Origin of the sequence: Streptomyces sp. NPDC102406, from assembly GCF_044765725.1 — a bacterium.
Taxonomy (GTDB): domain Bacteria; phylum Actinomycetota; class Actinomycetes; order Streptomycetales; family Streptomycetaceae; genus Streptomyces.
Window position 1 is genome coordinate 114028 of the sequence record NZ_JBIWKP010000010.1, and the last position, 55452, is coordinate 169479.

The 55452-nt window shown below is 70.5% G+C and carries 55 protein-coding genes, 1 tRNA gene and 1 pseudogene (2 of these 57 cut by a window edge); 27 read left to right on the forward strand and 30 right to left on the reverse strand.

Annotated features, from left to right (window positions below):
* The 5 genes from ACIRF8_RS30735 to bldG all read right to left on the reverse strand — a co-directional run.
* On the reverse strand, positions 1-120 hold the beginning of the coding sequence (locus ACIRF8_RS30735; protein WP_404220058.1) for a methyltransferase. 1434 nt of this gene lie to the left of the window's left edge; only the first 120 of its 1554 coding nucleotides appear in the window; its start codon is at positions 118-120; the stop codon falls past the left edge of the window.
* 110 nt (positions 121-230) lie between these two features.
* Complete coding sequence (locus ACIRF8_RS30740; RefSeq protein ID WP_404220060.1) at positions 231-812, reverse strand: small secreted protein; 582 nt, start codon at positions 810-812, stop codon at positions 231-233.
* 211 nt (positions 813-1023) lie between these two features.
* Positions 1024-3426 carry a sodium-translocating pyrophosphatase gene (locus tag ACIRF8_RS30745; protein ID WP_404220062.1) on the reverse strand — a complete coding sequence of 801 codons (2403 nt, stop codon included), beginning with the start codon at positions 3424-3426 and terminating at the stop codon, positions 1024-1026.
* Between the two features lie 354 nt (positions 3427-3780).
* Positions 3781-4212: an ATP-binding protein gene (locus tag ACIRF8_RS30750; RefSeq protein ID WP_404220064.1), complete on the reverse strand. Its 432-nt coding sequence runs from the start codon at positions 4210-4212 to the stop codon at positions 3781-3783.
* 138 nt (positions 4213-4350) lie between these two features.
* Positions 4351-4692, reverse strand: coding sequence for an anti-sigma factor antagonist BldG (gene bldG / locus ACIRF8_RS30755; protein WP_003975386.1), 342 nt, complete (start codon positions 4690-4692; stop codon positions 4351-4353).
* An 81-nt stretch (positions 4693-4773) separates the two neighbouring features.
* Between bldG and ACIRF8_RS30760 the strand changes: the two genes are divergently transcribed.
* Positions 4774-7260 carry a DEAD/DEAH box helicase gene (locus ACIRF8_RS30760; RefSeq protein WP_404220066.1) on the forward strand — a complete coding sequence of 829 codons (2487 nt, stop codon included), beginning with the start codon at positions 4774-4776 and terminating at the stop codon, positions 7258-7260.
* A gap of 114 nt (positions 7261-7374) precedes the next feature.
* On the opposite strand, the gene ACIRF8_RS30765 is transcribed toward ACIRF8_RS30760, so the two are convergent.
* From ACIRF8_RS30765 to ssd, 7 genes are all read right to left on the reverse strand, one after another.
* Positions 7375-7896: an Rv3654c family TadE-like protein gene (locus tag ACIRF8_RS30765; protein WP_404220068.1), complete on the reverse strand. Its 522-nt coding sequence runs from the start codon at positions 7894-7896 to the stop codon at positions 7375-7377.
* 7 nt (positions 7897-7903) lie between these two features.
* Positions 7904-8278 carry a TadE family type IV pilus minor pilin gene (locus ACIRF8_RS30770; protein WP_404220070.1) on the reverse strand — a complete coding sequence of 125 codons (375 nt, stop codon included), beginning with the start codon at positions 8276-8278 and terminating at the stop codon, positions 7904-7906.
* A complete protein-coding gene (locus ACIRF8_RS30775; RefSeq protein WP_404220072.1) occupies positions 8265-8429 on the reverse strand; it encodes a DUF4244 domain-containing protein in 165 nt (54 codons plus the stop codon). The genes ACIRF8_RS30770 and ACIRF8_RS30775 overlap by 14 nt, the downstream gene beginning before the upstream one ends.
* A 148-nt stretch (positions 8430-8577) precedes the next feature.
* Positions 8578-9366, reverse strand: coding sequence for a type II secretion system F family protein (locus tag ACIRF8_RS30780; RefSeq protein WP_404220074.1), 789 nt, complete (start codon positions 9364-9366; stop codon positions 8578-8580).
* A 103-nt stretch (positions 9367-9469) separates the two neighbouring features.
* The gene (locus tag ACIRF8_RS30785) at positions 9470-10330 is read right to left on the reverse strand and encodes a type II secretion system F family protein (RefSeq protein WP_404220289.1); all 861 of its coding nucleotides are present in this window, start codon (positions 10328-10330) and stop codon (positions 9470-9472) included.
* Positions 10327-11469, reverse strand: coding sequence for a TadA family conjugal transfer-associated ATPase (locus ACIRF8_RS30790; protein ID WP_404220291.1), 1143 nt, complete (start codon positions 11467-11469; stop codon positions 10327-10329). The genes ACIRF8_RS30785 and ACIRF8_RS30790 overlap by 4 nt, the downstream gene beginning before the upstream one ends.
* A 148-nt stretch (positions 11470-11617) precedes the next feature.
* Positions 11618-12721: a septum site-determining protein Ssd gene (gene ssd, locus ACIRF8_RS30795; protein WP_404220076.1), complete on the reverse strand. Its 1104-nt coding sequence runs from the start codon at positions 12719-12721 to the stop codon at positions 11618-11620.
* 584 nt (positions 12722-13305) lie between these two features.
* Here ssd and ACIRF8_RS30800 point away from each other — a divergent pair.
* Positions 13306-14160: an HAD family hydrolase gene (locus ACIRF8_RS30800; protein WP_404220078.1), complete on the forward strand. Its 855-nt coding sequence runs from the start codon at positions 13306-13308 to the stop codon at positions 14158-14160.
* A 344-nt stretch (positions 14161-14504) separates the two neighbouring features.
* Here the strand turns inward: ACIRF8_RS30800 and ACIRF8_RS30805 are convergent, their stop codons facing one another.
* On the reverse strand, positions 14505-15329 hold the full coding sequence (locus ACIRF8_RS30805; RefSeq protein WP_404220080.1) for an oxidoreductase: 825 nt from the start codon (positions 15327-15329) through the stop codon (positions 14505-14507).
* Between the two features lie 101 nt (positions 15330-15430).
* Between ACIRF8_RS30805 and ACIRF8_RS30810 the strand changes: the two genes are divergently transcribed.
* Positions 15431-16417, forward strand: coding sequence for an ATP-binding protein (locus tag ACIRF8_RS30810; protein ID WP_404220082.1), 987 nt, complete (start codon positions 15431-15433; stop codon positions 16415-16417).
* Between the two features lie 6 nt (positions 16418-16423).
* Here the strand turns inward: ACIRF8_RS30810 and ACIRF8_RS30815 are convergent, their stop codons facing one another.
* A complete protein-coding gene (locus ACIRF8_RS30815) occupies positions 16424-17713 on the reverse strand; it encodes a hypothetical protein (RefSeq protein ID WP_404220084.1) in 1290 nt (429 codons plus the stop codon).
* A gap of 340 nt (positions 17714-18053) precedes the next feature.
* Between ACIRF8_RS30815 and ACIRF8_RS30820 the strand changes: the two genes are divergently transcribed.
* From ACIRF8_RS30820 to ACIRF8_RS30845, 6 genes are all read left to right on the forward strand, one after another.
* The gene (locus ACIRF8_RS30820) at positions 18054-20420 is read left to right on the forward strand and encodes a bifunctional SulP family inorganic anion transporter/carbonic anhydrase (RefSeq protein WP_404220086.1); all 2367 of its coding nucleotides are present in this window, start codon (positions 18054-18056) and stop codon (positions 20418-20420) included.
* A gap of 125 nt (positions 20421-20545) precedes the next feature.
* Positions 20546-22561 carry an acetate--CoA ligase gene (acs, locus tag ACIRF8_RS30825; RefSeq protein WP_404220088.1) on the forward strand — a complete coding sequence of 672 codons (2016 nt, stop codon included), beginning with the start codon at positions 20546-20548 and terminating at the stop codon, positions 22559-22561.
* 197 nt (positions 22562-22758) lie between these two features.
* A complete protein-coding gene (gene nhaA, locus ACIRF8_RS30830; RefSeq protein WP_404220090.1) occupies positions 22759-24159 on the forward strand; it encodes a Na+/H+ antiporter NhaA in 1401 nt (466 codons plus the stop codon).
* Positions 24160-24221: 62 nt separating this feature from the next.
* Complete coding sequence (locus tag ACIRF8_RS30835) at positions 24222-24749, forward strand: phage holin family protein (RefSeq protein WP_404220092.1); 528 nt, start codon at positions 24222-24224, stop codon at positions 24747-24749.
* The gene (locus ACIRF8_RS30840; protein ID WP_404220094.1) at positions 24746-25699 is read left to right on the forward strand and encodes an alpha/beta fold hydrolase; all 954 of its coding nucleotides are present in this window, start codon (positions 24746-24748) and stop codon (positions 25697-25699) included. The genes ACIRF8_RS30835 and ACIRF8_RS30840 overlap by 4 nt, the downstream gene beginning before the upstream one ends.
* Positions 25700-25838: 139 nt before the next feature.
* Complete coding sequence (locus tag ACIRF8_RS30845) at positions 25839-26024, forward strand: hypothetical protein (protein WP_404220096.1); 186 nt, start codon at positions 25839-25841, stop codon at positions 26022-26024.
* A gap of 47 nt (positions 26025-26071) precedes the next feature.
* Here the strand turns inward: ACIRF8_RS30845 and ACIRF8_RS30850 are convergent, their stop codons facing one another.
* The 3 genes from ACIRF8_RS30850 to nth form a co-directional block, all read right to left on the reverse strand.
* A complete protein-coding gene (locus ACIRF8_RS30850) occupies positions 26072-27271 on the reverse strand; it encodes a MarP family serine protease (protein WP_404220098.1) in 1200 nt (399 codons plus the stop codon).
* A gap of 94 nt (positions 27272-27365) precedes the next feature.
* Entirely contained in the window at positions 27366-28229 is an 864-nt protein-coding gene (locus tag ACIRF8_RS30855) for an NUDIX hydrolase (RefSeq protein ID WP_404220100.1), read from the reverse strand.
* A 73-nt stretch (positions 28230-28302) separates the two neighbouring features.
* Positions 28303-29163 (reverse strand): endonuclease III, encoded by an 861-nt coding sequence (nth, locus tag ACIRF8_RS30860; RefSeq protein ID WP_404220293.1) that lies wholly within the window; start codon positions 29161-29163, stop codon positions 28303-28305.
* Positions 29164-29520: 357 nt separating this feature from the next.
* Here nth and ACIRF8_RS30865 point away from each other — a divergent pair, with 357 nt between their 5' ends.
* Both ACIRF8_RS30865 and ACIRF8_RS30870 read left to right on the forward strand, forming a co-directional pair.
* Complete coding sequence (locus ACIRF8_RS30865; protein ID WP_016642758.1) at positions 29521-30195, forward strand: Crp/Fnr family transcriptional regulator; 675 nt, start codon at positions 29521-29523, stop codon at positions 30193-30195.
* Positions 30196-30382: 187 nt separating this feature from the next.
* The gene (locus ACIRF8_RS30870) at positions 30383-31321 is read left to right on the forward strand and encodes a sigma-70 family RNA polymerase sigma factor (RefSeq protein ID WP_404220102.1); all 939 of its coding nucleotides are present in this window, start codon (positions 30383-30385) and stop codon (positions 31319-31321) included.
* A 65-nt stretch (positions 31322-31386) separates the two neighbouring features.
* On the opposite strand, the gene ACIRF8_RS30875 is transcribed toward ACIRF8_RS30870, so the two are convergent.
* The 4 genes from ACIRF8_RS30875 to ACIRF8_RS30890 all read right to left on the reverse strand — a co-directional run bounded on the left by ACIRF8_RS30875 (position 31387) and on the right by ACIRF8_RS30890 (position 34039).
* Positions 31387-32217 carry an MBL fold metallo-hydrolase gene (locus ACIRF8_RS30875; RefSeq protein ID WP_404220104.1) on the reverse strand — a complete coding sequence of 277 codons (831 nt, stop codon included), beginning with the start codon at positions 32215-32217 and terminating at the stop codon, positions 31387-31389.
* Complete coding sequence (locus tag ACIRF8_RS30880) at positions 32217-33146, reverse strand: NUDIX hydrolase (RefSeq protein WP_404220106.1); 930 nt, start codon at positions 33144-33146, stop codon at positions 32217-32219. The genes ACIRF8_RS30875 and ACIRF8_RS30880 overlap by 1 nt, the downstream gene beginning before the upstream one ends.
* 264 nt (positions 33147-33410) lie before the next feature.
* The gene (locus ACIRF8_RS30885) at positions 33411-33878 is read right to left on the reverse strand and encodes a RidA family protein (RefSeq protein ID WP_404220108.1); all 468 of its coding nucleotides are present in this window, start codon (positions 33876-33878) and stop codon (positions 33411-33413) included.
* Entirely contained in the window at positions 33875-34039 is a 165-nt protein-coding gene (locus ACIRF8_RS30890; protein WP_107498797.1) for a DUF4177 domain-containing protein, read from the reverse strand. The genes ACIRF8_RS30885 and ACIRF8_RS30890 overlap by 4 nt, the downstream gene beginning before the upstream one ends.
* 86 nt (positions 34040-34125) lie before the next feature.
* Here ACIRF8_RS30890 and ACIRF8_RS30895 point away from each other — a divergent pair, with 86 nt between their 5' ends.
* Both ACIRF8_RS30895 and ACIRF8_RS30900 read left to right on the forward strand, forming a co-directional pair.
* The gene (locus tag ACIRF8_RS30895; protein WP_404220110.1) at positions 34126-35085 is read left to right on the forward strand and encodes an ArsA-related P-loop ATPase; all 960 of its coding nucleotides are present in this window, start codon (positions 34126-34128) and stop codon (positions 35083-35085) included.
* 12 nt (positions 35086-35097) lie between these two features.
* On the forward strand, positions 35098-36495 hold the full coding sequence (locus ACIRF8_RS30900; protein WP_404220112.1) for an ArsA-related P-loop ATPase: 1398 nt from the start codon (positions 35098-35100) through the stop codon (positions 36493-36495).
* A gap of 138 nt (positions 36496-36633) precedes the next feature.
* Here ACIRF8_RS30900 and ACIRF8_RS30905 read toward each other — a convergent pair whose 3' ends face one another.
* Positions 36634-36978, reverse strand: coding sequence for a WhiB family transcriptional regulator (locus ACIRF8_RS30905; protein ID WP_363192615.1), 345 nt, complete (start codon positions 36976-36978; stop codon positions 36634-36636).
* A 450-nt stretch (positions 36979-37428) separates the two neighbouring features.
* Between ACIRF8_RS30905 and ACIRF8_RS30910 the strand changes: the two genes are divergently transcribed.
* The gene (locus ACIRF8_RS30910; protein ID WP_404220114.1) at positions 37429-39717 is read left to right on the forward strand and encodes a transglycosylase domain-containing protein; all 2289 of its coding nucleotides are present in this window, start codon (positions 37429-37431) and stop codon (positions 39715-39717) included.
* Between the two features lie 137 nt (positions 39718-39854).
* Here the strand turns inward: ACIRF8_RS30910 and ACIRF8_RS30915 are convergent, their stop codons facing one another.
* Entirely contained in the window at positions 39855-40319 is a 465-nt protein-coding gene (locus tag ACIRF8_RS30915; protein ID WP_404220116.1) for a GatB/YqeY domain-containing protein, read from the reverse strand.
* Between the two features lie 257 nt (positions 40320-40576).
* Here ACIRF8_RS30915 and ACIRF8_RS30920 point away from each other — a divergent pair, with 257 nt between their 5' ends.
* The 3 genes from ACIRF8_RS30920 to ACIRF8_RS30930 all read left to right on the forward strand — a co-directional run bounded on the left by ACIRF8_RS30920 (position 40577) and on the right by ACIRF8_RS30930 (position 42508).
* A complete protein-coding gene (locus ACIRF8_RS30920) occupies positions 40577-41512 on the forward strand; it encodes a metallophosphoesterase (protein ID WP_404220295.1) in 936 nt (311 codons plus the stop codon).
* Between the two features lie 112 nt (positions 41513-41624).
* Entirely contained in the window at positions 41625-42383 is a 759-nt protein-coding gene (locus tag ACIRF8_RS30925) for a Pr6Pr family membrane protein (protein ID WP_404220118.1), read from the forward strand.
* A gap of 51 nt (positions 42384-42434) precedes the next feature.
* Positions 42435-42508: transfer RNA gene (locus tag ACIRF8_RS30930), tRNA-Pro, on the forward strand.
* A gap of 79 nt (positions 42509-42587) precedes the next feature.
* Here ACIRF8_RS30930 and ACIRF8_RS30935 read toward each other — a convergent pair.
* Positions 42588-42791, reverse strand: a pseudogene (locus ACIRF8_RS30935) (site-specific integrase); the annotation flags it as partial.
* 236 nt (positions 42792-43027) lie between these two features.
* On the reverse strand, positions 43028-43342 hold the full coding sequence (locus tag ACIRF8_RS30940) for a hypothetical protein (protein WP_404220120.1): 315 nt from the start codon (positions 43340-43342) through the stop codon (positions 43028-43030).
* 639 nt (positions 43343-43981) lie between these two features.
* Here ACIRF8_RS30940 and ACIRF8_RS30945 point away from each other — a divergent pair.
* From ACIRF8_RS30945 to ACIRF8_RS30955, 3 genes are all read left to right on the forward strand, one after another.
* Positions 43982-44212 carry a hypothetical protein gene (locus tag ACIRF8_RS30945; RefSeq protein ID WP_404220122.1) on the forward strand — a complete coding sequence of 77 codons (231 nt, stop codon included), beginning with the start codon at positions 43982-43984 and terminating at the stop codon, positions 44210-44212.
* Positions 44213-45005: 793 nt separating this feature from the next.
* Positions 45006-45251, forward strand: coding sequence for a type II toxin-antitoxin system Phd/YefM family antitoxin (locus ACIRF8_RS30950; RefSeq protein WP_404220124.1), 246 nt, complete (start codon positions 45006-45008; stop codon positions 45249-45251).
* On the forward strand, positions 45248-45694 hold the full coding sequence (locus ACIRF8_RS30955; RefSeq protein ID WP_404220126.1) for a PIN domain-containing protein: 447 nt from the start codon (positions 45248-45250) through the stop codon (positions 45692-45694). Before ACIRF8_RS30950 ends, ACIRF8_RS30955 begins: the two co-directional genes overlap by 4 nt.
* Before the next feature lie 252 nt (positions 45695-45946).
* On the opposite strand, the gene ACIRF8_RS30960 is transcribed toward ACIRF8_RS30955, so the two are convergent.
* Both ACIRF8_RS30960 and ACIRF8_RS30965 read right to left on the reverse strand, forming a co-directional pair.
* Positions 45947-46894 carry a TerD family protein gene (locus tag ACIRF8_RS30960; RefSeq protein WP_404220128.1) on the reverse strand — a complete coding sequence of 316 codons (948 nt, stop codon included), beginning with the start codon at positions 46892-46894 and terminating at the stop codon, positions 45947-45949.
* Positions 46895-47069: 175 nt separating this feature from the next.
* The gene (locus ACIRF8_RS30965; protein WP_404220130.1) at positions 47070-47408 is read right to left on the reverse strand and encodes a hypothetical protein; all 339 of its coding nucleotides are present in this window, start codon (positions 47406-47408) and stop codon (positions 47070-47072) included.
* A gap of 502 nt (positions 47409-47910) precedes the next feature.
* On the opposite strand from ACIRF8_RS30965, the gene ACIRF8_RS30970 reads away from it, so the two are divergent.
* The 4 genes from ACIRF8_RS30970 (at position 47911) to ACIRF8_RS30985 (ending at position 51670) form a co-directional block, all read left to right on the forward strand.
* A complete protein-coding gene (locus ACIRF8_RS30970; protein ID WP_404220132.1) occupies positions 47911-48492 on the forward strand; it encodes a TMEM165/GDT1 family protein in 582 nt (193 codons plus the stop codon).
* Positions 48493-48570: 78 nt separating this feature from the next.
* Positions 48571-49182, forward strand: coding sequence for a TetR/AcrR family transcriptional regulator (locus ACIRF8_RS30975; protein ID WP_404220134.1), 612 nt, complete (start codon positions 48571-48573; stop codon positions 49180-49182).
* The gene (locus ACIRF8_RS30980) at positions 49179-50861 is read left to right on the forward strand and encodes an FAD-binding dehydrogenase (RefSeq protein ID WP_404220136.1); all 1683 of its coding nucleotides are present in this window, start codon (positions 49179-49181) and stop codon (positions 50859-50861) included. The genes ACIRF8_RS30975 and ACIRF8_RS30980 overlap by 4 nt, the downstream gene beginning before the upstream one ends.
* Positions 50858-51670 (forward strand): SDR family oxidoreductase, encoded by an 813-nt coding sequence (locus ACIRF8_RS30985; RefSeq protein WP_404220138.1) that lies wholly within the window; start codon positions 50858-50860, stop codon positions 51668-51670. Before ACIRF8_RS30980 ends, ACIRF8_RS30985 begins: the two co-directional genes overlap by 4 nt.
* 359 nt (positions 51671-52029) lie before the next feature.
* Here the strand turns inward: ACIRF8_RS30985 and ACIRF8_RS30990 are convergent, their stop codons facing one another.
* Entirely contained in the window at positions 52030-52344 is a 315-nt protein-coding gene (locus ACIRF8_RS30990; RefSeq protein ID WP_404220140.1) for a hypothetical protein, read from the reverse strand.
* Positions 52337-52879, reverse strand: a complete 543-nt coding sequence (locus ACIRF8_RS30995; protein WP_404220142.1) for an RNA polymerase sigma factor — start codon at positions 52877-52879, stop codon at positions 52337-52339. The genes ACIRF8_RS30990 and ACIRF8_RS30995 overlap by 8 nt, the downstream gene beginning before the upstream one ends.
* Positions 52880-52984: 105 nt before the next feature.
* On the opposite strand from ACIRF8_RS30995, the gene ctaD reads away from it, so the two are divergent.
* Both ctaD and ACIRF8_RS31005 read left to right on the forward strand, forming a co-directional pair.
* Positions 52985-54616, forward strand: a complete 1632-nt coding sequence (gene ctaD, locus ACIRF8_RS31000; protein WP_404220144.1) for a cytochrome c oxidase subunit I — start codon at positions 52985-52987, stop codon at positions 54614-54616.
* Positions 54613-54921: a hypothetical protein gene (locus ACIRF8_RS31005; protein WP_404220146.1), complete on the forward strand. Its 309-nt coding sequence runs from the start codon at positions 54613-54615 to the stop codon at positions 54919-54921. Before ctaD ends, ACIRF8_RS31005 begins: the two co-directional genes overlap by 4 nt.
* A gap of 43 nt (positions 54922-54964) precedes the next feature.
* On the opposite strand, the gene ACIRF8_RS31010 is transcribed toward ACIRF8_RS31005, so the two are convergent.
* On the reverse strand, positions 54965-55102 hold the full coding sequence (locus ACIRF8_RS31010) for a hypothetical protein (RefSeq protein ID WP_404220148.1): 138 nt from the start codon (positions 55100-55102) through the stop codon (positions 54965-54967).
* Between the two features lie 174 nt (positions 55103-55276).
* On the opposite strand from ACIRF8_RS31010, the gene ACIRF8_RS31015 reads away from it, so the two are divergent.
* Positions 55277-55452 carry the 5' end (the start) of a helix-turn-helix domain-containing protein gene (locus ACIRF8_RS31015; RefSeq protein WP_404220150.1) on the forward strand. Its footprint extends 1183 nt past the window's final position, so only the first 176 of its 1359 coding nucleotides appear in the window; its start codon is at positions 55277-55279; the stop codon falls past the right edge of the window.

Below are 55452 nucleotides of genomic sequence, written 5' to 3' on the forward strand. Positions count from 1 at the left end.
GCCGAGCAGTTCGAGCAGGCCGTCGGCGGTGAATTCGGCGGCGAGCAGGGCGGCGCGCAGGGCGGCGGCGACGTCGGGTCGGTCGGCGGCGGGCAGGGCGGGGGCAGCGGGAGAACTCACCCCTCCATTGTGACGGCTTCCCGCTCCGTGGCGGCGCCCCCGGCACGACGTCGCCCCCGGTGCCGCGCGGAGGAAGGCGCGGCGCTGGGGGCGTCGGGGACAGGCAGGTACTAGGAGGCCGACGGCGTGGCGGACGCGCTCTTGCAGCTCTCCTGCTTGGCCATCGCCTTGCCCACGTCGCCCTCCTCCAGGTTCTTCAGGGCATCGCTGCCGGACTGGCTCAGCTTGTCGAGCTCGCCCGCGATGTCCTTGAGGCCCTCGGCGAACTTCGCCTGGTCGCCGGTGTTCAACTTGTCGACCTGCTTCTTCAGGTCGGCGTACGACGTCGAGATCTTGTCCAGCTCCTTGACGGCGTTCTGCTGCTTCGTCTTGCCGTCGTCGACGTTCGGGGCGCCCGCCTTGTCGACGGCGTCACCGATCGCCTTGTACGCGTCGGACATGTCCTGGAACGCCTTGGAGTCCGTCTTCTGGACGTCGGCCGGCGCGCTGTTGTCCGAGGTCTCCTTCTGGATCGCGGCGTTGGCCGCCTCGATCTTCTTGGCCTGCGGCTGGACCGCGTCGCAGACCTGCTTGGCCCAGGAGTCCAACTTGTCGTTGCCGTCGTCTCCGCAACCCGACAAGGCCAGTACCAGTACCGCACCGCCGGACAGTGCGGCTGCGAGCTTCTTGTTCACCGGATCGGTCCCTTCCATGGCTCTCGGCCCCGGAACTTACACGCCGAGCACACGACAATCGCATCCCGGGCGCCCGGTAAGACCGCTTTGTTGACCTTTAGCAGCCATTTGCACCAAGGGAGAGAAGGCTCACGGAAGACAAGGGGCGACGTACGGAGCGAGCGGCGGACGGACCAAGGGGCGGACGGCCCGTCAACACGAGCCGTCCGCCCACCTGTTGCACGTCGCACTAGGTGCGGGAGGGTGCCACCTCCGGGTCCGCCGGCTTCGGTACCCGGCCCGCGCCGGGTCCGTCGCTGCCGTCCTCGTCGTCGCTGACCGCGATGCCGCGCCGCTTGGAGACGTACACCGCGCCGACGATGACCACGAGCGCGACGACGGCGACCACGACCCGTACGGGCACGCTCGCGTCGTCCCCGTAGCTGAACTTGACGACCGCGGGCGCGATGAGCAGCGCGACGAGGTTCATCACCTTCAGCAGCGGGTTGATCGCGGGCCCCGCCGTGTCCTTGAACGGGTCCCCGATCGTGTCACCGATCACGGTCGCCGCATGGGCCTCGCTGCCCTTGCCGCCGTGGTGCCCGTCCTCGACAAGTTTCTTCGCGTTGTCCCACGCGCCACCGGAGTTGGCGAGGAAGACGGCCATCAGCGTGCCGGTGCCGATGGCGCCCGCGAGGTAGGCGCCCAGGGCGCCGACGCCGAGCGTGAAGCCGACCGCGATCGGCGCCATGACGGCGAGCAGCCCGGGCGTGGCGAGTTCCCTGAGCGCGTCCTTGGTGCAGATGTCGACGACGCGCCCGTACTCCGGTTCCTCCGTGTAGTCCATGATCCCGGGGTGCTCGCGGAACTGCCGGCGCACCTCGTAGACCACCGAACCCGCCGACCGGGACACGGCGTTGATGGCGAGTCCGGAGAAGAGGAACACCACCGCGGCGCCGCCGATGAGCCCCACCAGGTTGTTGGGTTGCGAGATGTCCATCACGAGGTTCATCGGCCCGCCGTCGCCGACTTTCTCCCCGACGTCCCGCGCGGCGGTGAAGATCGCGTCGCGGTACGAGCCGAACAGTGCGGCGGCGGCGAGTACGGCGGTGGCGATGGCGATGCCCTTGGTGATGGCCTTCGTCGTGTTGCCGACGGCGTCCAGGTCGGTGAGGACCTGCGCGCCCGCGCCCTGGACGTCGCCGGACATCTCGGCGATGCCCTGCGCGTTGTCGGAGACCGGCCCGAAGGTGTCCATGGCCACGATGACCCCGACGGTGGTGAGCAGCCCGGTGCCGGCCAGCGCGACCGCGAACAGCGCGAGCATGATCGACGTGCCGCCGAGCAGGAACGCCCCGTAGACGCCGAGCCCGATCAGCACGGCGGTGTAGACCGCTGATTCGAGCCCGAGGGAGATCCCGGCGAGCACGACGGTCGCGGGCCCGGTCAGCGATGTCTTGCCGATGTCCCTGACCGGGCGCCGGGTCGTCTCGGTGAAGTAGCCGGTGAGCTGCTGGATCAACGCGGCGAGCACGATGCCGATGGCCACGGCGACGACCGCGAGGATCCGCGGATCGCCGTCCTTGACGCGGATCGCCACGTCGGTGACCCCGTCCAGGTCCGCGTACGTCCCGGGGAGGTAGACGTAGACGGCCACGGCGACGAGGGCGAGTGAGATCAGTGCCGAGATGAAGAATCCGCGGTTGATCGCGCTCATCCCGCTGCGGTCGGTACGGCGGGGCGCGACGGCGAAAATGCCGATCATCGCGGTGACGACCCCGATCGCGGGCACGATCAGCGGGAACGCGAGCCCGGCGTCGCCGAACGCCGCCTTGCCGAGGATCAGCGCGGCGACCAGCGTGACGGCGTAGGACTCGAAGAGGTCGGCGGCCATGCCGGCGCAGTCCCCGACGTTGTCGCCCACGTTGTCGGCGATGGTCGCGGCGTTGCGCGGGTCGTCCTCCGGGATGCCCTGCTCGACCTTGCCGACCAAGTCGGCGCCGACGTCGGCGGCCTTGGTGAAGATGCCGCCGCCGACCCTCATGAACATCGCGATCAGTGCGGCGCCGAGCCCGAACCCCTCCAGGACCTTGGGCGCGTCGGCCGCGTAGACGAGCACGACACAGGAGGCGCCGAGCAGGCCGAGCCCCACCGTGAACATGCCGACGACGCCGCCCGTGCGGAAAGCGATCTTCATGGCTTTGTGCGAGACGGCGGTGAGATCCTTTTCCGGCTCGCCTTCCGCCGGCGTCGCTTCCCGGGCCGCGGCGGCGACACGCACATTGCTGCGCACCGCGAGCCACATTCCGATATAGCCGGTGACCGCCGAGAAGCCCGCGCCGACCAGGAAGAAGATCGAACGTCCTGCCCGTTGATTCCAGTCGTCCGCGGGAAGCAGCATGAGCAGGAAGAACACCGCGACGGCGAATATGCCGAGGGTACGCAGTTGTCGACCCAGATAGGCTTTCGCGCCTGCCTGGATCGCCGCCGCGATCTTCTTCATGGATTCCGTTCCCTCACCGGCCGCGAGCACCTGGCGCACCAGGACTCCGGCGACGGCGAGCGCCGCGAGCGCGACGACGGCGATGACGATCACGATCAGACGGTTGTCGTCCGTCAGGACTGCGGCTGCGAAGGTAGAGGGCTCCGCCATTCGTCCTCCTTGACGCTTGGGCTGAGCTCAAGATGTGGACGGATTGTAGGGAGCGGAACCTGATCAAAACAGTACGCGGCAAACGTTTATGTTCTTCATCCGCGATCCGGTGAATAAACCTTTAACACCCCTGAGGCATTACCGGCGATGTGATCTACGAAGACACCCATAAAACTGATCTAGTAAAGCTGATCTAGAAATTCGGGAGAAATCATTCCGGCATGGGGCGGGACGCGGGGAGGCGCGTAGGCAGGAAACTCGCCAGGGAACACGGAAAAGGCCCTGCTCACCACGGGGGTGACCAGGGCCTCGTCGAAGATCGGCGGCGCGGGGCGCCGGAGTCGTCGTCCAGGGCTACGAGAGCGTCAACGGCACGATGGGCCATGTCATCCGAAGGAGACCACCGGACTCGTCGGCGGTCACCTCGACATCGTCCACGAGACCACTGATGACGGCGAGTCCCATCTCGTCCTCGCCCTCCGCCTCAAGTTCGTCACCGCCGTGCGGCCCGGGCGTGTCGGGATCGACCACGGTGCGCGGTGCCTCGTCGCCGACCTCGATGGAGAACTGCTTCTCCTCCTCGATCAGCGCCACCCGCACCGGCGCCGAGATGTCACTGCTCTGGTGCAGCCCCACGGCACGGCTGCACGCCTCGCCGACGGCGAGCCTGACCTCGTCGAGGACCGCCTCGTCCACGCCCGCCCTGCGCGCCACCGCGGCCGCCACGAGTCGGGCGGTCCTGACGTGCTCGGGCAGAGGGCTGAAGCGGAGTTCGACGGTGGCCATGCATCCCCCTCGGACGTACAGGCGAGCTCTCGGGGACCGAACCGGCCAAGGACCGGCCCCCAACCATCAACCGGACCGGCCCGACCGGCCGGATCCACTGGATCCGCCGGATCGGGCTGATCCCTTCGATCAACGCGATCAGTCGGTCGCCGCGACGGCTTCCTCGACCGAGGTGTGGATCGGGAACACCTTGGTCAGACCCGTGATCCTGAAAATCTTGAGAATGCGCTCCTGGTTGCAGACCAGGCGCAGCGAACCCTCATGGGCCCGCACACGCTTGAGGCCGCCGACCAGCACGCCGAGCCCTGTGGAGTCGAGGAAGTCCACGCCCTCCATGTCGACGACAAGGTGGAAACTGCCGTCGTTCACCAGCTCAACGAGCTGTTCGCGCAACTTGGGCGCGGTATATACATCGATTTCGCCACCGACCTCGACGACCGTACGATCGCCGACGGTACGGGTCGACAGGGACAGGTCCACGGATCCTCCAGCACCTTGCTATCGAGCGGTCGCCCCGCAGGGATACCTCGGCTTGATCCCCGGGACGGTTCGCCAGCCGCGATGGCATTCAATCACTTACCGGCAGGCGTGCACGACGCCTTGGAGGCATTGTCCGTCACGCCAGTGACACACTCGGTGCCGATGGCCAAGAATCACCGACCCGATCGACCCCTGTCGCCCGCTGCCTCGCGCCCCTCTCCGGGGGCGGTTCTGGAGCGGCTCGCCTCGGGTCCGAACAGGGCTGCGCGCATCACTCATACGGAGCACTTGCCCCCTCGTCCGGGCCGTCATGCCGTCTGGCCCGATCGGATCCGGTCCGAGGTCATCGCGGCGGTGCAGGAAGCCGGAATCGAACACCCCTGGGCCCACCAGGCCCGCGCCGCCGAGCACGCCCTGGACGGCGAATCGGTGATCGTCGCCACCGGCACGGCCTCCGGCAAGTCCCTCGCCTACCTGGTTCCCGTCCTCTCGAAGCTGCTCGACGGGTCCGAGGCGCCGAACGGGCGCGGCGCGACCGCCCTCTACCTCGCCCCGACGAAGGCCCTCGCCGCCGACCAGTGCCGATCCGTGAAGGAACTTTCACAACCTCTGGGCACGTCGATCCGTCCCGCGGTCTACGACGGCGACACCCCGTTCGAGGAACGCGAGTGGGTACGCCAGTACGGGAACTACGTCCTGACCAACCCCGACATGCTGCACCGCGGGATATTGCCCTCCCACCCGCGCTGGTCCTCCTTCCTGAAAGCGCTCAAGTACGTCGTCATCGACGAGTGCCACACCTACCGCGGCGTCTTCGGCTCGCACGTCGCCCAGGTGCTGCGCCGCCTGCGCCGCCTCTGCGCCCGCTACGGCTCCTCCCCCGTCTTCCTCCTCGCCTCGGCCACGGCGGCCGAGCCGGCCGTCGCCGCCGGCCGGCTGACGGGACTGCCGGTCGTCGAGGTCGCCGACGACGCCTCACCCCGCGGCGAACTCGTCTTCGCCCTCTGGGAGCCCCCTCTCACCGAGATGCACGGCGAGAAGGGCGCCCCGGTGCGCCGCACCGCCACCGCCGAGACCGCGGACCTCCTCACCGACCTGACCGTGCAGGGCGTCCGCTCCGTGGCGTTCGTACGTTCCCGGCGGGGCGCCGAGCTGATCTCGGTGATCGCCCAGGAACGCCTCGCCGAGATCGACCGCTCCCTGGTCCGCCGCGTGGCCGCCTACCGCGGCGGCTACCTCTCGGAGGAACGCCGCGCCCTCGAAGCCGCCCTGCACTCCGGTGAGCTCCTCGGTCTGGCCGCCACCACCGCCCTCGAACTCGGCATCGACGTCTCGGGCCTCGACGCCGTCGTCATCGCCGGTTACCCGGGCACCCGCGCCTCGCTGTGGCAGCAGGCGGGCCGCGCGGGCCGCTCCGGGCAGGGCGCCCTCGCCGTCCTCGTCGCCCGCGACGACCCGCTGGACACCTACCTGGTCCACCACCCCGAGGCCCTCTTCGACCAGCCCGTCGAGTCGACGGTCCTGGACCCCGACAACCCGTACGTGCTCGCCCCCCATCTGTGCGCCGCGGCTGCCGAGCTCCCGCTCACCGAGACGGACGTCGAGCTGTTCGGGCCGACGACGACGGAACTCCTCCCGCAACTCGAAGCGGCGAAACTGCTCCGCCGCCGCGTGAAGGCCTGGCACTGGACGCGCCGCGAGTCCGCCGCCGACCTCGCCGACATCCGCGGTGAGGGCGGCAACCCGGTGCAGATCGTCGAAGCCACCACAGGCCGACTGCTCGGCACCGTCGACGCGGGCTCCGCGCACACCACCGTCCACGACGGCGCCGTCCACCTCCACCAGGGCCGCACCTACGTCGTCAAACACCTCGACCTCGACGACGACGTCGCCCTGGTCGAACCCGGCAGCCCGACCTACTCCACCACCGCCCGCGACACCACCGCCATCTCCATCCTGGAGACGGACGTCGAAGTCCCCTGGGGCGAGGGCCGGTTGTGCTACGGCTCGGTCGAGGTCACCAACCAGGTCGTCGGCTATCTCCGCCGCCGCCTCATCACCGGCGAAGTCCTCGGCGAGACCAAACTCGACCTCCCCCCGCGCACCCTGCGCACCCGCGCCGTGTGGTGGACGGTCACCGAGGACCAACTCGACGCCGCCCGTATCAACCCCGAGATCCTCGGCGGCGCCCTGCACGCCGCCGAACACGCCTCCATCGGCATGCTCCCCCTCTTCGCCACCTGCGACCGCTGGGACATCGGCGGCGTCTCGATCCCCCTCCACCCGGACACCCTGCTCCCCACCGTCTTCGTCTACGACGGCCACCCCGGCGGGGCGGGCTTCGCCGAACGCGCCTTCCACACCGCCCGGGAATGGCTGACCGCCACCCGCGCGGCCATCGCCTCCTGCGAATGCGAGGCGGGCTGCCCCTCCTGCATCCAGTCCCCCAAGTGCGGCAACGGCAACGAGCCCTTGCACAAGCGGGGCGCGGTTCGACTCCTTTCGACGCTGCTGGAGGGAGCGAAGGGGCTGGTGGGGCCCGAGGGGCCGGAGGGGGCGAAGCAGTGAGCGGCTGACGCCGTGCACCGGACGGCCGGGTGCCGGGCCAGGCAGGTCCCTAGGGGACGCGCCGGGTCGGGGCCGTGTCGGCGGCAGGCCATCACGACGGGACCCGCGTTCTCGTCACCGCCCCTCTCCCGAAGCCCCAGGCGCACCAGGCACGCCGGGGGTACCAGGCACGCCGGGCACACCAGGCACACCAGGCACACCAGGCACACCAGGCACACCAGGCACGCCGGGCGTACCAGGATCACCGCTCGGCATCGGCCCCGCCGGACCCGCCCGTGCCCTGACCTGCGCCGCGAAGATCCCGGCGCCGACGGACGCGGTCACGTCGGACACCTCCCCGTACACCGCGCACCGCATGACGCGCGCACCCTGGGCCCGGGCCACCCGTTCGGCCAGGGCGCAGGCGACCGTCGTTCCCTCCATCCAGTGGTCGGCCGCCGCGAGCGCCGCCAGGTCGGCCGCGCCGCCCGCGCTGTGCCGCACCTCGACGGCTCGTCCCAGGGCCAGCACCCCGCCGAAGATCGCCCCGATCGCGGCGAGCGCCATGGCCACCCACACGGTCGCGGACCCCCGGTCCGAGCCCGTCCGGCCGCGCCCTCGCCGCCTGCGCGCACCTCCCCCGACCCGCTCCCTCATGTCTCCCTCACGTCTCCCCCACCGTCTCCTCCGCGACCGCCACGGCTTGCGCGCCGAGTTCGACGCCCAGTGGTCCCGGGCCCGTCGAACGTGCCCGTACCGTCACCCGGACCAGGTCGCCCTCGCGGCCCACCTCGATCCGCGCGCCGGACGGGGCGGCCTCGCGCGCCGCGCCGATCGCGGCGCCCCGCGGTTCCTGCCGCGCCACCGCTCTGGCCCCGGCCCGTGCCGCGTCCACACATCGGATCTGCGCCGACGCGGCGAGAAGCGCCCAGATCAGCGCCATCGTGAACGCCACCAGCACCGGCAGCACCACAGCCGCCTCCGCCGTCACCATGCCGCGGTCGCGGTGACGGCCGCGCAACGCCTCAGAACGACCCATGGAGGGCCTTCGCCACCAGCGACTGCAACGCCGACTGCACGACATCGCTCGTCACCACCTGGAACAGCAACCCGGCGAACCCCACCGCCGCGATCAGTCCCACCGCGTACTCGGCGCTGACCATGCCCGCGTCCCGACGTGCCGTCCGCACCGCCCTCACCCGGCGCGCCACTCCCGTGCGCAACCGGTCGTGCGTCCGTCCCCTGCGTGTTCCTGTCGTCCCCATCACAACCCCCTGTACGAATCGACGCTGTTCATTTCCTCGCCCGTGCGGTCGGGCAACACCTGCGGGCGTCGGCTCAGCGCCCGCCCAGCACTCCGTCCGCCAGGCCGATCACCACGGGCAGCACCCCGATCACGAGGAAGGCGGGCAGGAAGCACAGCCCCACCGGGGCCGTGATGATCACCGCGGCCCGGCGGGCCACCGCCGTCGCCCGGCGCCCCCGCTCGGCTCTGCACTCCGCGGCGAACCGCGCCACGGGTGCCGCCGCCGGTGCCCCCGACTCCCGCGCCCGCTCCAGCAGCCGGACGAGCGCGTCGGCCCCGGGTATCGACGCCAACTCCCGCCACGCCACGCCCGGCTCGCCGCCGAGTCGTACCTGTGCGGCGCCCCGCGCCATGGCCCGCCCCGCCGGGCCGCCCACCGATTCACCGACGGCGCGGGCGGCTCCCACCGGTTCCGCACCGGCCGCGACGCACGCGGCCAACAGGTCCGCCAGCAGGGGGAGTTGTCGCTCCGCCTCGGCGCGTACTCCCGCACCGATCGCCGCGCCCTCTCCCGCCCGCGCCTCCCTGCCCCGCCACCAGCGCCACACGACGCCCCCGGCGATCACCCCGACCGCCAGCCCCGGTACGCCGCCGACGCACACGTATCCGGTGCTCACCGCCCCGGCCACCGGCGCCCATCGCCGGACCGCGCCGGGCAGTCGCCATGCCTGCCGTCCGGGCCGCTCGGCGACCGCCGCCAGGACGAGCCGGACCCGCCGCCGCACCGCCCGCTCCCGCCGACGCGCCGCGACCTCCGCCAGCAGCCAGGCCACCAGCCCGGCGACGCACAGCACTACCCCCAGCCTGTGGACAACGTCCATCGCCTCTGCCTCCCTCGATCCACCGAGGCACGGCCGAACCAGCCAGTGCCCTCCCCGCCGGGACCCGCCCGCGCCGAACACCCGGCGCCCGCACAGGCCCCTCTCACGCCTCCGCCCCCCGCACGATCCGCACCGCCCACCACAGCCCCGCCGCCTCCAGCGCCCCGCCCACCACCAGGCAGCCCACCCCCGCCCCGGTGTGCAGCAGCACCCGCAACGGCTGGGCGCCCAGCGCCGAGCCGAGCAGCAACCCGAGCGCCGGCAACCCGGCGAGCATCACCACGGTCGACCAGGGCCCGGCCAACTGGGCTCTCAGGTCGGCCCGTTGGTCCCGTTCCGCCCGCAGCGCTCCTGCAAGGCGCTCCAGTCCGGCCGCGAGTCCCGCGCCCCGGTCCACGGCCACCCGCCAGCACGCGGCGAGCCCGTGCAGCCCCTCCGCCCCGGGCTGCCCCGCGACCTCCCGCAGGGCGCCCGGCACATCCCCGCCGAACCGGGCGGCGGCCACCACGGCCGCGCTTCCCGCGCCGGACAAAGCCGCCGATTCTCGTACCGCGACAGCCAGCGCCTCCCCGGGCTGCCGTCCGGCCCGCACCTCCCCCGCCATCAACCCGCACAGCCGGATCACCGCGTCCCCGCGCCGCTCCCGTTCCCGTCGCGCCTCCCGGGTCCGCCGCGCCCGTGCCACACCCGGCACGGCGCAAGCCCCGAGCACGAGCGGCAGCACCGAGGCCCCGATGAACCCGAGCACCAGCCCGGCGACCACGCAGCCCCATTCGGGCCGCGCCCGGACCCGCCTCCACCACCGCTCGACGGCGCCCCGCCACCCCGGCGCCCCCTCCTTCCCCGGGGCGATGCCCAACACCGCCCGAGCCCGTCGCACCTCCGCGTCCCGACGCCCGGCGGCCCAGAACACGGCCACCACTCCCAGCGCCCCCACGACCGCCCCCGCCGGCACCCCGCTCAGCACGGCGACCGCACCCCCAACAGCTCTCCGAGCCGCGGCCACCCCTCCCCAGGCGCGAACCCTCTGTCGCCCCACTCCAGCGCCGACACCGTCCGCACCCACCCGGCCGCGTCCCGCTCCAGTACATGGACCTGCGCGATGCGACGCCGCCCGCTCCGGTCCCGTACGAGGTGCAACACCACGGACACCGCGGCCGCCACCTGGCTGTGCAGCGCCGCACGGTCGAGTCCCGCCGCCGTCCCCAGCGCCTCCAGCCGTACCGGGACATCGCTCGCCGCATTGGCGTGCACGGTCCCGCAGCCTCCCTCGTGCCCGGTGTTGAGCGCCGCCAGGAGCGACACGACCTCGGCTCCGCGCACCTCACCGACCACGAGCCGGTCGGGGCGCATCCGCAGCGCCTGGCGCACCAGGTCCGCCAGCTCGACGGCCCCGGCACCCTCCTGGTTGGCGGGCCGCGCCTCCAGCCGCACCACGTGTGGATGGTCCGGCCGCAACTCGGCGGAGTCCTCGGCCAGCACGATCCGCTCCTGCGGCCCGACCAGGCCGAGCAGCGCGCTCAGCAGCGTCGTCTTGCCGCTGCCCGTACCGCCGCTGATCAGGTACGACAGCCGCGCGTCGAGCAGCGCCCGCAGCACCCGGTCGCCGCCCGGCGGCACGGTCCCGGCCGCCACCAGTTCCTTCAGGGTGAAGGCACGCGGCCGTACGACCCGCAGCGCCAGGCAGGTGCAGCCCACCGCGATCGGCGGCAGCACCGCGTGCAGCCGGGTCCCGTCGGGCAGTCGTGCGTCCACCCAGGGACGGGCGTCGTCCAGGCGCCGCCCCACCACGGCCGCGAGCCGCTGCGCCAGCCTTCGCACGGCTGCCGCGCTCTCGAAGCGGATCTCGGTACGTTCCAGGCCGCCGCCTCGGTCGACCCACACCTGGTCCGGCGCCGACACCAGGACATCCGTCACGGAGGCGTCCGCGAGCAGCGGTTCCAGCGGCCCCGCCCCCACCAACTCGGACCGCAACCGCCCGGCCGCGCCCAGTACTTCGGCGTCGCCGAGGATGCGCCCCTGCGCTCGGAGCGCCTCGGCCACCCGCGCGGGTGTCGCCTCCGCCCCGTTCTCCGCGAGCCACTGGCGTACGCCGTCCAGCATGCGCGCCCCGACCACCGCGCTCACCGGCGGTTCCCCGCATTCGGCTCGCACCAGGTCCGCACCGCACCCACCCCGTTCACCTCGGTCGACACCTCAGCCACCACGCCCCTCATGCGCTCACCCCGCCCCGGCCTCGTACGTACGTCACTCATGAGCCCCCTCCTTCCTCCGACCCCAGCGGCAACCGCTCCCAGAACTCCGTGCAGAACCGCCCCAGCGGCCCCCCTGTGCCCCGGCCGGGGCCGGCGCCCGCCCTCCGGTCTATGGGCAGTTCACCGGCGAGCGGCAGTCCGAGCAGCCGCGCCACCTCGTCGCCGTCGAGCGCTCCGGTCCCGGCCGCGGCTCCCGCACCTGAGGCAGGCGCGGTCACCACCCGCAGATCCCGCAGGACCATCCCCACGGCCCCGGCCACCCTGCGGGCCGCCGCGACGGCCCGCAGTTCGGGAGGGACGACGAGCAGCCCCAGATCGAGCTGGGCCAGCGCCTCCACCGACCCGGAGTCCACCCGGCGCGGCAGGTCCACCACGACGACTCCGCCCCTGCGCCGGCCCGCCGCGAGCACCGCGCGCACGGCCTCGGGCGGTACCGCGGCCAGCTCCCCGCGATCCCAACTGAGCAACCGCAGGTCGTGCAGGAGCGGCAGGGACTCCTCAAGCGCCGTGCTGCCGACCCGCCCCCGGGACTGGGCGAACGCGGGCCAGCGCAGCCCGTCCACCGCCTCGCCGCCGAGCAGTACGTCGAGCCCGCCGCCGAGCGGATCCGCGTCGACCAGGAGCGTGCGCCGCCCGGCTCGCGCGGCGGCCGTCGCAAGTGCACAGGCAAGCGTCGAGGCCCCCGCTCCACCGCGACCGCCGATCACTCCGACGGTCAGCGCGGGCCGCCCCACGCCCTCGGCGACATCGGCGATCCGGTCCATCAGCCACTGCTCGCCGTCGGGCAGCATCAGGACGTGGTCGGCGCCGATCTCCACCGCCCGCTTCCACACCCCGGGATCGTCCTGGTCCCGTCCCACGAGGACGACGCCCCGCCGCCGGGCCGCGCCGCGCAGCCGTCCGGCGGCGTCGTCCCCGACCAGCACCAGGGGCGCCGCCTCCCAGCTATCTCTGCCCGTCGGCGCCCCGTGGCCGACCTCCGGCCGTACGCCCGCCGCGGCGCACAGCCGCAAAAGGTCGTCCAGCAACTCGACGTCCTCCGTGACGATCAACGGTGCGCGCCGCACAGACCGCGTCTCACACGCCGTGGCCTCCGTCATGTCCCGCCCCCTTCTCCCCGCACACCGCACCCGCGGGGCCGTCCGATCCGTCGCGAAGCCCGGCGCCGACGCGCTGAATACCAGCCGCCCCAGCACGGCTCGGCCATAACGAACCGGCCATGAACACCGATCCGGACTTCGCGTGTGGAATCACCGTGCAGCGATCCCGTAAATCGTGTGGATCTTGGTCAATAACTGTGGACGCGAGAAGGCTTGTGAATATCCCCATCACCCATACCGGTGACACTGCGAAGTCGGCACAGGACGGAGACGTAACTTTCACAGAGCAGCCTCACGGTCACCCAGCGTGACGGCTTTGCCGTAGGCCGACTCCCGTACGCCGAGCCGGGAGCAGCCGGAGCCGGAGGCGAGGAGGCAAGAAAAAAGGACCCGAAAACGGGTCCGGACATGCGACGACCCCCGCCGGGGGGGAGAGCGGGGGTCGTCCCCTCGGTCTGACTCGGGGGGGGAGGAGCCAGACCGGGGTTAGCACGGTCGCGAACGATCCGTGACTTCCATGGTGTACCCGAGAGCCTTCTCAAGCAAACCCACGCGCCACAGCTTACGCCGAATGGTGGGCGCCTATGCTCAAACTCGTGGAAATCCAGTCGTCGCCCCACTCCATGCCGCGCACAGCGGCCTTCTTTGACCTGGACAAGACGGTCATCGCTAAGTCGAGCACGCTCACCTTCAGCAAGTCGTTCTACCAAGGCGGGCTGATCAACCGCAGGGCGGTGCTGCGTACCGCGTACGCGCAGTTCGTCTTCCTCGCCGGTGGCGCCGATCACGACCAGATGGAGCGGATGCGCGCGTACCTGTCGGCCCTGTGCCGCGGCTGGAACGTGGAGCAGGTGAAGGAGATCGTCGCCGAGACGCTGCACGACCTGATCGACCCGATCATCTACGACGAGGCGGCGTCCCTCATCGAGGAGCACCACACCGCCGGTCGTGACGTCGTCATCGTCTCCACCTCGGGCGCCGAGGTGGTCGAGCCCATCGGCGAACTGCTCGGCGCGGACCGAGTGGTGGCCACGCGCATGGTCGTCGGCGCGGACGGCTGCTTCACGGGGGAGGTGGACTACTACGCGTACGGGCCGACCAAGGCGGAGGCGATCAAGGAGCTGGCGCGGTCGGAGGGGTACGACCTCGCGCGCTGCTACGCGTACAGCGACTCGGCGACGGACCTGCCGATGTTGAGCGCGGTGGGGCATCCGCACGCGGTCAACCCGGATCGGGCGCTGCGCCGCGAGGCGCTCGCGCGCGCGTGGCCGATTCTCGACTTCCACAAGCCGGTGCGGCTCAAGCAGCGACTGCCGAACCTCTCCACCCCGTCGCGTCCGGCCCTGGTGGCCGCCGCGGCAGCGGTGGGCGCCGCCGCCGTCACCGCGGGCTTCGTCTGGTACGCCAGTCGGCACCGGACACCGACCGCCTCGCGTTGAGGCGTGCCCGTTTTAAGGGTGTTTGATCGTAAAAGTAAAGAAGTGTGTCCAGGGCTTCCGCTTCCCCCAGGGGAGGAGTACAAAGGAGTCAACGGCCCGCGAGACCAGGGACATCCGAGAGGATCACCTTCAACCGCAACCAAGGCCCCACGGACCGAAGCATGAACACCGGGCACCCACGCGACGTCGACCCGTCGATTACGGGCCAGCCGCACCAGGCCACGGGCAACGTCCCGACCTGATGGGCATTCATCGAGGACGCTTGGTAACCCGGCGCGTCATGTCAGCGGCGGTACGAGGACTCGTACCGCCGCAACCCTGTTCGGGACTCCCGGACGTCGCCCTCAGGCGGCACCGCGCTGTAGTGCCTCGCACACCGCGGTCGACTCCCTGACGCCCAGTTCGACCGCCTTGCCGCAGTGGGCGATCCAGGCGGCCATCCCCTGCGGCGTCCCCGACACATAGCCTTCGAGCGCCGCCGTGTACGCCGCGCGCCCCAGCTCCGCGTGACCCACCTCGGCCGGGCAGATCGACTTCGGGTCGAGACCGCTGCCCACCAGGACGATGCGCTCGGCGGCCCGTGCCACCAGGCCGTTGTGCGAACGGAAGGGGCGCAGGGCCAACAGCTCGCCGTGGACCACGGCGGCGCTCACCAGGGCGGGCGCCGAGCTTCCCCCGATGATCAACCGGGAGAGCCCCTCCAGCCGGCCGGCCACCTCCTCCGCGCCCGGTAGCGGAAGCTCGACGAGCGGCTCGTCGACCGGTTCTCCCGGCGTACGCGGGCGGCCGACGGCGTCCCCCCGGTCGGCCGCCGCGACGAGGTGCAGCCGCGCCAGCACCCGCAGCGGTGACTGCCGCCAGATGGACAGGAGCTGCCCCGCCTCGGCGGTCAGACGCAGAGCCGCGCCGACCGTGGGAGCCTCCGCGTCGCCGTCGGCGCCGCTGAAGTCGGTGCGCCTGCGCACCTCTTCGAGCGCCCAGTCGGCGCCGGACAGCGCCGCGCTCCCCCGCGCGCCGCGCAGCGCCGCCTCGGAGGTGACCTCGTTGCTGCGGCGCCGCATGACCCGGTGCCCGTAGACCCGGTCCACGGCCTTGCGCACGGAGTCCACGGATTCGCTCACGCCGGGCAACGTGCCGAGCGTGGCAAGGGGATCGGCTGTCGTACTCATGAGTACGACCCTACGGGCCGCGGGCCCGCGGCCCACGAAGGAGTGGTCTTCTTCACGCGCGCGGGGCACGCACAGCGATCGCTCCACTACGCTAGGTGAACATGAAGATCGCTTTCGTCGGGAAGGGCGGCAGCGGCAAGACCACGCTGTCCTCGCTCTTCATCCGCCACCTCGCCACCACCGGCTCTCCGGTCATCGCCGTCGACGCCGACATCAACCAGCACCTCGGAGCCGCGCTCGGGCTCGACGAGGACGTCGCCGCCGCTCTGCCCGCCATGGGCGCGCGACTGCCGCTCATCAAGGACTATCTGCGCGGCTCGAACCCGCGAATCGTCTCGGCCGACACGATGATCAAGACGACGCCCCCCGGGGAGGGCTCACGGCTGCTGCGCGTCGGCGAGAACAACCCGGTCTACGACGCCTGCGCGCGGCCCGTGGAACTCGACGGTGGCGCCGTACGTCTCATGGTCACCGGACCCTTCACCGAGGCCGACCTCGGTGTCGCCTGCTACCACTCCAAGACCGGGGCGGTGGAGCTGTGCCTGAACCACCTGGTCGACGGCCGCGGTGAGTACGTGGTGGTCGACATGACCGCGGGCTCCGACTCCTTCGCCTCGGGCATGTTCACCCGCTTCGACATGACGTTCCTCGTCGCCGAGCCGACCCGGAAGGGGATCTCCGTCTACCGCCAGTACAAGGAGTACGCCCGGGACTACGGCGTCGCCCTGAAGGTCGTGGGGAACAAGGTGCGCGCCGACGACGACGCCGACCTCGACTTCCTGCGCTCCGAGGTGGGCGACGACCTGCTCGTGACCGTCGGGCAGTCGGACTGGGTGCGCGCCATGGAGAAGGGCAGCCCGCCCCCCTTCGACCTCCTGGAGGAGAACAACAGGGCCGCCCTGCGGGCCCTCCAGGCCGCGGCCGACGCGACGTACGAGGCCCGCGACTGGGAGCGGTACACGCGCCAGATGGTGCACTTCCACCAGAAGAACGCGCAGAGCTGGGGCAACGAGAGGACCGGGGCCGACCTGATGGCGCAGATCGACCCCGGTTACGTGCTTCAGGAGAGCGTCACCGCGCCCGCCTGACCTGGCTCACCGCTTGGCCGCGCGCGTGCCCGGCGCCCCCTTGGGCGCCGGGGCCGGCTTGTCGGCCAGGAAGGACGCCCAGCCGTGCTCGGGCGCCTTGCCCACCTCCAGACCGGCGAGCTTCGCGAGGACCGCCGGGTCCTGCGCGTCGAGCCAGTCGGCGAGCTGCCGGAAGGAGACGCAGCGGACCTCGGGCTTGTTGCAGACCGTCCGGATCGTCTGCTCGACGGCGCGCATGTAGACGCCGCCGTTCCAGGACTCGAAGTGGTTGCCGATGATCAGCGGGGCGCGGTTGCCGTCATAGGCGCGCCGGAAGCCGGCGATCAGGCTGTCGCGCATCTGGTCGCCCCAGTACCCGCGCTTGGCGGGGTCGCCCTGTGTCGTGCCGCCCGACTGGTTGACCAGGAAGTTGTAGTCCATGGCGAGCTGTTCGTAGGAGTGGCCGCGGAACGGGACGAGCTGCATGGACAGGTCCCACAGGCCGTGCTTCTTCTTGGGCCACAGTTGGTCGTTGACGCCGCTGGTGTCGTAGCGGAAGCCCAGTTCGTGGGCGGCGCGCATGAAGTTCTCCTGGCCTTCGAGGCAGGGGGTGCGGGCGCCGACGAGTTCCTTGTCGTAGTCGAAGGGCAGCGGGTCCGCCTTCTTCAGGCCCGTGTTGCTCTTCCATGTCCGCACGAAGGACTTGGCCTGCTCGATCTCGCTCTTCCACTCGTCCACGGACCACTGGCCGACGCCGCCGTCGCTGCCGCAGAAGTGACCGTTGAAGTGGGTGCCGATCTCGTTGCCTTCGAGCCAGGCGCCGCGCAGTTGCTCGGCGGTGTCCCGGATTCCCTCGGCGTCGTTGAAGCCGATGTCCGAACGGCCGGGTGCGTGCTGCGGCGGGTGATAGAGGTCCTTCTTGGCCCCGGGCAGCATGTAGACGCCGCTGAGGAAGTACGTCATGGTCGCGTTGTTCTTCTTGGCGACCTTGCGGAAGTACGAGAACAGCCGCTGTCCGTCCTCGCCGGCGCCGTCCCAGGAGAAGACCACGAACTGCGGGGGCTTCTGGCCGGGTCTGAGCCGCTCGGCTCTCGGCAGATGCGGCTGCCGGCCGGTGTACGCGGTGGAGCCGTCGCCGATCAGCCGGACCGCCTTGCGGGGTGCGGCGGGCGCGGCCTTCTTCGGGCCGAGGGCGCCGGGGTCGCGTGCGGTGCTCGGGTCACTGTTCGCGCAACCGGCCAGGATCGTGGCGCATGTCGCGGCGGCGCCGATGACCGCGGTGATCCTCAGGGTGGTGGTCCTCTGGGTGGCGGCCATCTTCCGCCCACCTACTTCCTTGGGGTCGGCCTGCAAGACATGTGGGTGCCTGAATCGCCCGCTTCATACGGGTGGCACCGTCACCGTTGCACGACCTATCCGCACCATTAGTACGACAAGCCGACCAATATTCTTATTCACTCCCTGTAGTGAATCATTACCCCATTTGCCTGGTTAATCCGTCCACAACCTTTACTCTGCATTACGATCCATTTACCGAGCGTTTCATTTCATCCCGCCGCTGCACGCCGTGAACCACGGCCGCGACCGACCCCCACCCACCGCTCGGGGGTCCCCCCACATTCCGCGACCGCGCTGCACCCCGGAGGAGACGGGAACCATGTCAGCCTGCGTACCCACCCGATCAAGCGACCCCGACCGGACGGACGAGCCGACCACCACCGCCGTCAAGGCGCACAGCCCCCCACCGGCGCCCCGCCGCCGCTTCCGTGTCGCGGGCGCCGATCTGTCGGCGTCCGTCGCGGTCTTCCTCATCGCCCTCCCGCTCTCCCTCGGCATCGCCCTCGCGACCGGCGCGCCGCTGGAGTCGGGGCTCGTCGCCGCCGCTGTCGGCGGACTCGTCACCGGCCTGCTGGGCGGCGCCCCGCTCCAGGTCAGCGGCCCGGCCGCGGGTCTGACCGTGGTCACCGCCGAGCTGATCCAGCGCTATGGATGGCGGACCACCTGCGCCATCACCGTCCTCGCCGGACTCGCCCAACTCGGGCTCGGCTGCCTGCGGGTGGCCCGTACGGCGCTCGCCGTCAGCCCCGCCGTCGTGCACGGCATGCTCGCCGGCATCGGCATCACCATCGCCGTCGCCCAACTCCACATCGTCCTCGGCGGCAGTCCCGAGAGCGCGGTGCTCGACAATCTGGCGTCGTTGCCCTCCCAGTTGGGCGCCGCCCAGCCAGCCGCCTACGGCGTGAGCGTCCTCACCCTCGCCGTCCTGTTCTCCTGGCCGCGCATCCCGGGCCGGGCGGGCCACATCCTGCGCAAGGTGCCCGCCGCCCTCGTCGCCGTGTCGTCGGCGACCGCTGCCACCGCGCTGTTCGGCCTGACGCTGCCCAAGGTCGACCTGCCGTCCTGGAGCAGCCACGCGCTGGCCGGGCTGCCGGACGGGCCCGTACTCGGGATCGCCGCCGCCGTGCTGACGACCACGCTGGTGTGCAGCGTGCAGTCGCTGCTCGGGGCCGTCGCCACCGACAAGCTGGCCTCCTCCCGGACCGATCTGCCGCCCGAGACGCGCCGCTCGAACCTGAACCGCGAACTGCTCGGACAGGGCGCCGCGAACATCGTGTCCGGATCGCTCGGCGGGCTGCCCGTCGCGGGGGTCGCGGTGCGCTCGGCCGCCAATGTGAACGCGGGCGCCGTGAGCCGGAACTCCTCGATGCTGCACGGCGTCTGGGTGGTGGCGGCCACCCTGCTGCTGGTGCCCGTCCTGGAGCTGATCCCGCTCGCCTCCCTCGCCGCCCTGGTGATGGCGGTCGGCATCCAGATGGTGTCCCTGCACCACATCCGCACGGTCACCCGCCACCGTGAGGTGCTGGTCTACGTCGTGACCACGCTCGGCGTCGTCGTGTTCGGCGTCCTCCAAGGTGTGGGGCTCGGCGTCGCGGTCGCCGTCGCCGTCGCGCTGCACCGGCTCACGCGGACCCGCATCACGCACGAGGAGGACGCCCGCGGCGCCCACCATGTGCGGGTCCGCGGCCAGTTGACCTTCCTCGCCGTGCCGCGGCTGAGCCGGGTGCTGCATCAGGTGCCCCATGGCGCCTCGTGCGTCGTGGAGTTGGACGGGTCGTTCATGGACCATGCCGCGTACGAGGCGTTGCAGGACTGGGAGAAGGCGCACACCGCGCAAGGCGGGCAGGTCGAGCTGGCCGGTCGTGGCGGGAGCCGGATCGCGGAGCCCGCGAGCGCCAGCCACTCGTGCTGCCGGCCCTGGACACCGTGGCGCAACCACCACTGCGACCGGCCGTCCGACCCGGCGCCCGAGACCGCCCCGCCGCGCGGCGGGCACCACTTGGCCAGAGGCATCAGCGCGTTCCAGCGGAACACGGCGCCGCTGGTGCGCGGCGAGCTCGCGCGGCTGGCGAGAGAGGGTCAGAAGCCGACGCAGCTCTTCTTGACCTGTGCGGATTCACGGCTCGTCACATCGATGATCACTTCCAGCGGGCCGGGCGACCTCTTCGTCGTACGGAACGTGGGCAATCTCGTCCCGCTGCCCGGGGCCGAGAGCGGGGACGACTCGGTCGCCGCCGCCATCGAGTACGCGGTGGACGTGCTGAAGGTGCAGTCGATCACCGTGTGCGGGCATTCCGGGTGCGGAGCCATGCAGGCGCTGTTGAGCAGCCCGCCCGACGGGGCCAGTGCGCTGACGCCGCTCAAGCGGTGGCTGCGGCACGGTGCGCCGAGCCTGGAGCGGCTGAGCGACGACGGGCTGCCGTGGGCGCGGCTCGCCGGGCGGGCACCCGCCGACGCCGTCGAGCAGCTCTGTCTCACCAATGTCGTCCAGCAGTTGGAGCATCTGCGGGCGCACGAGTCGGTGGCGCGGGCCGTCGAGCGCGGCGCGCTGGAGCTGCACGGGATGTACTTCCACGTCGGTGAGGCGCAGGCGTACCTGTTGGAGGAGCCCACGGAGGAGCCCGATCGCGTCTTCGGACAGGTCACGGCCGACGCCGCCGACGAGAGCGACGGCGTACCGGCCTGAACCCTCCCTCAGCCTCCCGCGTGGAACCCGAGGAGAACGCACGGCTCCCGGCCGCTTCGGCCGGGAGCCGTCGACAGGTCTAAACCAATTCATCGACCCCCCTTGTCACCAGGGGTCGGCGTCTGATGAGCTGTGGTTTGGGACACAACGGGCGCCCGGCAAAGCACCGTAAGGGAGATGTCGTGAGCAACGAAAGCCTGGCCAACCTCTTGAAGGAGGAGCGTCGCTTCGCGCCGCCGGCCGATCTGGCCGCGAACGCCAACGTCACGGCCGAGGCGTACGAGCAGGCCAAGGCTGACCGGCTCGGGTTCTGGGCCGAGCAGGCCCGCCGCCTGACCTGGGCCACCGAGCCGACCGAGACGCTGGACTGGTCGAACCCGCCGTTCGCCAAGTGGTTCAAGGACGGCAAGCTGAACGTCGCGTACAACTGCGTCGACCGGCACGTGGAGGCCGGGAACGGCGACCGGGTCGCGATCCACTTCGAGGGTGAGCCGGGCGACAGCCGGGCCATCACCTATGCCGAACTCAAGGACGAGGTCAGCCGCGCCGCCAACGCGCTGACGGAACTGGGCGTCCGGCAGGGCGACCGGGTCGCGGTCTACCTGCCGATGATCCCCGAGGCGGTCATCGCGATGCTGGCCTGCGCCCGCATCGGCGCCGCGCACTCCGTCGTCTTCGGCGGCTTCTCCGCCGACGCCATCGCCAAGCGCATCGAGGACGCCGACGCCAAGGTCGTCATCACCTCCGACGGCGGCTACCGCCGCGGCAAGCCCTCCGCGCTCAAGCCCGCCGTCGACGAGGCCGTCGGCCGCGTCGAGGGCGTCGAGAAGGTCCTCGTCGTCCAGCGCACGAAGCAGGACGTCGCCTGGACCGAGGGCCGCGACCTGTGGTGGCACGAGGTGGTGGGGCGGCAGTCGGCCGAGCACGAGCCGCAGGCGTTCGACGCCGAGCAGCCGCTGTTCATCCTCTACACCTCGGGCACGACGGGTAAGCCGAAGGGCATCCTGCACACCTCGGGCGGCTATCTGACGCAGGCCAGCTACACGCACCACGCGGTCTTCGACCTCAAGCCCGAGACGGACGTGTACTGGTGCACGGCCGACATCGGCTGGGTCACCGGCCACTCGTACATCACGTACGGGCCGCTCTCGAACGGTGCGACGCAGGTCATCTACGAGGGCACGCCGGACACCCCGCACCAGGGCCGGTTCTGGGAGATCGTGCAGAAGTACGGCGTCACGATCCTCTACACGGCGCCGACCGCGATCCGGACGTTCATGAAGTGGGGCGACGACATCCCCGCCAAGTTCGACCTGTCCAGCCTGCGCGTGCTCGGCTCCGTGGGTGAGCCGATCAACCCCGAGGCGTGGATGTGGTACCGGAAGAACATCGGCGCCGACAAGTGCCCCATCGTCGACACGTGGTGGCAGACCGAGACCGGCGCCATGATGATCTCGCCGCTGCCGGGCGTCACCGAGACCAAGCCGGGCTCGGCCCAGCGCGCGCTGCCCGGCATCGCGGCGACGGTCGTCGACGACGAGGCCAACGAGGTCCCGAACGGCGGCGGTGGATACCTCGTCCTGACCGAGCCGTGGCCGTCGATGCTGCGCACCATCTGGGGCGACGACCAGCGGTTCATCGACACGTACTGGTCCCGTTTCGAGGGCAGGTACTTCGCCGGTGACGGTGCGAAGAAGGACGAGGACGGCGACATCTGGCTGCTCGGCCGGGTCGACGACGTCATGCTCGTCTCCGGGCACAACATCTCGACCACCGAGGTCGAGTCCGCGCTCGTCTCCCACCCGGCCGTCGCCGAGGCCGCCGTCGTCGGCGCCGCCGACGCCACGACCGGCCAGGCCATCGTCGCCTTCGTCATCCTGCGCGGCAGCGCGAACGCCGAAGACGAGAACCTCGTCGCCGACCTGCGGAACCACGTCGGTGCCACGCTCGGCCCGATCGCCAAGCCCAAGCGGGTCCTGCCGGTCGCCGAGCTGCCCAAGACCCGCTCCGGCAAGATCATGCGCCGCCTCCTGCGCGACGTCGCGGAGAACCGGGAGCTGGGTGACGTCACCACGCTCACCGACTCCTCCGTGATGGACCTGATCCAGACCAGGCTGCCCGCGGCACCCAGCGAGGACTGATCCACTCCAGTACGGCGGAACGGGCACCCGGCGAGCGCGCCGGGTGCCCGTTCCGTGCGTATGGTGATGATCACCAGGCAGGACCGCGTGCACCCGGTAGGGTGAAAGCGCGTCAAGGACGCGACAAGTAGTCCCCAGGTGTGCCGGGAAGTCTGGTCGGCGGAGTCATCAGCCGTACCCGACCGGAGGTTCCCCGCGTGAGCGCGCCCCACAAGAGCGACCGCAAAGTATTCGGCCACCTGTCGCTGCCCGAGCGGAACTTCGTGGCCGAGGCCCTGCGGACCGAGACCGTCGGCGGGATGCTGCTCCTCCTCGCGGCCGTCGCCGCCCTCGTCTGGGCCAACGTCCCGGCCCTCAGCCACAGCTACGAGACCGTCCGCGACGTCCACATCGGACCCGCCGCGCTCGGTCTCGACCTCTCCCTCGAACACTGGGCCGCCGACGGTCTGCTGGCCGTCTTCTTCTTCGTCGCGGGCATCGAACTCAAACGCGAACTCGTCGCCGGTGACCTGCGCGACCCGAAGGCCGCCGCGCTCCCGGTCGTCGCCGCCGTCTGCGGCATGGCCGCGCCCGCCCTCGTCTACACCCTGGTCACCGTGGTCGGGGACGGTTCGACGGCCGGCTGGGCCGTGCCGACCGCGACCGACATCGCGTTCGCGCTGGCCGTCCTCGCCGTCATCGGTACGTCGCTGCCGGGCGCCCTGCGCGCCTTCCTGCTGACCCTGGCCGTCGTCGACGACCTCCTGGCCATCCTGATCATCGCGGTCTTCTTCACCGACGACCTGAACTTCGCCGCGCTCGGCGGCGCCGTCGTCGGTCTCGCCGTCTTCTGGCTGCTCCTGCGCAAGGGCGTACGCGGCTGGTACGTGTACGTGCCGCTGGCCCTCGTCATCTGGGCCCTGATGTACAACAGCGGCATCCACTCCACCATCGCCGGTGTCGCCATGGGCCTGATGCTGCGCTGCACCCGGCGCGAGGGCGAGGAGTGCTCCCCCGGGCAACACATCGAACACCTGGTGCGGCCCCTGTCGGCCGGACTGGCCGTCCCGCTGTTCGCCCTGCTCAGCGCTGGTGTGGCGGTGTCGGGCGGGGCACTGGGCGATGTGTTCACCAGGCCCGAGACGCTCGGTGTCGTCCTCGGCCTCGTCGTCGGCAAGGCCCTCGGCATCTTCGGCGGCACCTGGCTCACGGCCCGGTTCACCAAGGCGTCGCTCTCCGAGGAACTGGCCTGGGCGGACGTCTTCGCCGTCGCCTCGCTCGCCGGGATCGGCTTCACCGTCTCGCTCCTGATCGGCGAACTCGCCTTCACCGACGACCCGCTGCTGACCGACGAGGTGAAGGCAGCCGTGCTCGTCGGCTCCCTCGTCGCGGCCGTGTGCAGCGGCGTACTCCTGAGGATGCGGAACGCGAAGTACCGCTCCCTGTGGGAGGCGGAGGAGCGCGACGAGGACCTCGACGGTGTCCCCGACATCTACGAGAAGGGCAATCCGGACTACCACCTGCGGATGGCCGCGATCCACGAGAAGAAGGCCGCGGAGCATCGAAGGCTTGCCGAAGTGGCGGGCGGGGAAGGCGCCGAAGGCGAGCGTCCGGCATGATCTGACATCAAGTCCGCACATCCGGAGCATCCACAGCATCTAAAGGAAACAGGGAGTACGCGATGAGCGCACCCGACGGCAGCACGGTCGGCGCGGTCGGCACGGTCGGCGCCGAACGCAGCATCGGCCAGCTTTTCGCCTCGGCGACGACCGAGATGTCCGCGCTGGTGCACGACGAGATCGCCCTGGCGAAAGCGCAGCTCAAGCAGGACGTCAAGAAGGGCGCGGTCAGCGGCGGGGCGTTCTCGGCGGCGCTGACGGTGCTGATCTTCTCGCTGCCGATGCTGAGCTTCGCGCTCGCGTACGGCATCAACGCCTGGACCGGCGGGCACAACGGCAACGGCGGCTGGAACCTCGCCTGGTGCTTCCTGCTCTCCTTCGCCGCGAGCGTGGTCTTCGCCGGTCTGCTCGCGCTGATCGGCACCGTCTTCGCCAAGAAGGCGAAGAAGGGCAAGGGGCCGCAGAAGGTCGCCGCCTCCGTCAAGGAGTCGGCGGGCGTCCTGCAGAACGCCAAGCCCCACCCCCGTCAGGTGACGTCCGGTGACCGTGTCCCCGACGCCATCGAGGCTGTGGGACGCTCGTCTGCATGACGGACCCCGCCACTCCTTCGGCCCAACCGCCTTCCTCTGTCGTACGTCGTGACATCCCCGGTGGAAAAGAGGTCGTCCACCGGGACGTCGCGGCCAACGGCGCGCGCTTCCACATCGCGGAGCTGGGCGAGGGGCCGCTCGTCCTGCTGCTGCACGGCTTCCCGCAGTTCTGGTGGACCTGGCGCCACCAGCTCGGCGCACTCGCCGACGCGGGTTTCCGGGCCGTCGCCATGGACCTGCGGGGCGTGGGCGGCAGCGACCGGACGCCGCGCGGCTACGACCCGGCGAACCTCGCGCTCGACATCACCGGGGTGGTGCGCTCCCTCGGCGAGCCGGACGCGGCGCTCGTGGGGCACGACCTGGGCGGCTATCTCGCGTGGACGGCGGCCGTGATGCGCCCCAAGCTGGTGCGCCGGCTCGCGGTGTCGTCGATGCCGCACCCGCGGCGCTGGCGCTCGGCCATGCTGTCGGACGTCAAGCAGACCGCGGCCGGTTCCTACATCTGGGGATTCCAGCGGCCCTGGCTGCCGGAGCGTCAACTGGCGGCGGACGGCGGGGCGTTGGCGGGCCGGTTGGTCCGCGACTGGTCGGGGCCGCAGCAGCCCGACGACGAGACCGTGGAGACGTACCGGCGCGCCATGTCCATCCCGTCGACCCCGCACTGCTCGATCGAGCCGTACCGCTGGATGGTGCGGTCGATGGCCCGCCCCGACGGCATCCAGTTCAACCGGCGCATGAAGCGGCCGGTCCGGGTGCCGACGCTGCATCTGCACGGTTCGCTCGACCCGGTGATGCGCACGCGCAGCGCCGCGGGCTCAGGCGAGTACGTCGAAGCGCCCTACCGCTGGCGCCTGTTCGACGGCCTCGGCCACTTCCCGCACGAGGAGGACCCGGCCGCCTTCTCCAAGGAACTGGTGAGCTGGCTGCAGGATCCCGAGCCCGATCGGTGACCCTGCCGTAGCAACCGGTGAGCGCCCGGCATCCGTGCGGGAACGCCTGTTCTACGAACGGCCAAATGCCCGACGCATAAGCCAATTTGGGGGCCGTGGGGGCGGTTACCGACCATGGGGCCCGGGCACACGTCGGTGTATGGGCTGGACGCACGACTACAGTGACGCAGCACGCAATCGCCGCCCAGCGATGACGCTGGGCTCTCCCCAGAGGGGCGCGCCGCAGGAGTACGCGGCGCACGATCCCCGGCTGGGAATTCCGCGCATCCTGCGCCGCCGGGCCCGGTGGGTGTCGGCCCGGCTGCGCCACAGCGGGCGCGGCTGACACCTTCACGGCTCCGGGGCATTCGCCCCTGGAGCGCACACTCGTACCTACAGCGCGCAGGCGTCCGTGTCCACCTGCTGGACCGCCGTGCGGCCCCGCGTGATGTCGGTGGCGATCTCGTCCCTGGTGAGCGCGTAGCCGGTCTGTGAGTTGTCCAGGGACTTGGCGAAGACGACACCGTAGACCTGGCCGTCCGGCGTCAGGAGCGGTCCGCCCGAGTTGCCCTGGCGGACCGTCGCGTACAGCGAGTAGACGTCGCGCTGGACCTTGCCGCGGTGGTAGATGTCCGGGCCGTCGGCGCTGATACGGCCGCGGACCCGCGCCGCGCGCACGTCGTACGCGCCGTTCTCCGGGAAGCCCGCGACGATCGCGCCGTCGCTGCGCCGTGCGTCCCTGGACGTGAACCGCAGGGGCGGCGCCTTCAGTTGCGGCACGTCCAGGACCGCGATGTCCCGCTTCCAGTCGTAGAGCACGACCCTCGCGTCGTACTTCACGCCCTCGCCGCCGATCTGCACGGTCGGCTCGTCGACGCCGCCGACCACATGCGCGTTCGTCATCACGCGACGGTCGGAGAAGACGAACCCGGTGCCCTCCACGACCTTGCCGCAACTCGACGCCTGCCCCACGACCTTGACGATCGAACGCTTGGCGTTCAGCGCGGTCCTGCTGGTCGCAAGGGCCGGGTCGGGCGGCTGGACCTCGGTGATCGGCTCGTTGGCGAACGGGCTGAACACCTGGGGGAAACCGTTCTGCGCGAGCGTGGAGGAGAAGTCGGCGAACCAGGTGTCGGCCTGTCCCGGCAGCGCCCGTGAGACGCCGAGCAGCACCTTGGAGCCACGGACCTCGGTGCCGAGCGTGGGCAGCGTCGTACCGGCGAGCGCGGAACCTATCAGCCAGGCGACCAGGAGCATCGCCCCTACGTTGACGACGGCGCCGCCCGTCGCGTCCAGTGCGCGGGCCGGGGACCAGGTGATGTATCTGCGCAGCTTGTTGCCCAGGTGGGTGGTGAAGGCCTGGCCGATCGAGGCGCAGACGATCACGACGACCACGGCGACGACGGCGGCGGTCGTCGTGACGTCCGCGTCGCTGGTGGCCGCGCCCCAGATCAGGGGCAGCGTGTAGACCGCGACGAGGCCGCCTCCCAGGAAGCCGATCACCGACAGGATGCCGACGACGAAGCCCTGTCGGTAGCCCACGATCGCGAACCAGACGGCAGCCGCGAGCAGCAGGATGTCCAGCACGTTCACCGAATTCTGGCCTCGCCTCGCATCGCGGTCTTCCACTTCCGCGCCGGAGTCACGGGGACGGTCCCCAGGACGGCACGGCACGGGGGCCACCCTGTCATGTGCGCCAGTCGAGTGGGACCGTCTTGGCTCGGTCCCAGGGGCGCTCCCAGCCCGCGTGGTGCAGGATCCGGTCGATCACTCCGGCCGTGAAACCCCAGACCAGCGCGGATTCCACCAGGAACGCGGGGCCCTTGTGACCGCTCGGATGAATGGTCGTCACCCGGTTGTCCGGGTCCGTGAGATCGGCCACCGGGACCGTGAAGACGCGGGCCGTCTCCGCCGGGTCGACGGCCTCGACCGGGGTCGGCACCCGCCACCAGCCGAGCACCGGTGTCACCACGAAGCCGCTGACCGGGATGTAGAGCCGCGGCAGCACGCCGAAGAGCTGGACGCCGCCCGGGTCGAGGCCCGTCTCCTCCCATGCCTCGCGCAGGGCGGCGCGAAGCGGTCCCTCGGTGTGCGGGTCGCCGTCCTGCGGGTCGAGGGCGCCGCCGGGGAAGGACGGCTGGCCCGCATGGGATCTGAGCGAGCCCGCCCGCTCCATCAGCAGCAGCTCGGGGCCGCGTTCACCGTCCCCGAACAGGATGAGCACCGCGGACTGCCGCCCCGCGCCGTCCTCCGGCGGGAGGAAGCGGCTGAGCTGGTCCCCGCGGAGGGTACGGGCCGCCTCGGCGACCGGCACGAGCCAGCCGGGCAGGCCCTCGGTGCGAAGGGAGACGTCCGGGATGGGCGGGGCGGGCGTGGGCACAGAGGTGTGCGGGGTGGCGCCGCCCCGCACACCCGCGTCGACGTCACCGGCGCGGGCATGGCCGACGTCACCGGCCCGGTCCGGCGTCCTCCCGGTCGCATCGGTCACGCCCGGTCCGTCGGACCCGCCCGTCCCGCCGCTCATCGCCTCGATCTCGCTCACGTGCTTCATCTCGCCGCCCCCGTACCCGTCGTGACTCGCCCAACGCCTGCCCGCCCCCGTTTCGTTCCGCGACCCGGGGATGTCACCCGGTCGTGTCACCGGGGGTGCCGGTCAGCGGCGGGGCCGGGATGCCGCCCGCGTCCAGGTACGACTGCGGGGGCTTGAGACGCTGGCCGGGGAAGCCGCCCTTCTCGTACTTGAGCAACTTCTTCGCCTTCTCCGGGTCGGTCTCGCCCTCCCCGTACGCCGGGCAGAGCGGAGCGATGGGGCAGACGCCGCAGGCCGGTTTGCGGGCATGGCACATGCGGCGGCCGTGGAAGATCACGTGATGGCTGAGCATCGTCCAGTCACTCTTCGGGAAGAGCTCGCCGACGGCCTTCTCGACCTTGTCCGGGTCGGTCTCCTCGGTCCACTTCCAGCGGCGGACGAGGCGGCCGAAGTGGGTGTCGACAGTGATGCCCGGCCGCCCGAACGCGTTGCCCAAAACGACGAAGGCCGTCTTGCGGCCCACCCCGGGCAGCTTGACGAGGTCCTCCAGCCGCCCGGGCACCTCGCCCCCGAAGTCCTCGCGCAACGCCTTGGCCAGGCCCATGATCGACCTGGTCTTGGCCCGGAAGAAGCCGGTCGGCCGGATCAGCTCCTCGACCTCCTCCGGGTCGGCCGCGGCCAGATCCTCGGGCGTCGGGTACTTGGCGAACAGCGCCGGAGTCGTCTGGTTGACCCTCAGATCGGTCGTCTGGGCGGACATCACCGTGGCGAGGACGAGCTGGAACGGGTTCTCGAAGTCCAGCTCCGGGTGCGCGTACGGGTACGTCTCGGCGAGCTCCCGGTTGATCTTCCGCGCCCGGCGGACCAGCGCCGTACGCGACTCCGTTTTGGCCGAACCGGTCGCCTTCGGGGCGGGGCCGGCCGCCTTCTTCGTGGCGGGCTTCTTCGCGGGCATGAGCTGTGCGGCCTTTCCCTGTACGGACACGGTCCGGGGCATCGTCGTGCCGGTGGGCCGGGCAGCACCGAGCCCCCGTTCGCCCACAGCGGAATTCTGGTCGGCTGTCACCGCTCCAGCCCCCTCCGCCTGTGTGGTCACCGGCTTTTTGGACACTCGGCAAGCCTAGAGCCCGGCACCGACATCCGCCCCGGAGCCCTCGGATCGGCCCCCGATTGGCCCCCTCCCCGTCGGGTTGTGACGCAGGTGCGGCAGACTTGTGTCTGAGTGACTGATCACACTGTTTGGACCGTCCGGCAAAATGGGCGGCGGGAAACAACCGTCCCCCGCAGTGCAGGCGACATAGGAGAGAAACTCGTGGACGACGTTCTGCGGCGCGCCCCGCTCTTCGCGGCGCTCGATGACGAGCAGGCCGCGGAGCTCCGCGCCTCCATGAGTGAGGTGACCCTCGCGCGCGGTGATGCCCTGTTTCACGAGGGCGACCCCGGTGACCGCCTCTACGTGGTCACCGAAGGCAAGGTGAAGCTTCACCGCACATCCCCCGACGGCCGCGAGAACATGCTGGCCGTGCTGGGCCCCGGCGAGCTGATCGGCGAGCTGTCGCTCTTCGACCCCGGCCCGCGTACCGCCACCGCCAGCGCGCTGACCGAGGTGAAGCTGCTCGGCCTCGGCCACGGCGACCTCCAGCCGTGGCTGAACGCGCGGCCCGAGGTGGCCGCGGCCCTGCTGCGCGCCGTCGCCCGGCGGCTGCGCAAGACCAACGACCAGATGTCCGACCTGGTCTTCTCCGACGTGCCGGGCCGCGTGGCCCGCGCGCTCCTCGACCTGTCGCGCCGCTTCGGCGTGCAGTCCGAGGAGGGCATCCACGTCGTGCACGACCTCACGCAGGAAGAGCTGGCCCAGTTGGTCGGCGCCTCCCGCGAGACCGTGAACAAGGCGCTCGCCGACTTCGCGGGCCGCGGCTGGCTCCGCCTGGAGGCCCGCGCCGTGATCCTGCTGGACGTGGAGCGCCTCGCCAAGCGTTCGCGCTGAGCCACCCCGCGTCACCGCGCCTCCGCGGGCGCCCGGGCCCCGCCACACCTCGTGGCGGGGCCCGTTCGCGTAGGGCCGTACGGGCGCGGGGAAATGTCGTGCCCCGCGCGGCACTTCACTGCACAGTTACCTCATGGCAGTCCCTGACCGTGCCCCCGCGCCCATCGCCCCCGGAGGAACACCCGGTATGACGCAGTCCCCGCCCGATCCGCAGTCCACGGCCGACCTGGCCACCCGGTTCGAGGCGGAGCGCGGGCGGCTGCGGTCCGTGGCGTACCGCATGCTCGGTTCGCTGAGCGAGGCGGAGGACGCGGTCCAGGAGAGCTGGCTGCGGCTCCAGCGCGCCGACCCCGAGGCCGCGACCGTACGGAATCTGGGCGGCTGGCTGACCACGGTCGTGGGGCGGATCTGCCTGGACATGCTGCGCACGCGCGCGTCGCGCCGCGAAGACCCCCTCGACCCGGGCACGGCCGAGATCCATGTCCCCGATGTGGTGGTCAGGCCCGCCGACCCGGGGCAGGAGGCCGAACTCGCGGACTCCGTGGGCCTCGCGCTGCTCGTCGTCCTCGACACGCTCACGCCGGCCGAGCGGCTCGCGTTCGTGCTGCACGACATGTTCGCGGTGCCGTTCGAGGAGCTGGCGCCGATCGTGGAGCGCACCCCGGCGGCGACCCGGCAGCTCGCCAGCCGGGCCAGGCGCCGGGTGCAGGGCTCCACCGTCCCGGCGCCGACCGATCTGGCCCGGCAGCGCGAGGTCGTCGACGCCTGGCTCGCCGCGACCCGCGCCGGGGACTTCGAGGCGCTGCTCGCGCTCCTCGACCCCGACGTGCTGCTGCGCGTCGACGCGGGCCCGGGCACGGCCTCCAAGCTGGTGCGGGGCGCCCGCGAGGTGGCCGGTCAGGCGACGTTCTACGGACGCCTCGTGCCGACGGCGGTCCCCGCGTACGTGGGCGACGGCATGGGCATCGTGCAGGCGCCCCGCGGCCAGGTCGTGTCGGTCCTCGCCCTCTCCTTCCGGGACGGCAAGGTCATCGGCGTCGACATCATCGCCGACCCGCCGCGGCTCGCCGCGATGGGCCTCACCTGGCCGCTGCGACCCGAGCCCCGGGAGTCCGGAGACCTCTAGACGCCGCCGGACTCCCCGGCACTCCCCCGGCGCTCCCCAGCGCTCCCGGACAGCCTCTGGCTCTCCTAGATCAGGCCGTGTTCCCGCAGGTAGTCGAGCTGGGCCAGGACGGACAGCTCGGCGGCCGGCCACAGGGAACGGTCCACGTCGGCGTAGACGTGCGCCACGACGTCGGACGCCGTGCCGTGGCCGTTCTCGACCGCCGTCTCGACCTGGGCGAGGCGGTGGGCGCGGTGCGCGAGGTAGAACTCGACCGCGCCCTGCGCGTCCTCCAGGACGGGGCCGTGGCCGGGCAGCACCGTGTGCACCCCGTCGTCGACGGTCAGGGACCGCAGGCGGCGCAGCGAGTCGAGGTAGTCGCCGAGGCGGCCGTCCGGGTGGGCGACGACGGTCGTGCCGCGGCCGAGGATCGTGTCGCCGGTCAACACGGCCTGGTCGGCGGGGAGATGGAAGCAGAGCGAGTCAGCGGTGTGCCCGGGCGTCGGTACGACGCGCAGCTCCAGGCCGCCCGTCTTCACCACGTCCCCGGCGGCGAGCCCCTCGTCGCCGAGGCGCAGCGCCGGGTCGAGCGCCCGCACCTTCGTGCCGGTCAGCTCGGCGAACCGGCCCGCGCCCTCCGCGTGGTCGGGGTGCCCGTGCGTGAGCAGTGTCAGGGCGATCCGCTTGCCGGCCTGCTCGGCGGTGGCGATCACCCGCGTCAGATGGGCGTCGTCCAGCGGGCCGGGGTCGATGACGACGGCGAGGTCGCTGTCGGGCTCGGCGACGATCCAGGTGTTGGTGCCGTCGAGGGTCATCGCGGACGCGTTCGGCGCGAGGACGTTGACGGCGCGGGTGGTGGCGGGGCCGGACAGCACCCCGCCGCGCGGCTGTCCGGGAAGTGCGGCGGCTTCGGTCATCAGCGGGTCCCCCCGGTCTGCGGATTCGGGCCGTCCGTCGGGGCCTGGCCGTCCGGGATGTGCTTGGTGAACTCGTCGTGCCCCGGCCAGGACAGCACCAACTCGCCGTCCTCCAGGCGGGCCCGGGCCAGTACGGGCGTCAGGTCGCGCTCCGTCGAACCGGCCAGCGCGCCGTCCACCGACCCGTACGCCGCGAGGGTCCTCAGGGTCGCGATCGTCGGCGGCATCATCATCAGCTCGCCCCGGTCGTACGCCGACGCGGCCCGCTCCGGGCGGATCCACACGGTGCGGTCGGCCTCCGTGGAGTCGTCGCTGGTGCGCTGGCCCGCGGGGAGCGCGGCCACGAAGAACCAGGTGTCGTAGCGGCGCGGTTCGAACTCGGGGGTGATCCAGCGCGCCCAGGCGCCGAGCAGATCGGAGCGGAGCACGAGCCCGCGGCGCTCCAAAAACGCGGCGAACGACAGGTCCCGGCCGATCAGCGCCTGCCGGTCGGCGACCCAGTCGGCGCCCGTCGTGTCGTCGACCACGGTGTCCGGGGTGGGGCCCGCGAGCAGTACCCCCGCCTCCTCGAACGTCTCGCGCACGGCGGCGCAGACGATCGCCTGGGCGTCCTTGTCGGGTACCCCCAGGCGCGCGGCCCACTGGGCGCGCGACGGCCCGGCCCAGCGGACCCGGAGGTCGTCGTCGCGGGGGTCGACACTGCCGCCGGGATACGCGTACGCACCGGCGGCGAAGGCCATGGAGGTGCGGCGCCGCAGCATGTGCACCTCGACGCCCTCGACGTCCGCGGCGCCTCCTGGGGCCCCCTCGGCGTCTCTGAGAAGCATCACGGTCGCGGCGCGCCGGGGCTGGGCCGGGACCAGCGTGCCGGCGGCGAGGGCACGGATGCGGTCCGGCCATTCGGGGGGATACCACTGCCCGTTTGCCATGGCCGGAGGCTATCCGGTGACGGTCGGATGTTCGAGAGCCCATCCGTCACCGGCGCCCCACCCCGCACTCTGCGTTGTACGCGGCTGAGGGCCGCTGTGAGCCGCTGGGCGCCGCTGCAAGCCACTTTGAGCGCTGTGAGCCGCTGGGCGCCGCTGGGCGCCGCTGCAAGCCACTCAGAGCGCTGTGAGCCGCTGGGCGCCGCTGGGCGCCGCTGCAAGCCACTCGGAGCGCTCTGAGCCGCTGTGAGCCGCTCAGCGCCGCGCTCACGCCTCGGTGAGCTCCACCTGGACCTCGACCTCGACCGGCGCGTCCAGCGGCAGCACCGCCACGCCGACGGCGCTCCGCGCGTGCACGCCCTTGTCGCCGAGGACCTCGCCGAGCAGTTCGCTGGCGCCGTTGATGACGCCGGGCTGCCCGGTGAAGTCGGTGGCGGAGGCGACGAACCCGACGACCTTCACCACGCGCGCGATGCGGTCCAGATCACCGGCGACCGACTTCACGGCGGCCAGCGCGTTCAGCGCGCAGGTGCGGGCCAGCTCCTTGGCCTGCTCGGCGGTGACCTCGTCACCGACCTTGCCGGTCAGCGGCAGCTTGCCGTCGACCATGGGCAACTGCCCGGCCGTGTACACGTACACCCCGGACTGAACCGCGGGCTGGTAGGCCGCCACCGGCGGGACCACGGGCGGCAGGGTCAGGCCCAGCGACGCCAGCTTGTCCTCGACGGCGCTCACGCCGCCTTCTCCCTCTTCAGGTACGCGACCAACTGCTCCGGGTTGTTCGGCCCCGGTACGACCTGCACCAGCTCCCAGCCGTCCTCGCCCCAGGTGTCGAGGATCTGCTTCGTCGCGTGCACGAGGAGCGGCACGGTCGCGTATTCCCACTTCTTAGCCATGGGGCCGACTGTATCCGCCGCATCGGACCGACGTCGTTCCGGAGGCTCCTGCGTGATCGGGCCGCTCACTGGTTAGGCTCGAATACGTGAGCAGGCTCCAGGTCGTCAGCGGCAAGGGCGGTACCGGAAAGACCACGGTCGCCGCCGCACTCGCGCTCGCCCTCGCGACCGAGGGCAAGCGCACTCTCCTTGTGGAGGTGGAGGGCAGGCAAGGCATCGCACAGCTCTTCGAGACGGAGGCGCTCCCCTACGAGGAGCGGAAGATCGCCGTCGCACCCGGCGGCGGGGAGGTGTACGCGCTCGCCATCGATCCCGAGCTGGCGCTGCTCGACTACCTCCAGATGTTCTACAAGCTGGGCGGCGCCGGCCGCGCCCTGAAGAAGCTGGGCGCGATCGACTTCGCCACCACGATCGCCCCTGGCCTGCGGGACGTACTCCTGACGGGCAAGGCGTGCGAGGCCGTACGCCGCAAGGACAAGCAGGGCTCCTACGCGTACGACCACGTCGTGATGGACGCGCCCCCGACGGGCCGCATCACACGCTTCCTCAACGTCAACGACGAGGTCGCCGGGCTCGCCAAGATCGGCCCGATACACAACCAGGCACAGGCCGTCATGCGGGTCCTGAAGTCCCGGGAGACGGCGGTGCACCTGGTGACCCTCCTTGAGGAGATGCCGGTGCAGGAGACCCTCGACGGGGTCGCCGAACTGCGCGCCGCGCAACTCCCGGTGGGACGGATCATGGTGAACATGGTGCGGCCCGCGCTCCTCGGGGAACCCGCACTGGCACTGAGCCGCGACGCCTCGCTGCGCCCCGCCGTCACCGAGGCCCTGACGGCGGCCGGGCTCGGGGGCGCGCAGCAGCTCGTCGATCCGCTGCTCACCCAGGCGGAGGAGTACGCGGAGCGGTACGCCCTGGAGGGCTCCCAGCGGGCGCTGCTCAAGGAGGCGGGGCTGCCGTTGCACGAACTGCCGCTGCTCACTCCGGGGTTGGACCTCTCCGGCCTGTACCGGCTCGCCAAGGAACTGCGACAGCAAGGGATTTAGGGGAACTCTTCGATGACGCTGGATCCTGAGGGCACGCTCGACATCGACCCGCTGCTCGACGACCCGGGCACCCGCATCGTGGTCTGCTGCGGCAGCGGCGGCGTGGGCAAGACGACGACCGCCGCGGCGCTGGGCCTGCGCGCCGCCGAGCGCGGCCGCAAGGTCGTCGTGCTCACCATCGACCCGGCCCGCCGGCTCGCCCAGTCCATGGGCATCGACTCGCTGGACAACACGCCGCGCCGGGTGAAGGACATCGACGCGACCGGCGCCGCGGCGGGCGGTGAACTGCACGCGATGATGCTCGACATGAAGCGCACGTTCGACGAGATCGTCGAGGCGCACGCGGACGGGGAACGGGCTCAGGCGATCCTCTCCAACCCCTTCTACCAGTCGCTCTCGGCGGGCTTCGCGGGCACGCAGGAGTACATGGCGATGGAGAAGCTGGGGCAGCTCCGCGCGCGCGACGAATGGGATCTCATCGTCGTCGACACCCCTCCCTCGCGCTCCGCGCTCGACTTCCTGGACGCGCCCAAGCGGCTCGGTTCGTTCCTCGACGGGAAGCTGATCCGGGTCCTGATGGCGCCGGCGAAGGTCGGCGGGCGCGCGGGCATGAAGTTCATCAACGTCGGCATGTCGATGATGACGGGGGCGCTCGGCAAGCTGCTCGGCGGGCAACTCCTGCGTGACGTGCAGACGTTCGTGGCCGCGATGGACACCATGTTCGGCGGGTTCCGCACCCGCGCGGACGCCACGTACAAGCTGTTGCAGGCGCCCGGTACGGCGTTCCTCGTGGTGGCCGCGCCTGAGCGGGACGCGCTGCGCGAGGCCGCGTACTTCGTGGAGCGGCTGGCCGCGGAGCGGATGCCGCTCGCCGGGCTCGTGCTCAACCGGGTGCATGGCAGCGGCGCCGCGGAGCTGTCGGCCGAGCGGGCGCTGGCCGCCGCGGAAAATCTTGAGGAACGCGGCATTGTGGATCAGGCGGACGGGAAGGACACCGTTCGTACGACGCCCACGGTCATGCCCACGGCCGCTCCGGTTCCCGGGGCCGATCCCGCGACCGGCTCCCCCGCCGCAGAACAGCCCACCACCGAACAGTTCACCGCTGAACAGCCCACCGCTGATCAGCCCACCACTGATCAGCCCACCGCTGAACAATCCACCATTGGTCAACCCGCTGACGAGCGGCAACTGTCCGCGCAGCACCTTTCCGCGGGACTGCTCCGCCTGCACGCCGAGCGCATGCAGGTGGTCGCGCGGGAACAGCGCACGCGTGACCGCTTCACCGCGCTGCACCCCGAGGTCGCCGTGACCGAGGTCGCGGCGCTGCCCGGTGACGTACACGACCTGGCAGGTCTCAGGGCCATCGGAGAACGGCTCGCGGCCGGTGACACTCCGGCCGGAGCTGTGTGAGCCGTACGTACCGCTTGTTCTGCTTGCTCTGTCTGCTGCTCTGTCGTCGCTGTGCCTAGTGCTCTGTCTGTCTGTTGCTCTGTCTGTCTGTTGCTCTGTCGTTGCTCTGCTCGCTCTGGCGGTCGGACGTGTGGCCGATCAGCCGACGGCCGCGTACCTCTCGTACGTCTCGTCGTCCTCAAGCTCCGCGGGCAGCAGGCCCGCGCCACGCTCGTACTCCGTCCGTGCCGTCTCAAGGAGCCGACGCCATGAGGTGACGGTCGGACGCCTGCGCAACAGTGCGCGACGCTCCCGCTCCGTCATGCCTCCCCACACGCCGAACTCGACGCGATTGTCCAGCGCGTCCGCCAGGCACTCGGTCCGCACGGGACATCCCGTGCACACCGCCTTCGCCCGGTTCTGCGCTGCTCCTTGTACGAACAGTTCATCCGGATCGGTAGTGCGGCAGGCCGCCTGCGCACTCCAGTCGACTACCCAGCCCATACCGGCGCCGTCCTCTCCCGAATCGAGGCTCCCCCACGGCGGCAGCGGCATATTCACCGCCGCCAGTTGAGGACGTTACGGAAGGTGGGCACAGCGCAACACCCCCTTCGGGCCCAATCTTGAATGGTCCGAACGGACTATGCGTAAGCGGCAGATCACCCGACGGAGTGACCGGGGGACATGCGTAATAACCCCGGCAAACCAGGACAGTTCACTTGCGCCACACCGGACACCACATGACACACAGGCGGATTCGGACACCCTGCGCACCCCGCGCGGGGGACCCGCCGAGGGGTGCGGAAATGACTACAAGAGGCACGCGAAAGATGCCGGGAACGATTCGGGGTCGCCCCACGTCTTGATACGAGACCGCACTGCTGTGACAGTTGAGTGCAGCTTAGGCCAAGGCATATACGGCTGTCCGGAGAATCGACACGTAGGCTGCCCTGCATGGGAAAGAAGCGCTCGGCCGGTAGCGGCGGCGGTATGTCGCCGGCTCAACAGGCTGCCAAGTTCCTCGGTATCAGCGTGCTCGCAGGGGCCGTGCTCGCCGGAATCGCGCTGCCCGCCGCGGGCGCGCTCGGCCTTGCCGCCAAGGGATCCGTGGAGGGGTTCGACGAGATCCCCGCCAACCTGAAGACGCCGCCGCTGAGCCAGCGCACCACGATCCTGGACAACCAGGGCGGCAAGATCGCGACCGTCTACTCCCGCGACCGCACCGTGGTCCCGCTCTCCGCCATCTCCCCGTACATGCAGAAGGCGCTCGTCGCCATCGAGGACTCGCGCTTCTACGAGCACGGTGCCGTCGACGCGAAGGGCATCCTGCGCGCCATCAACGCCAACGCGCGTGACGGCGGCGTCTCGCAGGGCGCGTCCACCCTCACGCAGCAGTACGTGAAGAACGTCTTCATCGAGGAGGCCGGCGACGACCCGACCAAGGTCGCGCAGGCCACGCAGCAGACGATCGGCCGCAAGGTCCGCGAGCTCAAGTACGCGATCCAGGTCGAGGACGAGCTGGGCAAGAAGAAGATCCTCGCCAACTACCTGAACATCACCTACTTCGGGCAGCAGGCGTACGGCGTCGAGGCGGCCGCGCAGCGCTACTTCTCCAAGCACGCCAAGGACCTGAACGTCCAGGAGTCGGCGCTGCTCGCCGGCATCGTGCAGTCGCCGAGCCGCTACGACCCCGTCAACGACGAGACCGAGGCGACGAAGCGGCGCAATGTGGTGCTGCAACGCATGGCCGAGGTGCACGACATCTCGCAGGCGGAAGCCGACAAGGCGAAGCAGACACCGCTCGGGCTGAAGGTCAGCAGGCCGCAGAACGGCTGCATCACGGCGGTCAAGGGCGCGTCCTTCTTCTGCAAATACGTCGAGAAGGTCTTCAAGAGCGACCCCGTCTTCGGCAAGACGAAGGAAGAGCGCGCCAAGGTCTGGGACCGCGGCGGACTGACGATCAAGACCACGCTCGACCCCCAGTCGCAGGCCTCGGTACAGGCGTCCATCAAGGAGAACGTCCGTAAGTCGGACTCGGTCGCCACGGCGGTCTCGCTCGTCGAGCCGGGCACCGGCAAGGTCCTCGGCATGGGCCAGTCCAAGCCGTACGGCTACGGCAAGAACGAGACGGAGTACAACTACTCGGTCGACGCGAAGTACGGCGGCTCGAACTTCGGCTTCCCCACGGGTTCCACGTTCAAGCCGTTCTTGGCGGCGGCGGCGCTGGAGCAGGGCACGCCGGTGAACCAGGAGTACCCGGCGCCGTTCCAGATGCCGTACCCGAGCAAGGTCCAGACGTGCAGCGGCAAGCCGTGGGTGAACGACGCCCACTACAAGGTCGAGAACGAGAACGAGTCGGAGGTCGGCCCCTACCAGCTCAGGGAGGCGATGGAGAAGTCCATCAACACCTACTTCGTGCAGATGCTCGCCGACACCGGTATGTGCCCGGTCGTGAAGATGACCGACAAGCTCGGTGTGGTGCAGGGCAACGGCACGAAGGTCGACCAGGTGCCGTCCTCGATGACCCTCGGCTCGACGGGTCTTTCGCCGCTGACGATGGCCTCCGCCTACGCCGCGTTCGCCAACGAGGGCACGTACTGCACGCCGATCGCGATTGAGTCGATCACCGGCCCCGGCGGCAAGTCGCTCGCCGTACCGAAGACCAAGTGCTCCCGCGCCATGTCGACGGAGACCGCGGACAAGATCAACACACTGCTGAGCGGAGTGACCGACTCCGGTACCGGTAAGCAGGCCGGTCTCCAGGCCCGGGACAACGCCGGTAAGACCGGTACCACCGACGCGCGCAAGAACGCCTGGTTCGTCGGGTACACGCCGAACATGTCCGGCGCCGTGTGGGTCGGCAGCCCGCAGCAGGACGTCGAGATGACGAACATCTGGATCGGCGGCAGGTACCACGGCGAGGTCTACGGTGCCGACACCCCCGGCCCGATCTGGCGGAGCGCCATGACCGGCGCCCTGTCCGGCAGGCCCGCGCCGAAGTTCCGCATCGTCGACATCCCCAAGCCGGACAAGGGCGGCGACCAGGGCGAGGGAGACGACGACGGCAAGCCCGGCAACGGCGGCGGCGACAACGGCGGGAACGGGAACGGCGGCGGTGACGGCGGCGACCACGGAGACAACCCGCTGCCCGACTTCTCCTTCCCCTCGGACCTCATCGGCGGGAACGGGAACGGTGGGAACGGCAATGGCGGGAACGGGAACGGTGGTGGCTGGGGCCGCTGAGTCCCGGACTCCAGGTATGTGAGAGGGGCGCCCCCGGCGGGGGCGCCCCTCTCACATATCTACGTACGCGCTGCGCTGCGCGGTGCGATGATGCGCTGCGGTGCGGTGATGTGCGGTGATGCGCTGCGGCGGCGTGGTCAGCCGGCCAGCAACCGCTTCACCGTCGCGGCGACCCGACCACCCTCTGCACGGCCCGCGATCTTCGGGTTGGCGATCTTCATGACCTGCCCCATGGCCCGCGGCCCCTCGGCGCCCGCCGCCTTCGCCTCCTCGACGGCCTGCGCGACGATCTGCTCCAACTCCGCGTCGCTCAACGGCTGCGGGAGGTACACGGCGAGGATCTCGCCCTCCGCCAGCTCACGGGCCGCGGACTCGGCGCGACCGCCCTTCTCGAACGCGTCGGCCGCCTCGCGACGCTTCTTCGCCTCCTTGGCGATCACCTTCTGCACCTCGTCGTCGGAGAGCTCTCGCTTCTCCTTGCCCGCGACCTCCTGGTTCGTGATCGCGGAGAGGGTCAGGCGCAGCGTCGAGGAGCGCAGCTCATCGCGCTCCTTGATCGCGGCGTTGAGGTCGTCCTGCAGCTTCGACTTGAGCGTGGTCATGCCTTGATTGTCGCAGGTACGAAGGGCCCGGCGCCCGCCGATTTCGGGGCCCTGGCGGGTCTGACACGATGGGACTCATGCGCGTGCGATACGAGGCTCCCCCGAAGACTTCACTGACTGGTCCGCTGAGTGGTTCGCCGAGTGGTTCGCTGGGTGGTGCGCTAGGTGGTTCGCTGGCTGGTTCGCTAGGTGGTTCGCTAGGTGGTGCGTTGAGCAACTCATCGAACGGTTCGCCGAGCAGCCCGCTGAGGACCTCGCTGAAGGTTTCCTTGAAGGTGACGGCCGGCCTCGCGGCGGTGGGCGCCGCGGGAGTGGCCTACGCGGCCGGCTTCGAAGCCCGCTCCTTCCGCCTCCGACGGGTCACGGTCCCCGTCCTCCCGCCGGGCATGCGCCCCCTGCGCGTCCTCCAGGTCTCCGACATCCACATGGTCGGCGGGCAACGCAAGAAGCAGCGCTGGCTGCGTTCGCTGGCGGGCCTGCGCCCCGACTTCGTCATCAACACGGGCGACAACCTCTCGGACACCGAGGGCGTCCCGGAGGTCCTCGACGCGCTCGGCCCGCTGATGGAGTTCCCGGGCGCGTACGTCTTCGGCTCGAACGACTACTACGGGCCCAGGCTTCTCAACCCCGCCCGCTACCTCGTCAACAAGACGCGGGGCAAGCACGGCCTGAACGGCAACGCGCCCGCCGTGGGCGTCATCCACAACCCGTGGGAGGGCCTGCGCGACGGATTCGACGAGGCGGGCTGGATCAACCTCACGAACGCGCGCGGCGTACTGAAGGTCGCCGGTGTCGAGATCGGCCTGACGGGCCTCGACGACCCGCACATCAAACGTGACCGCTACGCCGAGGTGGCGGGCGGCCCGCTGTCCGGCCCCGACTTCTCCCTCGGTGTCGTCCACGCCCCCTACCTGCGCGCCCTCGACGCCTTCACCGCCGACGGTTACCCGCTGGTCCTCGCCGGGCACACCCATGGCGGCCAGCTCTGCATCCCCTTCTACGGCGCCCTCGTCACCAACTGCGACCTGGACACCGGCCGCGTGAAGGGCCTGTCGAAGCACACCGCCGAGGGCAAGACCTCCTACCTCCACGTCTCGGCAGGCTGCGGCACCAACCGCTACACCCCGGTCCGCTTCGCCTGCCCCCCGGAAGCCTCGCTCCTGACCCTGACGCCCGCGCCCCGGACCCGCTGACGCCCTTTCGCACGGCGCCGCCCCCGTAAGCCTGGCTCCTGACGCTGACGGGCACGCCCGGGCCGACGGACGCCCTTTCGCAGAGCACTGCCCGTCGGCCTACGGTGGACGCATGATCGACCCGAGCTCCCTCCGTACCGGCAGCGCCCACTCGGTACCGGCGGAGGCGGTCGTCCCGCCCCGCCGCCGCCCCGTGGCCGCCGCCTTCCGCGCCCTCGTGGCGCTGGCGGCGGCCACGGGCATCGTCATCGACCTGGCCATCAGCGACAGCGCGCTGCGCGTCCTGAGCTACTTCACGATCCAGTCCAACATCCTGGTCGCGATCGTCCTCGCCCTCGGCGCCTGGCGCGCCTGGACCGCCCGCCCGCCCCTGCCCGCGCTGGTGACCGGCGGCGTCCTCCTCTTCATCTGTATCACCGGCCTCGTCTACCACGTCATCCTGTCCAACGACGCCAGCGGCTTCTCCATGACGGACGACCCCGACCACGCCATGACCGGCGCCCGCCAGGCCTCCAACCAGCTCCTGCACACGGTCACCCCCATCGGCACCGTCCTCGACTGGCTCCTGCTGACCCGCCCCGGCGCCCTGCGCCTGCGCCACGCGGGCCTCTGGCTCACCTACCCCCTGGCCTACTTCGGCTTCGCCCTCGTCCGCGGCGCGATCATGACCCCGGGCACACCGGCGCGCTACCCGTACCCGTTCCTGGACGTCGACGCCCACGGCTACGCGGGTGTCCTCGGCAACGCCGTCATCTTCGGCCTGGCCTTCTACGCCCTCGCCCTGCTCCTCGTCACGGCGGACCGCTTCAGGCCGCAGATCCGGGGCCCCGAAAACCGGATTTCGTCTCAGGCCGCGGGTCCGCTAAAGTAATCGATGTCGCCGCGACCTACAGCAAGCCTGGAGGAAGCGGAGCAACGACATCGGGGTGTAGCGCAGCTTGGCAGCGCGCTTCGTTCGGGACGAAGAGGTCGTGGGTTCAAATCCCGCCACCCCGACAGCCAAAACAGCAGGTGAGGCGCCTACCGGATTCGGTAGGCGCCTCACCTGTTTCTGGGTGCGTGTCTATCTGCGTGACTACGGCTTCAGATCCCGCCGATCGCGCGCGAAGATGCCGTCCATGACCACGGCGCCGGTCTGGATCACGGGCCGGATCTGCTTCCGGTAGACCTCCTCGGTGACGGCGGTCCCGGAGTGGCCGACGAGCCGGGAGATCTCTTCGAGCGGTACGCCGCTGTCGGAGAGCAGCGAGACGAAGCTGTGCCGCAGCTCCCGAGGCGTCCGGGCGCGGTTGCTGTACAGCAACGCGGTACAGCAACCGGGGTGACCTCTGCCAGCCCCAAGCGCCCTCAGGAGACCTTCCTGCAGCCGCTATGGCCGTAGCTGACCGATCTGCATAGAGCTGCGGATCAGAAGAGCAGCACGGGGTGGAAAGAGGCGATCCGGTCATACCGTAGTCGCCTCCCTCCGCGTCGATCCGGCGTTCCACTCCTAGCCGGACGCCAGCACCAGGGCCGTCACCGTCCGGGCTTCCAATCCGTGTCCAGGATGGCTGCGTGTACAGCGGCGACGATCATCGTGATGGCCAAGACGGCGCCCACCCAGTTCTTTGGGTTGCCGAGCACTGACGACAGGACGGCCGAGCCGTAAATGAGCAATGCGTAGACGATCGGCACAACCATGCTGACGACACGCTTCTTGGCCGCGATGAAGAACAGCGGCGGCGCCAAGAGGCCGGCCGAGAGCACGACCACGACGACCCAGACCACCTTGTGCCATATGTTCGCGTACATGCGGGCCCGTATGGGCGCGTTGACGTACGAGTCGCTCATGATCCCCCCTTGCTTAAGCGGACACTCAGTGTGACGCAGCTCACTCTGGAGCGCGAGTGCCTCGCCATGCCCTAAGGGCCAGCCGCTCGTCGCCGTCTCAGTTCCCGTCTCATTCAGCCTCGTTCGCAACTGTTCAGACGAGACCCAGGGCTGTTCGCATGTCAGCGGCCGAACACTCATGAACGCAGGTGAAAACCCCTGCACGCAGGGCAAGGCCCCACCACCACAGTTGTAAAGGGTGCACTTGGCGGAAGGGCCAGCGCGCGGTCGGCGCTGGCAGGTCACCTCCTGGCCATCGACAGAGCCCGACCGTCGGTTAGGTCCCGAACGAGTCTTCGGGCCGCCCCCTGACAGGCCGGGGATGCAACCATTCTCTTCAGAGCTGGAACCCCCGGAAGCCGACCGCGCGCCTGAGACGCTAGCCGCAGGGACTGACAACGGAACCTGCCAGGCGTGCCACACCCGTGCCAGGTTGGGCGGGAAGCCACGGGGAACGGCGGGCAACGGGCCGTCAGCGTCGAGGGCCGTCAGGCCACTCCCCCACAGGTCAGACGTCCAACTCCCTAGACCACCCGAGCTTCCCAAGCTCATAGTCGTTCCTGCCTTGACCTAATCGCCCCACAGCGATCGACTGAGTACGTGGCCACCGATCCGAGCGAGTACGACAAGTCCATGCCGGCCGTTGCGGCGCACATCGCTAAGGTCGAGCGGGCGGTTGATCGCACCCGCGCCTCGCACGGCGGGCGGCCGTATGCCGAGGTGCACCAGGCGCTTGTTGAAGCTCTGCAAGCAGAGGAAGCCCAACGCGTTGTGCCGCAGGTCGTCGAGGGGTTTGCGCGACAGATCTCCGATGCACTGACGGATCGGTGAGTGTCTGACTGCGTGACAACCGCGACGCACAGCCGCGAACGATTGTGGACGTCAGCGGAGCATCAGCGCAGGCGACAGGCGCGGCAGCCCAAGGACAACGGGCATCCTGAGTTGCTTCGGGACGGAGAGGTCGTGGGTTCAAATCCCGCCGCCCCGACAGTGAAGTATCAGGTCAGGGGCCTGATCCGCAGAGCGGGTCAGGCCCCTGAGTGGTTCCTGGAGACCGTTTGGGAGAAATCTGGGAGAAGATCTTGGTCGGGGTCCTCAGGGAGTGACCGGTGAGGCCGTCTGATGTGCGGCGGTTGAGGGAACTCGGACCTGCGCGTTCGCGAATGCAGCCCCGTAGTCAGCCGGGAACACCGTGCCCGCCCGCCTCAACCGCCCTTAGGAGCACGACACATGGCAAGGGACCGCCATGGAGGCCTGGTGGAGAAGGACCACCCACTCCTCCCAGGCCATCAAGTCCTGAGTCACCTGGGAATCCGTCCGTCCCGCGGCAACTGGATTCATGTGCAGAGGTCACACCGCCTCTTGCCCGTGCGTGGGCCAAGGCTCAGGGACACGCCGCCAAGGTCCACGGCCGTGGATGAATGACCGAGCAGGGTCTGCTGTGCCCGCGCAAGAACCTGAGGGACTTTCGCTCCGCCGTTAGCGGGCCGCTCACTTGCCGGCCGGAAGGTGTGTTGCCGGAAGGTGTCCTGCCGTGACCGAGACTGAACGATGATCGGCACCGACCGAGCCCTCTGCGCAAGCAACGGGATGGATACCACCACGAAGTAGTAACATGTAGTACATGGAAACCACTGCCCGTGATTTCAACCAGAGGTCCTCGCAGATACTCGCCGCCGCCGAGCGAGGCGAGACCATCACGGTGACCAAGAACGGCCGCCCCGTCGCCCGTGTCGTGCCGATCGACGCCGACGAGGTTCCGCCTTACTCGACTGAGCCCATGGCGGATATGGAGATTCCGGACATCGGGACAGGGCCCGATCTCACCAATGAGGACATCGAAGAAGCCCTGAAGGGGATGGGCTCTTGAGCGCTGTCGTCATCGCTGACACCAATGCCCTCTATCGGCTTCTCGTCTCCTCGACGGACGGCAGCGTCATTCACCGCAAAGCCTTCTCCACCATTGGACATATGGTGGTCTCACCCATGGTCCTGGCTGAACTCGACTACTTGGTGACCACGAAAATCAGTGCGCAGGCCGCATACAGCGCGCTCGAATTCCTCGCCAAGGGCACTGAGAGGCGGAAATTCTCCATCCCCGACATCGCCCCCCATGTGCGCACGGCGATGACAGTGCTCGAGGGCTACCGGGACGCAGACGGAAGCAAGGGCATCGGCATGACGGATGCCATGAACGTCGCTCTGGCCGCCGCCTACCGAACCGAGGTCATGTTCACCTCGGACCGTCACTTCCGCATGGTTCGGCCGCTGACGGGACACGGAGCGTTCCGGCTGCTGCCCGATGACTTGTAGGCCCACCAATCGGACGCTTCCGTAGGGGGATCACGCTCACGGCGAGGCCGGCTACCAGCAGGTTGGGAGCCATTTGGGAGCCGACCCGCTCCCCGAGCCCCTGAGGCCACCAGATACCACGACGTCCCGACGCCCTGACCAGCGCGAACGCCGTCCACGCTGGCAAGATCGGCGGCCGAACCTCATTCGGGGACGAAGAGGCCGTGGGTTCGAATCCCGCCACCCCGACAGCCGTAACAGCAGGTGAGCCACCTACGGATTGTTCGTAGGTGGCTCACCTGTTTCTGCGTGGGGGCGGTGATCCGGGTAAGCCATGCCACCGGTGCCGCGCGTGCCGATGGTGACGGCAAGGTCGACCGACCCGACCGCTCCCGTACTGCTGGTGCAGGTCGATGGCCCACGCCGGGAGCCGCGACGCGGGTGCGGTGCTGGTAGTCGCGACGGACGAACTGCACTGGTGGGTGGCGCACAGGCCCCCGGGGGCGGGCATTTCAGGAAGCGATGAGGCGGCTGGTGAAACCGTCGCGGATGAGGGATTCGTACGCGGCATGCACGTCGTCCGGGACCTTGCATGCTGATGGTCGCCTGCCCCGCCTTGGCGAGAATTACTTTGCCTACCGGAGCATGGGGGCGGGCTCGCACCAGCACTGACGGTTGCTCGGTTTGCGCGGGCGTCGTGAAAGAAGGCGTCGCCGCGGAGGGACCCGGGTCATCTACAACGATGCCGAAATCCGAAGCCAGCCCCGCCAGCCCCGTGTCCCACCCCTGGCCCACCGCCCTTGCCTTCCACTCGCCTGCGCGCCGGTAGGGCTCGACGAGAATGGCCACCGTCTCCTGATGGCGAGTGGCGGTGGCGCAAAGGTGATCCGAGCACCTCCGCAGTCGATGACCGTCGCCAGTATTGATCCCAAGCTGCGGGCTACTCATTTCGACGTGAGCAATACCCCTCATGCAGGGACTGCGGCGAGATCCGCGACGATGGTTTGCCGATTTAGTTTGAACCCGTCCTGCAAAGCGAGATTGTAGGAGAAGAAGTCTGTATCGCTGCGAACCTTGTTGTCCGGCCCGAGCAGGACGGCGGGCACATCGATGTCCGTAGCAGGGAGAGGTCAGGGTGACGCGGCAGACCGTGACAGGAAGGACGATGTTGCTGCCTGCAGCAAGAGCGATAGTCATCGTGCGGCCTCTCACCGAGTGCATACGTGGTGTTATCTCCGGCCGCTGTACCGAGGGCAAACGCAGATTTCCTGTGGCGGAGCACCGGCCGAGGCGCCGGGGACAGGTGCCATCGACTGGCTGCGAGGCGGCGGGCGCACCGACCCGGGTACGGCCCCCGCCACCCCTCTACGGGCCGAATGCAGCGACCCCTCGCAGATCACACCGTGATCACCAAGATCTCCGACCCGGCGTACCGGTGCGCCTCGTTCTGCGCGTAGAGGCGGAAGTACGTGGGTTCCGCGCCCGGGGTCTTTTTGAAGGTCCAGGTGTTGGCTGTGAGGACGTAGGAGACCGCGATGAAGCAGGGGTACGCCGGGGTCGGGCCGCAGGAGCCGGGGCTGTAGCTGCGGGTGATGGTGTCCGTCGGGGCCTTGGGGTCCCAGGTGACGGTGACCGTCTGGGTGGTGGTGTCGTAGGTGTAGGCCAGGCCTGTCGGTGCGGGGGCGGCCGGGGTCGCAGCCTGGATGGTGGGTGCGGGCTGGTGCGGTTGCGCCATGGCCGGTGCCGTTGCCGCGCCCAGCGCCAGAGTTGTTCCCGCGCTCACGCACGCCGCCATCATGGCGAAGCGCAGCGTTTTCGTTGTTTTCGTTCTTGTTCGCGCTTGCGTGGGCTTTTTGAAGTTCATGGGTCCTCCCCCTCGTCGTGGTGCGCTGGTGTCGATCGGCGGATCGTAGGCGGGGAAACGTGACGCTTGGCGGTGTCCTGGGGGCCCCGGGCATGAACATCGGGTTGCTGCGGGGAAGCCGATGAAGGCGGCATGTACCCTTGACCCCGCAAGCGAAGGGGAGTAGCCCCGCGAACCGGTTGTCGACATGCTGGAGCCCTCGGGTTCCCGGTGGCCGGGCTCGAGCCGTGCAGGCGGTTCGGGTGGGCGAGACCTTCGACCAGGCAGAACGACGGACGCGTAGGGCATACGTGTCGTGGTTGCCGGGTCGAGTGGTCCTCTCCGCGCGGCGGGTGGGTTGCGTAGATCCGGCCCGTACAGAAAGCACCCGCTGATGCATCTCGATCCCCTGGCGATCCTCACCGCCTTCGGGCTGATCTTCCTCGCCGAGCTTCCGGACAAGACCATGTTCGCCTCGTTGGCGATGGGCACCCGGATGAAGCCCCTCTATGTGTGGTTCGGGACGTCCGCCGCCTTCATCGTGCACGTGGCCATCGCCGTGGGTGCCGGGTCGCTGCTGGGGCTGTTGCCGGACTGGATCGTGAAGGTCGTCTCGGCGCTGCTGTTCGCCTTCGGTGCCTTCATGTTGCTGCGCGGCGGTGACGACGACGAGGACGACGAGGCGGGGGCGAAGACCGTGACCGGGTTCTGGCCGGTGTTCGGTACCGCCTTCATGGCCGTCTTCATCAGTGAGTGGGGCGATCTGACGCAGATCACCACCGCCAACCTGGCCGCCACCAACGGCACCTGGTCCACCGCCATCGGTTCGGCCGCCGCGCTGATGTCCGTGTCCGCGCTCGCGCTGATCGCGGGGCGGTTCATCGCCAAGCGGGTGCCGTTGAAGACCGTGCAGCGGGTGGGTGGCGTGTGCATGTTGCTGCTCGCCGTGTGGACGCTCGTGGAGATCTTCGTCTGACCTCGCCGGAGGGCGTCCCGACCCTTGTGGATACAGGAACGTATCGAATACGTTCCTGTATCCGATGGGGGGGCGATGATGCCGGGCACCACCGTGACGAAGCGCCGCGCCCGTACGCGGCAGCGGCTGCTCGACGCCGCGCTCGAGGTGTTCGCCGAGGTGGGGTTCGGGCGGTCCACCGTCGAGCAGGTCTGTGAGCGGGCCGGGTTCACGCGGGGCGCCTTCTACTCGAATTTCTCCTCCCTGGACGAGCTGTTTCTCGCCTTGTGGGAGGAGCGGTCGGCGCGGATGCTCGGCGATGTGCGCCGTGCTCTGGCCGACCTCGACCCGGCCGACCCCGAATCCGCCGTGCGGGCCGCGATCGACGCGGCCCCGGTGGACGACGCCTGGTACCGGATCACCGCCGAGTTCACCGTGCACGCCTTGCGCAACCCCGGGCTGCGCCGGGTGGTGGCCGCCCGGGAGCAGGCCGTCCGGGACGCCGTGCTGCCGGTGTTCGTGAGCGCGCTGCGGCGGCTCGGGCGGCAGGTGAGCGACGAGCGCGCCCTCGGGGACGCGCTGGTCGCCGTGCATGACGGGACCAGCGTGCAGGTGCTGCTCCAGCCGGACGACGCGGCCGTGCGGGCCCGTCGCGAGGCCCTGTTCAGGAACGTACTCGACGCCTACAGCACACCCATGGAGAGCGCATGAGTGAGACCAGTGGTTCCGGCGGTTCCTCGGCCGATGTCATCGTCGTGGGGGCGGGGCTCGCCGGGCTCGTCGCCACCTATGAGCTGACGCGCGCGGGCAAGCGCGTCGTGCTCGTCGACCAGGAGAACGAGGCCAACCTCGGCGGTCAGGCGTTCTGGTCGCTCGGCGGGTTGTTCCTCGTCGACAGCCCCGAGCAGCGCCGTATGGGCATCAAGGACAGTTATGAGCTGGCGCTCTCCGACTGGCTGGGGTCCGCCGGTTTCGACCGGGAGCACGAGGACCGGTGGCCGCGGAAGTGGGCCGAGGCGTATGTGCGGTTCGCGGCCGGGGAGAAGCGCGACTACCTGTACGGGCTCGGGCTCAAGGTCACGCCGAACGTCGGGTGGGCCGAGCGGGGCGCCGGGACGGCGACCGGGCACGGGAACTCCGTGCCGCGGTTCCACCTCACGTGGGGCACGGGGCCGGAGGTCGTGCGGGTGTTCCGGGAGCCCGTCCTGGAGGCCGCGGCCAGGGGGCTCGTCACGTTCGCGTACCGGCACCGCGTCGACGAGCTGATCGTGGAGGGCGGGGCGGCGGTCGGGGTGCGCGGGGCGCTCCTCGAACCGTCCGGCGAGGCGCGCGGTGTCGCCTCGTCCCGTGAGACCGTCGGTGACTTCGAACTGCGTGCGCAGGCCGTCGTCGTCACCTCGGGCGGGATCGGCGGCAACCATGAGCTGGTCAGGAAGAATTGGCCGGTCGAGCGGATGGGGCAGCCGCCCGAGTCGATGGTGACGGGTGTTCCCGCCTACGTCGACGGGCGCATGCTGGAGATCGCCGAGGGCGCCGGCGCGTCCCTCGTGAACCGGGACCGCATGTGGCACTACACGGAGGGCCTGAAGAACTGGGACCCGATCTGGCCGGGGCACGGCATCCGGATCATCCCCGGTCCCTCGTCGCTGTGGCTGGACGCGACGGGCAAGCGGCTGCCCGCGCCGCTGTTCCCCGGGCACGACACGCTCGCCACGCTGAAGCACATCACGGCGACCGGGTACGACCACACGTGGTTCGTGCTGACGCGGGCCATCGTGGAGAAGGAGTTCGCGCTCTCCGGGTCCGAGCAGAACCCCGATCTCACCGGCAAGGACATGAAGCTGGTGCTCCAGCGGGTGAAGAAGGGTGCTCCCGGGCCGATCCGGGCGTTCCTGGAGCACGGTGAGGACTTCGTCGTGCGGCGGAACCTGAAGGACCTCGTCGCGGGGATGAACGCGCTGACGCCCGCGGCGCCGCTCGAGTACGCGCAGGTGGAGCGGGAGATCGTGGCCCGGGACCGGGATGCCGGGCACGGGTACGGCAAGGACCTCCAGATGATGGCCGTGCGCAACGCGCGCGCGTACTGGCCCGACCGGATCACCCGGGTCGCCAAGCCGCACCGGCTCCTCGATCCCGCACAGGGGCCGCTGATCGCCGTACGGCTGCACGTGCTGACCCGTAAGACGCTGGGCGGTCTGGAGACCACGCTCGACTCGCAGGTCGTGCGGCCCGACGGGTCCGTCTTCGACGGTCTCTACGCGGCCGGGGAGGTCGCCGGGTTCGGCGGCGGCGGCGTGCACGGGTACAACGCGCTGGAGGGCACCTTCCTCGGCGGCTGCATCTTCTCCGGCCGGGCGGCCGGGCGCGCGCTGGCCAGGAGCCTGGCGTGAGCGGGGAGCCGGGGGTGCGGGGCACCGCCCTGGTGACCGGGGCCTCGTCGGGGATCGGCGCGGCGGTCGCCGCCGCGCTGGTGCGGCGCGGCTACCGGGTGTACGGCACGAGCCGGAACCCGGAGAAGGTCGGCTCCCCGGTGCGCGGGGTGACGTATCTGGCCCTGGACCTCGCCGACGAGGCGAGCATCGAGGCGTGCGCCGCGGCGGCGGGCGAGGTGGACGTGCTCGTGAACAACGCGGGCGAGTCGCAGAGCGGTCCTTTCGAGGAGCTGCCGATGGAGGCGGTGCGCCGCCTGTTCCAGCTCAACGTCTTCGGGGCCGTGCGCCTGAGCCAACTGGTGCTGCCCGGAATGCGGGAGCGGCGCCGCGGCCGGGTCGTCATGGTCGGCTCGATGCTGGCCAGCTTCCCGCTCGCCTACCGGTCGTCGTACGTCGCCTCGAAGGCGGCGATCAAGGGGTTCGCGAGTGCGGCGCGGCGCGAGTACACCCCGTACGGGGTCGGCATCACGACGGTCGAGCCGGGCTCCATCGCCACCGGGATCAGCGAGCGCCGCACGCAGTACGTGGGTGAGCGCTCGCCGTTCCGCGGGGCGTACGACACCATGCTCGCCGCCCTCAACTCCAACGAGGCGAAGGGGATCTCGGCGGAGAAGGTCGCGGCGAAGATCGTCGCCGCGATCGAGGCGCCGCGGCCCCGGCCGCTGTACGCCGTCGGCAGCAACGCGCCGGTGGTGTTCGCGCTGCGGCGGTTGCTGCCGCGGGGGGCCAGTGAGCGGATGGTGGCGCGGCGGCACGGGCTGCGGTAGCCGGGCAGAGGGTTCGGCTGGGGGGAAGGGTCGGCCGGGCAGAGGGGTCGGCTGGGGAGAAGGGTCGGCTGGGGAGAAGGTTCAGCCGGGCAGAAGGGTCGGCTGGGGGGGGAAGGGTCGACTGAAGAGAAGGGTCAGCCAGGCAGAAGGGTCGGCCAGGCAGAAGGGTCGGCCAGGCAGAAGGGGTCGGCCAGGCAGAAGGGGTCGGCCAGGCAGAAGGGGTCGGCCAGGCAGAAGGGGTCGGCCGGGCAGAAGGGGTCGGCCGGGCAGAAGGGGTCGGCCGGGCAGAAGGGGGCGGCCGGGCAGAAGGGGGCGGCCGGGGAGAAGGGGCGGCCGGGCAGAAGGGGCGAAGACAGCTCTCAGCGTTCGGCCGTCGGGACGGGGCCGGAGTCCGGTGGGGTCGGCGCGGCGGTCGCCGGGGGCGCGGCCATGTAGGTGAGGGCGAGGACGAGGAGGGCGGCGAGCGCGCAGACGGCGGCCTCGGCGCGCAGCACGAGGGCGCGGCGGGCGCGGGCGCCGTGGACGAGCCGGTTGAGGGCGCGTTCGGCGTGGTGGTGCAGGGGGCCGTCGGCGTAGCGGGGGCCGTCGGCGGGGAACGGGTCGGCCGCGCGCAGCAGGGCCAGGTCGCGGTCGTCGGCGCAGGGGGCGGCGGGGACGTCGTAGGGGTCAGGCACGGTCGCTGCCTCCTGAGGGCACGGTCATGTTCATCCGGTCGATCTCGGCGCGCAGTCGGCGCCGGGCGCGGTGCAGGCGCATCGCCGCCGCGTTCTTGCCGCACTCCAGGGCGACGGCCAGCTCGTCGAGCGTCAGCTCCTCCCAGGTGGTGAGGCGGAGCGCTTCCTGGTCGGCGGGGCTGAGGCGGGCCAGCGCCTCGTGGACCCAGGCGCCGGGCCGCTCGGCGTCGGGGCCGGGGACGACGTGGCGGCGGTGGGCGCGTTCGTGGTGGCCGATGCGGTCGAGCAGGCGGCGTCTTCGGCCCTGGCCGCGGACGGTGTTGGCGAGGCAGTTGCGGGCGACGGCGTAGAGCCAGGGCAGCGGTGTCTCGGGCGGGAGTTCCGAACGGCGCCGCCACGCTATGGAGAAGACGTCGGCGACCACCTCCTCGACGTCGTGGGCGGCGCCCGGGTCGAGTCGGCGCGCCACGAAGCGGCTGACCGCCCAGTAGTGCGCGCGGTAGGCCGCCGCGAAGGCGTCGTCCGTCGTACTCATGTCGCGTAGGTGTCCGGCACGGGCCCGATCCTCACAGGCGGGGTGTGTGATCTTTCCGGCGGGTGTCGTGGTGAGGCGCGGGGCGGGTCCGGACACGTACCGGGCATGAGGTCCACGAAGGAGAACAAGTGGGTCGCGTGGCTGACCACCACCGACCACAAGACGATCGGCACGCTCTATCTGGTCACCGCGTTCGCGTTCTTCTGCCTGGGCGGTGTGCTGGCGCTGTTCATGCGGGCGGAGCTGGCCAGGCCCGGTACGCAGATCATGTCGAACGAGCAGTTCAACCAGGCGTTCACGATGCACGGCACGATCATGCTGCTGATGTTCGCGACACCGCTGTTCGCCGGGTTCGCGAACTGGATCATGCCCTTGCAGATCGGGGCGCCGGACGTGGCCTTTCCCCGGCTGAACATGCTGGCGTACTGGTTCTATCTGCTGGGCTCGCTGATCGCGGTGGGCGGGTTCCTGACGCCGCAGGGGGCGGCGGACTTCGGCTGGTTCGCGTACGCGCCACTGTCCGACGCGGTGCACTCGCCGGGGATCGGCGGCGACATGTGGATCATGGGGCTCGCCCTCTCCGGGTTCGGCACGATCCTCGGGGCGGTCAATTTCATCACCACCATCGTCTGCATGCGGGCGCCCGGCATGACCATGTTCCGCATGCCGATCTTCACCTGGAACGTGCTGCTGACCGGCGTGCTCGTACTGCTCGCGTTCCCGGTCCTCGCGGCGGCGCTGTTCGCCCTGGAGGCCGACCGGAAGTTCGGGGCGCACGTCTTCGACGCGGCGAACGGGGGGCCGCTGCTGTGGCAGCACCTGTTCTGGTTCTTCGGGCACCCGGAGGTCTACATCATCGCGCTACCGTTCTTCGGGATCATCTCCGAGGTGATCCCCGTCTTCAGCCGGAAGCCGATGTTCGGGTACTCGGGCCTGGTGGGCGCGACCATCGCGATCGCCGGTCTTTCGGTGACCGTGTGGGCGCACCACATGTACGTGACGGGCGGTGTCCTGCTGCCCTTCTTCTCCTTCATGACGTTCCTGATCGCGGTGCCGACGGGGGTGAAGTTCTTCAACTGGATCGGCACGATGTGGCAGGGCTCGCTGTCGTTCGAGACGCCGATGCTCTACGCGATCGGGTTCCTGATCACGTTCGCGTTCGGCGGGCTGACCGGGGTGGTCCTCGCGGCGCCGCCGCTCGATTTCCACGTCGGGGAGACCTACTTCGTGGTGGCGCACTTCCACTACGTCATCTTCGGCACGGTCGTCTTCGCGATGTTCTCCGGGTTCCACTTCTGGTGGCCGAAGTTCACGGGGAAGATGCTGGACGAACGGCTCGGGAAGATCACGTTCTGGACGCTGTTCATCGGCTTCCACGGGACGTTCCTGGTGCAGCACTGGCTCGGCGCGGGCGGCATGCTGCGGCGCGTGCCCGACTATCTGGCGGTCGAGGGTCTTGCCGGGCTCAACACGGTCTCCACGATCTTCTCGTTCGTCCTCGGGATGTCGTTCCTGCCGTTCCTCTACAACGTGTGGCGGACGGCGCAGTACGGGGTGCCGGTCGAGGCCGACGACCCGTGGGGGTACGGGCGTTCGCTGGAGTGGGCCACGTCGTGCCCGCCGCCGCGCCACAACTTCGTGGCGCTGCCGCGGATCCGCTCGGAGTCACCGGCGTTCGACCTGCGGCACGCCGTCGGACCCGCGCCCGAGCCGGTGGTGGCGGCGGTGGAGCGGTGATCCGGGAGATCGAGGGCTATCTCATGGTGGAGGCGGCGCGCTCCGAGGGGCGGGCCGCGGCCGGACGGTTCACCGACCGGCTGCCCTGGCTGACCGAGTCCCAGGCCGCCGAGGTCCGACGGGTCTACGCCGACGAGTACGTGGGCCTGCGCCGGGACACCTGGCGCTGGTGCGCGGAACGCGCCACGACCCTGCGCGGGGAGTACGAGCACCGGTACGGGGTGTTGCGGCGCCGCGTGTGCGGCTGGGTCTGTCTGGGGGCGGCGGGGGCGGGGGGTGCGGTGGCTCTGCTGGTGGGGCGGTGAGCCGGGACGCCGTGGCGCCAGGGCCCGTCTTTGCAGACAGGCGCTAGCGCGGGGCCGTGCAGCACCTGGTGTGCGGGGCGCCGTCAGGGGCGGCGTGGGTCGTGGTGCCTGCCGCGCCCAGGGCGGCGACCGCGAGGGCGCCCGCGACGATCGCGGTGAGCAGGGGCCTGCGGACGCGCACGGGGACCTCGCAGCAAGTCGGCGGTGTGTCAGCGGTGAGTCAGCGGTAAGTTCGCGGTTAAGCCGAATTAACTCGCCTTAACTGAGCGCATAACTTAGGGGGTTGGCGGGAGGCAAGGCAAGGGGCGAGACTCACGTGACCCCCGTACGCACGTGAAAGGCGGCGCCCCGCGTCATGCCGGACGAACCACCAGACGAGACAGCGGAGCACGTCGGACGCCGCGTCCTGCGGCTGCGCACCGCACGCGGCCTCACCCAGCGCCAGGTCGCCGAACCCGCCTACACGCCCGCCTACATCTCCACGCTCGAAGCGGGCCGCGTCCGCCCCTCCGAGGCCGCGCTGCGACACAT

Excerpts from the sequence above, each read along its gene's own strand:
- ACIRF8_RS30995 (WP_404220142.1), bottom strand. The coding sequence starts at position 52,879 with ATGAGTACGACGGACGACGCCTTCGCGGCGGCCTACCGCGCGCACTAC.
- ACIRF8_RS30970 (WP_404220132.1), top strand. The coding sequence starts at position 47,911 with ATGCATCTCGATCCCCTGGCGATCCTCACCGCCTTCGGGCTGATCTTC.
- ACIRF8_RS30965 (WP_404220130.1), bottom strand. The coding sequence starts at position 47,408 with ATGGCGCAACCGCACCAGCCCGCACCCACCATCCAGGCTGCGACCCCG.
- ACIRF8_RS30900 (WP_404220112.1), top strand. The coding sequence starts at position 35,098 with ATGACGCTGGATCCTGAGGGCACGCTCGACATCGACCCGCTGCTCGAC.
- ctaD (WP_404220144.1), top strand. The coding sequence starts at position 52,985 with ATGAGGTCCACGAAGGAGAACAAGTGGGTCGCGTGGCTGACCACCACC.
- ACIRF8_RS30835 (WP_404220092.1), top strand. The coding sequence starts at position 24,222 with ATGAGCGCACCCGACGGCAGCACGGTCGGCGCGGTCGGCACGGTCGGC.
- ACIRF8_RS30745 (WP_404220062.1), bottom strand. The coding sequence starts at position 3,426 with ATGGCGGAGCCCTCTACCTTCGCAGCCGCAGTCCTGACGGACGACAAC.
- ACIRF8_RS30950 (WP_404220124.1), top strand. The coding sequence starts at position 45,006 with ATGGAAACCACTGCCCGTGATTTCAACCAGAGGTCCTCGCAGATACTC.
- ACIRF8_RS30820 (WP_404220086.1), top strand. The coding sequence starts at position 18,054 with ATGTCAGCCTGCGTACCCACCCGATCAAGCGACCCCGACCGGACGGAC.
- ACIRF8_RS30760 (WP_404220066.1), top strand. The coding sequence starts at position 4,774 with ATGGCATTCAATCACTTACCGGCAGGCGTGCACGACGCCTTGGAGGCA.
- ACIRF8_RS30940 (WP_404220120.1), bottom strand. The coding sequence starts at position 43,342 with ATGAGCGACTCGTACGTCAACGCGCCCATACGGGCCCGCATGTACGCG.
- ACIRF8_RS30890 (WP_107498797.1), bottom strand. The coding sequence starts at position 34,039 with ATGGCTAAGAAGTGGGAATACGCGACCGTGCCGCTCCTCGTGCACGCG.
- ACIRF8_RS30875 (WP_404220104.1), bottom strand. The coding sequence starts at position 32,217 with ATGACCGAAGCCGCCGCACTTCCCGGACAGCCGCGCGGCGGGGTGCTG.
- ACIRF8_RS30870 (WP_404220102.1), top strand. The coding sequence starts at position 30,383 with ATGACGCAGTCCCCGCCCGATCCGCAGTCCACGGCCGACCTGGCCACC.
- ACIRF8_RS30980 (WP_404220136.1), top strand. The coding sequence starts at position 49,179 with ATGAGTGAGACCAGTGGTTCCGGCGGTTCCTCGGCCGATGTCATCGTC.
- ACIRF8_RS30840 (WP_404220094.1), top strand. The coding sequence starts at position 24,746 with ATGACGGACCCCGCCACTCCTTCGGCCCAACCGCCTTCCTCTGTCGTA.
- ACIRF8_RS30845 (WP_404220096.1), top strand. The coding sequence starts at position 25,839 with ATGGGCTGGACGCACGACTACAGTGACGCAGCACGCAATCGCCGCCCA.
- ACIRF8_RS30915 (WP_404220116.1), bottom strand. The coding sequence starts at position 40,319 with ATGACCACGCTCAAGTCGAAGCTGCAGGACGACCTCAACGCCGCGATC.
- ACIRF8_RS30925 (WP_404220118.1), top strand. The coding sequence starts at position 41,625 with ATGATCGACCCGAGCTCCCTCCGTACCGGCAGCGCCCACTCGGTACCG.
- ACIRF8_RS30910 (WP_404220114.1), top strand. The coding sequence starts at position 37,429 with ATGGGAAAGAAGCGCTCGGCCGGTAGCGGCGGCGGTATGTCGCCGGCT.
- ACIRF8_RS30790 (WP_404220291.1), bottom strand. The coding sequence starts at position 11,469 with ATGCTGGACGGCGTACGCCAGTGGCTCGCGGAGAACGGGGCGGAGGCG.
- ACIRF8_RS30805 (WP_404220080.1), bottom strand. The coding sequence starts at position 15,329 with ATGAGTACGACAGCCGATCCCCTTGCCACGCTCGGCACGTTGCCCGGC.
- acs (WP_404220088.1), top strand. The coding sequence starts at position 20,546 with ATGAGCTGTGGTTTGGGACACAACGGGCGCCCGGCAAAGCACCGTAAG.
- ACIRF8_RS30740 (WP_404220060.1), bottom strand. The coding sequence starts at position 812 with ATGGAAGGGACCGATCCGGTGAACAAGAAGCTCGCAGCCGCACTGTCC.
- ACIRF8_RS30880 (WP_404220106.1), bottom strand. The coding sequence starts at position 33,146 with ATGGCAAACGGGCAGTGGTATCCCCCCGAATGGCCGGACCGCATCCGT.
- ACIRF8_RS30810 (WP_404220082.1), top strand. The coding sequence starts at position 15,431 with ATGAAGATCGCTTTCGTCGGGAAGGGCGGCAGCGGCAAGACCACGCTG.
- ACIRF8_RS30815 (WP_404220084.1), bottom strand. The coding sequence starts at position 17,713 with ATGGCCGCCACCCAGAGGACCACCACCCTGAGGATCACCGCGGTCATC.
- ACIRF8_RS30975 (WP_404220134.1), top strand. The coding sequence starts at position 48,571 with ATGCCGGGCACCACCGTGACGAAGCGCCGCGCCCGTACGCGGCAGCGG.
- ssd (WP_404220076.1), bottom strand. The coding sequence starts at position 12,721 with ATGACGGAGGCCACGGCGTGTGAGACGCGGTCTGTGCGGCGCGCACCG.
- ACIRF8_RS30905 (WP_363192615.1), bottom strand. The coding sequence starts at position 36,978 with ATGGGCTGGGTAGTCGACTGGAGTGCGCAGGCGGCCTGCCGCACTACC.
- ACIRF8_RS30780 (WP_404220074.1), bottom strand. The coding sequence starts at position 9,366 with ATGGACGTTGTCCACAGGCTGGGGGTAGTGCTGTGCGTCGCCGGGCTG.
- ACIRF8_RS30960 (WP_404220128.1), bottom strand. The coding sequence starts at position 46,894 with ATGCACTCGGTGAGAGGCCGCACGATGACTATCGCTCTTGCTGCAGGC.
- ACIRF8_RS30765 (WP_404220068.1), bottom strand. The coding sequence starts at position 7,896 with ATGAGGGAGCGGGTCGGGGGAGGTGCGCGCAGGCGGCGAGGGCGCGGC.
- ACIRF8_RS30855 (WP_404220100.1), bottom strand. The coding sequence starts at position 28,229 with ATGAAGCACGTGAGCGAGATCGAGGCGATGAGCGGCGGGACGGGCGGG.
- ACIRF8_RS30750 (WP_404220064.1), bottom strand. The coding sequence starts at position 4,212 with ATGGCCACCGTCGAACTCCGCTTCAGCCCTCTGCCCGAGCACGTCAGG.
- ACIRF8_RS30770 (WP_404220070.1), bottom strand. The coding sequence starts at position 8,278 with ATGGGTCGTTCTGAGGCGTTGCGCGGCCGTCACCGCGACCGCGGCATG.
- ACIRF8_RS30800 (WP_404220078.1), top strand. The coding sequence starts at position 13,306 with ATGCTCAAACTCGTGGAAATCCAGTCGTCGCCCCACTCCATGCCGCGC.
- nth (WP_404220293.1), bottom strand. The coding sequence starts at position 29,163 with ATGCCCGCGAAGAAGCCCGCCACGAAGAAGGCGGCCGGCCCCGCCCCG.